Annotated in this window: 38 protein-coding genes and 2 pseudogenes (1 of these 40 running past the window's edge); 20 read left to right on the top strand and 20 right to left on the bottom strand. The window is 58.1% G+C overall.

Annotated elements, in window-relative coordinates; genetic code table 11:
- On the bottom strand, positions 1–192 hold the start of the coding sequence (locus ACIOZM_RS14745; RefSeq protein WP_401215006.1) for an alpha/beta fold hydrolase. Its footprint begins 828 nt before the window's first position; 192 of the gene's 1,020 nt are visible here — the first part of the coding sequence; the start codon lies at positions 190–192; its stop codon lies beyond the left edge, outside the window.
- A 267-nt stretch (positions 193–459) separates the two neighbouring features.
- Between ACIOZM_RS14745 and ACIOZM_RS14740 the strand changes: the two genes are divergently transcribed.
- The 3 genes from ACIOZM_RS14740 to ACIOZM_RS14730 all read left to right on the top strand — a co-directional run bounded on the left by ACIOZM_RS14740 (position 460) and on the right by ACIOZM_RS14730 (position 8,367).
- Complete coding sequence (locus ACIOZM_RS14740) at positions 460–5,652, top strand: dermonecrotic toxin domain-containing protein (protein WP_401215003.1); 5,193 nt, start codon at positions 460–462, stop codon at positions 5,650–5,652.
- Positions 5,653–5,771: 119 nt separating this feature from the next.
- The gene (gene metR / locus ACIOZM_RS14735; protein ID WP_401215001.1) at positions 5,772–6,689 is read left to right on the top strand and encodes a transcriptional regulator MetR; all 918 of its coding nucleotides are present in this window, start codon (positions 5,772–5,774) and stop codon (positions 6,687–6,689) included.
- A 148-nt stretch (positions 6,690–6,837) separates the two neighbouring features.
- Positions 6,838–8,367 (top strand): hypothetical protein, encoded by a 1,530-nt coding sequence (locus tag ACIOZM_RS14730; protein ID WP_401214998.1) that lies wholly within the window; start codon positions 6,838–6,840, stop codon positions 8,365–8,367.
- A 4-nt stretch (positions 8,368–8,371) separates the two neighbouring features.
- On the opposite strand, the gene ACIOZM_RS14725 is transcribed toward ACIOZM_RS14730, so the two are convergent.
- The 5 genes from ACIOZM_RS14725 to ACIOZM_RS14705 form a co-directional block, all read right to left on the bottom strand.
- On the bottom strand, positions 8,372–8,917 hold the full coding sequence (locus tag ACIOZM_RS14725) for a GNAT family N-acetyltransferase (RefSeq protein WP_401214995.1): 546 nt from the start codon (positions 8,915–8,917) through the stop codon (positions 8,372–8,374).
- Position 8,918: 1 nt separating this feature from the next.
- The gene (locus ACIOZM_RS14720) at positions 8,919–9,557 is read right to left on the bottom strand and encodes a LysE family translocator (protein ID WP_401214992.1); all 639 of its coding nucleotides are present in this window, start codon (positions 9,555–9,557) and stop codon (positions 8,919–8,921) included.
- 25 nt (positions 9,558–9,582) lie between these two features.
- Positions 9,583–10,002 carry an NUDIX domain-containing protein gene (locus ACIOZM_RS14715; protein ID WP_401214989.1) on the bottom strand — a complete coding sequence of 140 codons (420 nt, stop codon included), beginning with the start codon at positions 10,000–10,002 and terminating at the stop codon, positions 9,583–9,585.
- Positions 10,003–10,043: 41 nt separating this feature from the next.
- Entirely contained in the window at positions 10,044–11,369 is a 1,326-nt protein-coding gene (locus ACIOZM_RS14710) for an APC family permease (protein WP_401214986.1), read from the bottom strand.
- 180 nt (positions 11,370–11,549) lie between these two features.
- On the bottom strand, positions 11,550–12,371 hold the full coding sequence (locus tag ACIOZM_RS14705) for a carbon-nitrogen hydrolase family protein (RefSeq protein WP_401214983.1): 822 nt from the start codon (positions 12,369–12,371) through the stop codon (positions 11,550–11,552).
- Positions 12,372–12,495: 124 nt separating this feature from the next.
- On the opposite strand from ACIOZM_RS14705, the gene ACIOZM_RS14700 reads away from it, so the two are divergent.
- Together ACIOZM_RS14700 and ACIOZM_RS14695 are read left to right on the top strand one after the other, a co-directional pair.
- Positions 12,496–13,296, top strand: coding sequence for a response regulator transcription factor (locus tag ACIOZM_RS14700; RefSeq protein ID WP_401214980.1), 801 nt, complete (start codon positions 12,496–12,498; stop codon positions 13,294–13,296).
- A 221-nt stretch (positions 13,297–13,517) separates the two neighbouring features.
- Entirely contained in the window at positions 13,518–15,137 is a 1,620-nt protein-coding gene (locus ACIOZM_RS14695) for an FMN-binding glutamate synthase family protein (protein WP_401214977.1), read from the top strand.
- Here the strand turns inward: ACIOZM_RS14695 and ACIOZM_RS14690 are convergent.
- The 4 genes from ACIOZM_RS14690 to ACIOZM_RS14675 form a co-directional block, all read right to left on the bottom strand.
- Entirely contained in the window at positions 15,046–16,710 is a 1,665-nt protein-coding gene (locus ACIOZM_RS14690) for a hypothetical protein (RefSeq protein ID WP_401214974.1), read from the bottom strand. The genes ACIOZM_RS14695 and ACIOZM_RS14690 overlap by 92 nt on opposite strands.
- On the bottom strand, positions 16,707–17,084 hold the full coding sequence (locus ACIOZM_RS14685) for a polysaccharide synthesis protein GtrA (RefSeq protein WP_401214971.1): 378 nt from the start codon (positions 17,082–17,084) through the stop codon (positions 16,707–16,709). Before ACIOZM_RS14685 ends, ACIOZM_RS14690 begins: the two co-directional genes overlap by 4 nt.
- Before the next feature lie 90 nt (positions 17,085–17,174).
- Positions 17,175–18,668, bottom strand: a complete 1,494-nt coding sequence (locus tag ACIOZM_RS14680; RefSeq protein ID WP_401214969.1) for a glucosyltransferase domain-containing protein — start codon at positions 18,666–18,668, stop codon at positions 17,175–17,177.
- A 159-nt stretch (positions 18,669–18,827) separates the two neighbouring features.
- Complete coding sequence (locus tag ACIOZM_RS14675; protein ID WP_401214966.1) at positions 18,828–20,249, bottom strand: amino acid permease; 1,422 nt, start codon at positions 20,247–20,249, stop codon at positions 18,828–18,830.
- A gap of 625 nt (positions 20,250–20,874) precedes the next feature.
- Here ACIOZM_RS14675 and ACIOZM_RS14670 point away from each other — a divergent pair.
- From ACIOZM_RS14670 to ACIOZM_RS14660, 3 genes are all read left to right on the top strand, one after another.
- On the top strand, positions 20,875–21,333 hold the full coding sequence (locus ACIOZM_RS14670; protein WP_401215079.1) for an REP-associated tyrosine transposase: 459 nt from the start codon (positions 20,875–20,877) through the stop codon (positions 21,331–21,333).
- A gap of 102 nt (positions 21,334–21,435) precedes the next feature.
- A complete protein-coding gene (locus ACIOZM_RS14665) occupies positions 21,436–24,549 on the top strand; it encodes a transglycosylase domain-containing protein (RefSeq protein WP_401214963.1) in 3,114 nt (1,037 codons plus the stop codon).
- A gap of 166 nt (positions 24,550–24,715) precedes the next feature.
- Positions 24,716–29,398: a dermonecrotic toxin domain-containing protein gene (locus ACIOZM_RS14660; RefSeq protein ID WP_401214961.1), complete on the top strand. Its 4,683-nt coding sequence runs from the start codon at positions 24,716–24,718 to the stop codon at positions 29,396–29,398.
- Between the two features lie 57 nt (positions 29,399–29,455).
- Here the strand turns inward: ACIOZM_RS14660 and ACIOZM_RS14655 are convergent, their stop codons facing one another.
- From ACIOZM_RS14655 to ACIOZM_RS14635, 5 genes are all read right to left on the bottom strand, one after another.
- Positions 29,456–29,944 carry a CS1 type fimbrial major subunit gene (locus ACIOZM_RS14655; protein WP_401214958.1) on the bottom strand — a complete coding sequence of 163 codons (489 nt, stop codon included), beginning with the start codon at positions 29,942–29,944 and terminating at the stop codon, positions 29,456–29,458.
- Between the two features lie 48 nt (positions 29,945–29,992).
- Entirely contained in the window at positions 29,993–30,736 is a 744-nt protein-coding gene (locus ACIOZM_RS14650) for a molecular chaperone (protein ID WP_401214955.1), read from the bottom strand.
- 59 nt (positions 30,737–30,795) lie between these two features.
- Positions 30,796–32,058, bottom strand: a complete 1,263-nt coding sequence (locus ACIOZM_RS14645; protein ID WP_401214952.1) for a hypothetical protein — start codon at positions 32,056–32,058, stop codon at positions 30,796–30,798.
- Positions 32,059–32,101: 43 nt separating this feature from the next.
- Positions 32,102–34,624 carry a CS1-pili formation C-terminal domain-containing protein gene (locus ACIOZM_RS14640; RefSeq protein WP_401214949.1) on the bottom strand — a complete coding sequence of 841 codons (2,523 nt, stop codon included), beginning with the start codon at positions 34,622–34,624 and terminating at the stop codon, positions 32,102–32,104.
- Between the two features lie 110 nt (positions 34,625–34,734).
- Positions 34,735–35,211 (bottom strand): CS1 type fimbrial major subunit, encoded by a 477-nt coding sequence (locus ACIOZM_RS14635; protein ID WP_401214946.1) that lies wholly within the window; start codon positions 35,209–35,211, stop codon positions 34,735–34,737.
- Positions 35,212–35,722: 511 nt separating this feature from the next.
- Between ACIOZM_RS14635 and ACIOZM_RS14630 the strand changes: the two genes are divergently transcribed.
- Both ACIOZM_RS14630 and ACIOZM_RS14625 read left to right on the top strand, forming a co-directional pair.
- Positions 35,723–36,304, top strand: a complete 582-nt coding sequence (locus tag ACIOZM_RS14630; RefSeq protein ID WP_401214943.1) for a PadR family transcriptional regulator — start codon at positions 35,723–35,725, stop codon at positions 36,302–36,304.
- Positions 36,301–37,087: pseudogene (locus ACIOZM_RS14625) on the top strand (siderophore-interacting protein). Before ACIOZM_RS14630 ends, ACIOZM_RS14625 begins: the two are co-directional and overlap by 4 nt.
- Before the next feature lie 183 nt (positions 37,088–37,270).
- Here ACIOZM_RS14625 and ACIOZM_RS14620 read toward each other — a convergent pair.
- On the bottom strand, positions 37,271–37,915 hold the full coding sequence (locus ACIOZM_RS14620) for a Pr6Pr family membrane protein (protein ID WP_401214940.1): 645 nt from the start codon (positions 37,913–37,915) through the stop codon (positions 37,271–37,273).
- A gap of 1 nt (position 37,916) precedes the next feature.
- Positions 37,917–38,147 carry a VF530 family DNA-binding protein gene (locus ACIOZM_RS14615; protein ID WP_401214937.1) on the bottom strand — a complete coding sequence of 77 codons (231 nt, stop codon included), beginning with the start codon at positions 38,145–38,147 and terminating at the stop codon, positions 37,917–37,919.
- Positions 38,148–38,401: 254 nt separating this feature from the next.
- Between ACIOZM_RS14615 and ACIOZM_RS14610 the strand changes: the two genes are divergently transcribed.
- From ACIOZM_RS14610 to cmoB, 9 genes are all read left to right on the top strand, one after another.
- Positions 38,402–39,763 carry a carbohydrate porin gene (locus tag ACIOZM_RS14610; RefSeq protein ID WP_401214934.1) on the top strand — a complete coding sequence of 454 codons (1,362 nt, stop codon included), beginning with the start codon at positions 38,402–38,404 and terminating at the stop codon, positions 39,761–39,763.
- Positions 39,764–39,986: 223 nt separating this feature from the next.
- Positions 39,987–42,398 (top strand): glucose/quinate/shikimate family membrane-bound PQQ-dependent dehydrogenase, encoded by a 2,412-nt coding sequence (locus ACIOZM_RS14605; RefSeq protein ID WP_401214931.1) that lies wholly within the window; start codon positions 39,987–39,989, stop codon positions 42,396–42,398.
- A gap of 530 nt (positions 42,399–42,928) precedes the next feature.
- Positions 42,929–43,294 (top strand): DUF6124 family protein, encoded by a 366-nt coding sequence (locus ACIOZM_RS14600; protein ID WP_401214930.1) that lies wholly within the window; start codon positions 42,929–42,931, stop codon positions 43,292–43,294.
- A gap of 680 nt (positions 43,295–43,974) precedes the next feature.
- Positions 43,975–46,392, top strand: coding sequence for an endopeptidase La (lon, locus tag ACIOZM_RS14595; protein WP_401214927.1), 2,418 nt, complete (start codon positions 43,975–43,977; stop codon positions 46,390–46,392).
- A gap of 218 nt (positions 46,393–46,610) precedes the next feature.
- Entirely contained in the window at positions 46,611–47,003 is a 393-nt protein-coding gene (locus ACIOZM_RS14590; RefSeq protein WP_401214925.1) for a protease inhibitor I42 family protein, read from the top strand.
- 2 nt (positions 47,004–47,005) lie between these two features.
- Positions 47,006–47,659 carry a lysoplasmalogenase gene (locus ACIOZM_RS14585; protein ID WP_401214922.1) on the top strand — a complete coding sequence of 218 codons (654 nt, stop codon included), beginning with the start codon at positions 47,006–47,008 and terminating at the stop codon, positions 47,657–47,659.
- A 129-nt stretch (positions 47,660–47,788) separates the two neighbouring features.
- Entirely contained in the window at positions 47,789–48,274 is a 486-nt protein-coding gene (locus ACIOZM_RS14580; protein WP_401214919.1) for a hypothetical protein, read from the top strand.
- A 184-nt stretch (positions 48,275–48,458) separates the two neighbouring features.
- Entirely contained in the window at positions 48,459–49,202 is a 744-nt protein-coding gene (gene cmoA / locus ACIOZM_RS14575) for a carboxy-S-adenosyl-L-methionine synthase CmoA (RefSeq protein ID WP_401214917.1), read from the top strand.
- Positions 49,199–50,155: a tRNA 5-methoxyuridine(34)/uridine 5-oxyacetic acid(34) synthase CmoB gene (gene cmoB / locus ACIOZM_RS14570; protein ID WP_401214914.1), complete on the top strand. Its 957-nt coding sequence runs from the start codon at positions 49,199–49,201 to the stop codon at positions 50,153–50,155. The genes cmoA and cmoB overlap by 4 nt, the downstream gene beginning before the upstream one ends.
- A 134-nt stretch (positions 50,156–50,289) precedes the next feature.
- Here cmoB and tadA read toward each other — a convergent pair whose 3' ends face one another.
- Both tadA and ACIOZM_RS14560 read right to left on the bottom strand, forming a co-directional pair.
- Positions 50,290–50,787, bottom strand: a complete 498-nt coding sequence (tadA, locus tag ACIOZM_RS14565) for a tRNA adenosine(34) deaminase TadA (protein ID WP_401214910.1) — start codon at positions 50,785–50,787, stop codon at positions 50,290–50,292.
- Positions 50,787–52,163 (bottom strand): multicopper oxidase family protein, encoded by a 1,377-nt coding sequence (locus ACIOZM_RS14560; protein WP_401214907.1) that lies wholly within the window; start codon positions 52,161–52,163, stop codon positions 50,787–50,789. Before ACIOZM_RS14560 ends, tadA begins: the two co-directional genes overlap by 1 nt.
- 218 nt (positions 52,164–52,381) lie before the next feature.
- Between ACIOZM_RS14560 and ACIOZM_RS14555 the strand changes: the two genes are divergently transcribed.
- Positions 52,382–57,136 (top strand): membrane-targeted effector domain-containing toxin, encoded by a 4,755-nt coding sequence (locus tag ACIOZM_RS14555; protein WP_401214904.1) that lies wholly within the window; start codon positions 52,382–52,384, stop codon positions 57,134–57,136.
- An 83-nt stretch (positions 57,137–57,219) separates the two neighbouring features.
- On the opposite strand, the pseudogene ACIOZM_RS14550 reads toward ACIOZM_RS14555, so the two are convergent.
- Positions 57,220–57,609: pseudogene (locus ACIOZM_RS14550) on the bottom strand (GMP synthase (glutamine-hydrolyzing)); the annotation flags it as partial.
- Between the last annotated feature and the right edge of the window lie 62 nt (positions 57,610–57,671).

Here is a 57,671-nt window from a genome sequence, read left to right as displayed (position 1 = left end):
CCAGTGGATCAACTGCCCGCCCAGTCCCATCACCAGCAACAGCGCCGGGTCCGAGGCACGGCCAATGCTCTGGTACGCGAGGCTCACCTGTGCCAGATCGACCCGTTCGGTCGGTACATTGACATCACAACGCGAAGCCGCCAGCGACGGCAGGCCGAACAACAGTGCGGCCAACAGCAAAAATAAACGCATGAAAAACACCGAAACGCAGAACCCCAGTAGAGCGCGAGTCTGATGAAGTTTGTTCAAGCGCGCTGCCACAGTTACGTGACAGTTTGATGAAGTTTGCCGAGTGGTCATCTGTTGCACAGTCGAAGCACGGCAGATCAACCGCAACAGTCTGCAAACAAAGCGCCGTTTTGCGATAACCCAGTACCGCACGCGACTCTGGCGGCAGGTCTCTAATGGCTCGATTACCGGCTCAGGCCGGCCTTTCAAGCCTTTTGGAGTCTTGTCGTCATGTTCGACATTGCCACACCTGCCACGGTCGATTTCGGCCTGGTCCATCCGCTGCCGCTGGACCTCAATCAAAACCTCTACCTGCTAGCCGCAGTGCGCTTGCGTGATTGCCGCCAGCAGTGGCTTGAGCTGACCGCACAAATACCTTCAGGCAGTACGCATGATGGTTGGAGCGCCCGCGCGACCGGTACTCCGCTGTCACGCAGGGACCACGCCTTGAGCCTGTATCGCCAGCATTTCGAAGCCGCCAGTCAGCTCGCTTGTGCCGAGGGGACCATCAGCAACAAGCAATGGCAGGGGCTACTGGAGCGGGTCAAACCCTCCGCGACGGCGAACGGCGTTCACGTCACACAGCCCGCGCTCGAACGTGCCGACAGGAGCCGTGTTGCATTGCCGGGAGCTTTGATCCTGCGTCTCGATAATGAGCTGCCGGCTATTCATCTGCTGTATCTGCCTTGTCATGCCCAAGGATTGACCGCGTTCAGGGAACGCGCCGATCTGGAGCAATGGCTGATCGGGCATTGTCGTCAGCAAAATCGGCAGCCACCCCTGGACAACCTCACGCTGGTGGATGACACGCTCGACCAGGACCCGCTCAAGCGTGGCCTGGAGTTGTTGTTCAAGTCACCGGCGCCAGCGTGGGCCGACATTCAGAACATGATCGCCGAACCATCGCCTCTGCCAGCTGAAGTCACGGACAGCACCGATGCGGCTCTGTTCGGGAGCTTGAGCCCCGGTACTCCTTTCAGCCAGCGCAGTCTGGCACTGAGCCTTGAACAGAACGCGCTCGACCGCTTGCTGGGTGAGACACTTGTCGCCGACCCGGGTAGCGCATTACGACTGAAACTGGCGCAACAGTTTGATGCCTTGTCCCAGGCAGAACAGGCCAGCCACACCGCCGCATCGGCACTGCTCGACAGTCGCGATGCACAAAAAATGCTTGAGCTGCGCCACACCGAAAATTCCCACTATCACGCTTTGCATCAGGCCCGCATCGCGGGTTTACGTGCCGAGGCAGAACTGCAACTCACGCTCGATCAACTAACAGCCGAGGAACACCAGCGAATCATTGCCTTGCTCGACGCCCCCGACCACAAACTGCGCCCTGCGGATGGCGTGGTCGCTCGCATCAGTTTGTCGGCGACGCAACCGAATCTCAGCCGAAACGAGGATCTTGAGGGAGTATTGATCATCGCCGCGGCGGCAGCTTTTGAGCCGGGTTCGACAGACAGCCTGTTGCTCTTCTGGCCCGGTCTCTTCGGAGGATTACAACGTTTCGATTCACGCCAGGCATTGGAGCAGAGCGTGTTCCGACGCACCCCCGATGAGCAGAATCTGGCCATGCATTTGACGCCGCTCAATGGTGATCCGCTCGTCTGGTCGCTTGAGGAACAACTCTACCAATGCGAACAACTGGCAGTGACGATCATCAAGGACAACCCGCTGCCCGGTCATGCCGGGGAGCGCGCAAGCGCCATGGAAAAACTGCGCGAGCAATATCTCCCGCGATTGACCGTGCCCTTGCCGCAGGCGCGCGAACTGGCTTATGCACAACAACTGGACCAAGACCGCAGCGTTACGCTGGCCGGCGGTCTGCCGCAGTGGTTCAACAGACTGGATGACACGCAACGGACTCGAATCAAAGCATTGATCCATCGCTATCTGATTGCCATGCAGGCCGCCCATGCCCTGCTCGAACGAGACCTGCCGCCACGACCAGCCTTCAGCAAGAAACGCCTCGATGCCCGCCTGCGTCAGGACTTCTCGCTCAAGCGCAACGCGGTGGTGACGCTTGATCTGCCCGACTCGACCTTCTGGCGAAAAACCGTAATGGCGGGCCCCGCACCCGGCACGCCGCAGAAAAACACTTTGATCGCCAGCCCGGGGCGCAGCGATATTGCCCTGGAAGAGCTGGCGCAAGACAACATCGATCAAGAGATGTGGTGGCGCCTGTCTTTCCTGCGGGTGAAGGTCGCCACGGACGACGAGCAGGAGCGCCAAGCCGTGCTGGCCGGTATCAACGCGACGTACTTGCGCACACTGGTGACGGAGCTGGATCTGGCCGGGCACTACGAAACGCAGATTCTTCAGGCCTTTTTCGGCGCGACGTCCGACTCCGCATTCGACAAGGCGTATCGCCGCGAATGCCTGAATGAACCCTGGCGGCTGATGCTCAAGTTGCAAGGTGAATTCGCCGCATTGCAAGGGCAGATCGATCACGCAGGTCACACGGTGCTCGACATCGCCATCGATGCATCGACGCCACAGGCATATGCCGTCGAGGGCAAGCGCATCGTGCTGCTGCCGGCACACCTGACGGTCGGCGGCACGGACACCGCACATCAGACCGCAAGCACACTCGCCGGAGTGACCTTCATCGTCGAACAGGTCAGCGGCCTGACCCTGTTGTATCTGCCGGACAGCACCGATGGCGTCTTCCTGCGCCAATACACCACGCTGGAAGAGGCGCGCGTGGATCTGTTCAAACGCTGCGTATACAGGAGCATGGTCGACTACCTTGCCGGACGCGCCTTGAGTGGCGATTTTGCCAGCCATGTCAGCCGTATCAATCAGGCGCAATTGCGCAACTTCAATGCGCTGATTGGCGTTGGCTTCGCCTGGCCTTCCAGCACATCCCTGTCCACGCACTTGCTCGACGTGCACATGGGCCGTTTGCTGGAAGCTCATCGCAACAGCTCGCGCTCCAACGATGCACTGTACCTGGAAGCCTGTGCGCTGAAATCAGGCGCGTTGTTCAATTACCTGAAAATGGCCGTGGGCATGCTGCCTTTCATCGGTTCGGCCGTCGCGCTGTATGACGCCTGGAACAGCGCCAACCTCGCCGTCGCGGCGTTCCTGCGGGGTGATATCGGCCATGGACTGGCGGAGGTGGAATCGGTGCTGCTGTGCCTTATCGACGCAGCAATGGACGTGCTTCCGGGAACTGTCAGCCTGCCTGCTGCCGCTCGACTGGCGACCCGACAACGCCAGCGCTCGGTACCCGGAAAAGCGGCGACCACACTGCAGAAAACCTCGCGCCAGCGAACCCGCCAGTCACTCGACCGCTTCAAGGGTTACGAATACGAACACGAGATTTCTCTGAGCGATTTGCGACCGGACACCCACGGCATCTATCGCAACGTTTATCGGCATGCCGAAGGCGATTTCATCATCCGTCAGGGACGCATCTACCGTATCCAGTTGAGCGACTCCCCACGAGGCTGGAGGCTTTATGGCACATGGTCGCGCGGTTATAAAATGCCGATTGCCCTCGACGACACCGGCAACTGGAACACCCACTACGCCGTGCACGGTACCCTGATGGATGGCGGCGGGATCGGCGGCGGCGCGGTGCTCGGGCATCTGGCAGACGGCCTCGACCCGTTGTGGCCCGAGCCAGTCAGGCAATGGTTGCCACGCTGGTGGACCGACCGTCAGTTGCGCCGGCAACTGACCCTGACCAACACCGCCGATGCCTACACGCGACGTCTCGAAACCCAGACCCGCAGCTCCAACCAGTTACTGGAACGCTACCATGGCCAAGCCATTGAGCAGCGCAGGCCGCTGCGCACCGAGGTTGATAACGCCTGCATCAATGACATCGACACCGCCACGGCCCAGTACCAGAACCTTGCCGAACTGTTGCCGTTGAGCCACGGCAGAAAACGCCTTCAGGTCGAAGATATCCAGAGCCGTTGCGCCTGGATCGTGGTTGACCGCTCGATACAGCGAGTCACCGTAGCCCGCGACAGACTGCTCGAATACCTGAACCAGATCGACGCGCTTGTCGCACAGTCCGATGCCACAGCCCTGACAGACACGCCCGCCCATCTGGCACTGGTGGCCCAGCGCAAGGCTGTGCGCAAGAAATTCCTCAAGGAGTTCGACCACCTGCATGCGACCGCCGAACAAGCCAATCTCTGGAACGGCCGCATTACCAACCGGGGCCAAAAAGCCAAAATGGCGCCAGACATGACGGCACTCAATCAGAAGCTCGGCGAAACCACTCACTACTATCTGAAAACCGCGCACACCCTGGAAATCATTACCCGCTACGACGCCGTTGAGGATTTATCCTGGCTCTACTTCCATGTGCAAATGAAAGAAACCCGGATCAAGGTCGGACGCGCCCTGCTGACCCAACATCATCTGCCCGAAGTTCAGTCCAGCCTGGCACAACGCAATCGGGTGCTTGAAGACTGCCTGGAGATCTACGCCGGGTTTCGTCGCCAGTTGAATGCCTGGACGCTCGGCTATCCACAGCATCTGGATCTGGAGCAGATCGCGCCGTTTCTCGAGGGGCTGAGCAGGGTCGAAGATCATGCCCGCCAGGCACTCAAACATCGCCCCACTCTCAAACCCAAAGAAACCGGCAGCAAAAAACTGTTCGAAACCGAAGACAACCAATTGCTCATCGGTACCGAAATCATTGATGTCGGCACCCAACAAAAGCGCTTCACCATCGAGGGCATCGATGGTTTTCGGGAAACCTGGCTGCCGCGTTCCAGTGGCAAATACCATCTGCAAGTTCAACCCGCAGCTTCCGGCCCGCCATTGCCGACCGATGTGCAACCCTTGCTGAGCGAAGCCCGCACGCGTCTCGCGGCAGTGCCGGCGTACAGCGCCAAGGTCAATGGCTATGCCCGGCAGAACATGCTGCCCGTGGATCTGGAACATATGTTCAGCAGTGAAGCGACAGAGTTGAACACCCGCGCGCAAGCCATTGAACGGTTAAAGCCGACTGACCCGATCGTTGCGCAATTACAGGACAAGGCGCGAGAGTTGCGATGGACCGGGCGTACGCTGCGCATCGATCAATCCATACGCAGCAATACCCCCACCGAAGGATATCTGGACTATCTGCTACAACAGCAAGTAGTGGATATCCGCAAGGAAGGGCCGGTTCGGGCTCTCGGCAAGCGTGCCGACGGACGCAAGGATTTCCTTCAGGAATATGAAGTGCGCGACCTGAGTTCAAATCCGCCGCGTACGCTTTGGTATGCGCACTTTCACTACACCTCGGACAAAGCAGCGTTTCAGGACTTCGTCAAAGCCCACTTGAAGTTGCCCGAGCAACGCAATCTCGGCCTGCAATGGCAACAGGCCCAGGCGGCTAGCGGAGCGCAGGTGGAAGCGATCTGGCGAGGCGATATCGGCAAGCCGTTCGCCAATAAGCTCTTTTCGGCGCTGTAGCCAAATGCAGCGGAGCACGCAAAGTGCTCCGCTCCCTTCATGCATGTCGACAGCATGGCCAACATGAGACAAACTCACCGCCTTCGCCTTGATCACAAATTTTATTCATGGAGCCAGCGGTGCTTGAAATCCGTCACCTGAAAACCCTGCACGCGCTGCGCGAGGCCGACAGTCTGGTCGATGCCGCCGACCGTCTGCATCTGACCCAATCGGCGTTGTCCCACCAGTTCAAGGAACTGGAGGAACGTCTGGGCATGCAGTTATTCGTGCGCAAGACCAAACCGGTGCGCTTCACCAGCGCCGGCCTGCGTTTGCTGCAACTGGCTGATGCGACCCTGCCGCTGCTGCGCGCTGCCGAACGTGATATCAGCCGACTGGCGGGCGGTACTGCCGGGCGCCTGCACATGGCCATCGAATGCCATAGTTGCTTTCAATGGCTGATGCCGACCATCGACCAGTTCCGTGACGCGTGGCCGGAAGTTGAACTCGATCTGGCCTCGGGATTCTCCTTCGCCCCGCTACCGGCGCTGGCCCGTGGTGATCTGGATCTGGTGGTGACGTCCGATCCGCTGGAAATCGCCGGCATCACCTACGTGCCGCTGTTTACCTACGAAGCGATGCTCGCGGTGGCCAATCAGCACGCGCTGGCGAGCAAACCGTACATCGTGCCTGAAGACCTGCTGACTGAAACCCTGATCACCTACCCGGTGGAACGTGATCGTCTGGACATCTTCACCCGCTTCCTTGAACCGGCCGACATTGAACCGGCGCAGGTACGTACCTCGGAACTGACGGTGATGATGATGCAACTGGTCGCCAGCGGCCGTGGTGTGTGCGGCATGCCGCACTGGGCACTGCATGAGTACAGCTCGCGGGGTTACGTGAAGGCCAAGCGTCTGGGCGAAAAAGGCTTGTTTGCGACGCTGTACGCGGCTATCCGCGCCGACATGCTCGATGCGCCGTACATGCGTGATTTCTTGCTGACGGCCAAGGACACTTCGTTCTCGACGCTGGATGGGGTTAGCGCGGTTCGTTGATCCAACATGCCCTCAGTTTGACGCGCTGAGTGACCGCTTGTCTTGAATCCACGCTCACCTGTCAGATCTGACAGGTGACACCTTTATCTCCTCGCGCTCTGATGGGGTCTGTCCGAAACGGTCCAGTCTCAACAGCCGAGGAACGAGCATGAACAGCAACCTCAACTCACCGCAGGCTGACGCCGCTCTTGCGTTGCTCCCCATGTTCATTCCGGGGTGGAAAACACCTGTGCTACCAGCAGGGGACTACCACGGCGGCATTCCTTTGAGTATTCACTCACCTTCCACAATGCTTTACATGGTGATCGATCCGCTCACGACACTTTCGATCACTCTGGCCATCGGTGACTCCGTGGAGCTTTGGGTCAATGATCAACCGACCTCCGTGATCAAGCTCATCAGGAAGGGAGACGAGAACGACCGCATAGAAATGGAGATGCCGTGGGGATGGTTGGTGAATGGCCTGAATACCCTGTTTTACCGAGTGACTCGCCCCAGCGAGAATTTCAATGACTCGACACCGATATTGAATGTGCTATTCCACTCTCCGGCCACCGATGTCACTGTCAGCCATCCGGCCAGCGTCGGCCCCAACCAGCCGGCCACGTTTTCGCTCACCCGCAACTACGCGCGGGAATATGATGAAGTGAGGCTGACTGTAGGGACCTGGAGCATAATTATTCCTTATGTCCATCCTGCCAATCCGATTACTTACACTCTGAAAGACGACGAGCTTCGGCAGATCGGTGACGGCATCCATACGGTGAGCGCTCGGGTAGTCGATCAGTTGGGCAACAGCTATGTGTCACCGACAAGTTCCATTGCTATCAATACGGCACCGGTGGTGGCAACAGTCATCACCTCAATGACAGACTCGGCCGGGGTCAGCCTGCCTAACGGCGGTTCGACCTTTCAGACAGGTGGTACGCTGAGAGGGACAGCTGCTCCCAATCAACAATTGCAGATCCTGCTCAACGGCGTTGTCAGCCAAAACGTTTCCGCCGACTCCAGAGGTGACTGGTCGTACAGTATTTCCGGGCTGGCAGTTTTTCTTCACACATTCATTGCCCGCCCCACGCCCAGCGGAGCACCCGACTCAACCCCTTGGCAAATCAATATCAAACTGGAATGGGAAGATCACTACACTTCACTAGCGACCAACTCCTATAACGGCTGGATTACCTATACGGGAGCTCGCTGCGGATCTATCCGCCAGTTCCCCATGAATGGCCAATGGGTGACCGCATTTTTCAACTTCACCGACCAGGGAGCCCCAACCGGATTCGCTGGCGCAGTCTTTTATCGCGACTTCCTGTTTATACCCGGTCAATACCAATTCACATTCGAAGGCACTCATGTTGCCGACAGCCCCGCTGAGCAGTTGCTCGACCCGATCCTGTGCGCGGATACCAGCATGGCGCAGTGGCCTGGCGCGCGTCGGGCAGTCCCCAAAAACGGAGTCTGGTACCTCTTTTTGAATGCATTCACCATCACTCAACGGCAAGTAGCGCGGATGTATATCAGCAACTTCCAGGATGGTAGCTACGGCAACGATTTCGGCATTCGAAACATTAACATCGTACGAGTGAACAGTGTTGGAGGCCTCATGAGCGCACCTGAGGCCGAACCGGAATTGCCGGTTTATACCGAACCACTGCCAGACCTCAAATACCCTTGACTGATCATCGGGACAGGGGCGAAACGACTTCTTCGCAGCTGTCCCGGAGCACGGTGATTTCACGCCACATATGGATCTTGTCGAAGTAATCTTCGCCCACTCGCACCGCCAACGGCTCCAGACCGAACTGGATGAAACCGCAGCGCTGGTAGAGGTTGAACGCGGCGTCATTGCCGGCGGTGACGGTCAACTGGATCAGTTTCAGTGCCGGATGCGTTTGCGCTTCGGCGATTGCTGCCTGCACCAGTTCAAAGCCCAATCCGTGCTGACGAAAATCCGCGGAGACGTACATGCCGAACAACGTTGTCTTGTGTCGGGCCTTCTCACGCGGCTCGAACGCAAGCCCGACAATGCCGGCCAATGTCCCTGCTTCAAACGCGCCGAGCACCACATCGAGTTTGCTGGTCAGCCGCGCTTCCCACCAACTCAATGGCATCACTGCGCGCTCGCGCACGCTGGAGGTGAACGCCTGCGGATGGCGGTCGTAGGCTTCGAGCATCAGTTCCCGATAAGCCAGGGCATGACTGGCGTCCAGCCGCTCGATCCACATATCAGGCTGCTCGCCGCTGCTCAAGCATCAGCCGCACCGCCAGACCGCCGAGTACAAAACCCATGAAATACCGCTGCGCCGCGAGCCAGCTCGGGTTGTTGACGAACCACGAAGCGATGCCCGCCGCGAACAGCGCAATCAGCAGGTTGACGCTGAAACTGACGCTGATCTGGGTCAGGCCAAGAATGATGCTTTGGGTGAACACCGAACCATGCTCAGGCGTAATGAACTGCGGAAAAACCGAGAGATAAAACACGGCAATTTTCGGGTTCAGCGCGCTGGTGAGAAACCCCATGGTGATCAGTTTGCGCGACGAGTCCGGTGGCAGTTGTTGCGCCTCGAATGGCGAGCGCGCACCGGGTTTGACTGCCTGCCAGGCCAGCCACAACAGGTACAGCGCACCGGCCCATTTCAATACCTCATAGGCCATCGGCACGGCGAGGAACACTGCCGTCAAACCCGCTGCGGCAGCAAACATATGCACGAAGAACCCGGCCACCACACCCAACAACGACGTCACCCCGGCCTTGCGTCCCTGACAGATCGAACGCGAGATCAGATAGATCATGTTCGGCCCCGGCGTCAGCACCATCAGCAATGCTGCGGCAGCAAAGATCAGCAAGTCTTGCAGCGGGATCATGGTCGGGCGTCCTTGGCGTGGTTGATCAGGCGATAGCCGTCAGCGAACTGCGATAAAACGGCAGGATCAGGTCGCGTGTCAATGGCGCCAGCTCCACCGCAGGATCAGTGGCCGGGTCGACCCAGAGCACTTCTTCGATTTCCGCAGCCGGACAAACTTCGCTATCAATCGTCAGCTGGAAGATTTCGGCCTGAACGATAAACCCCGGCTCATTGGCCGCAGGTGCGGAGAACTGGCCGAGAAAAGTCGCCTGCGCCGAATCAATCTCCAATCCCAACTCCTCTTCCAGCTCCCGCGCCAGCGCATGCACCGGCAACTCATGCGCTTCGATCTTGCCCCCCGGTTGCATGAACGCCGTGGTACCGCGCTTGCGTACCAATAGAGTCTTGCCGTCCGCGCGGATGAGCAGCGCGGCGGCAATTCGGATCAAAGGCGTAGACGACATGAAAGCAAATCCCTGGCTCGAAAAACGCCAAGTTTCCCAGATCAGGTGGCTTCCTGGAAATCCATTTCCGGCGGCTGACGGCGGAAGCCGCCAGTGAGTACCGCCAGATACACCACACCAATCGCCAACCAGCTCAGGCCCAGATACACCGCCAGATGATCGAGGCTGACCATCAACCACAGATCCGCGACCAGACCAATGAACGGGAAGATCAAAAACAGCACCAGTTCACGCAGGCCTTTTTTCTCGCCGCCGATCCAGTAGTGAAAAATCACCGACAGATTCACCAGACTGAACGCCAGAAACGCGCCGAAGTTGATGAACGACGTCGAGGTGGTCACGTCGAGTTTCAGCGCCAGCAATGCCACCACGGCGCAGAGCAGGATGCTGTTGACCGGAGTACCGAAGCGCGCATGCAGCGTGCCGAAAAACGATTTCGGCAACACACCGTCGCGGCCCATCGCGAACAACAACCGCGAGCCGCTGGCCTGAGCCGAAAGCCCCGACGCGAACTGGCCGACGATCAGCCCGATGAGGAAGATCGAGACGAACAGGTCACCGCCAATATTGCGCGCAATTTCATAGGCCGCCGAGTCGACGCTGTCGAACTGGAACGACGGATGAGCGATCTGCACGAAGTACGAAACGCCGACGAAAATCAGCCCGCCGATCAGCGTGATAAGCATGATCGCCCGAGGGATGGTGCGACGTGGATCGCGGGTTTCTTCAGTGAGGGTGCTGACCGCGTCGAAACCAAGGAACGAGTAACAGGCGATCGCCGCACCGCTCATGATCAGCGGCATTTGCATGTCGCCATTGAAGAACGGTTTGATCGACCACAACGGCGTGCTCGCATCCCCGCCGACGTAGTGCACGCACAGCGCGACGAAAGCGATCAGCACCAAAAACTGAATCAGCATCAGCAAGGCGTTGATGCCGTTGGCCAGTTTCAGGCCGATGATGTTGATCGCGCTGGTGATGCCGATGAACGCCAGCACCCAAATCCACTGCGGGATCGACGGGAACGCCGAGGCGAGATACGCCGCACCGATCAACCAGATCGCCATGGGCAAAAACAGATAATCGAGCAGCACCGCCCAACCGGCGATAAACCCCAGTTTCGGGCTGATCGCTTTCCGTACATAGCTGTAGGCCGAGCCGGCCACCGGGAAAGCGGCGGCCATGCGTCCGTAACTCATGGCGGTGAAGAACATCGCCACGAGTGCCGCCAGATACGCGGCGGGCACCATGCCGGCGGTGGATTGAGCGAGGATGCCGAAGGTGCCGAGGACAATGATCGGCGTCATGTAGGCGATGCCGAACAGCGTCACCGACCCCAGTGTCAGGGTGCGTTGCAAACGAGCCATGAGCGAATTACTCCGAATTTTATTGGATTTATGGCAGAGCCGGATTCGGCAAATTTTTCGGGTGTTGGTTTGTTGTTTTAGTGAGTCAAATGGATCGCTAAAAGATCGCAGCCTTCGGCAGCTCCTACATTGAAATACGTACTCCTGTAGGAGCTGCCGAAGGCTGCGATCGTTTGATCTTCAGCGTTGAGGAATCAGCAGCTCCCGCAATCCATTAGCGTGCGGCACAACCTCCCCCGGCAACTTCAACCGCTGATCATCCAGATAGCGGTAATCCTTGCGCGCATCCGCCAGTTGACCGAAATCCAGCTCAACACTGAACTGACCTTGCTCCCGCCCGGCCTCGAACAACAACGTCCCCAACGGATCAACCAGCGCACTGCCGCCAGCAAACATCAAACCGTCATCGCCGGCCTCGACCCGATTGACCATCAGCGCAAACGCCTGGTTTTCCTGAGCCCGGGCCATGATTGCGGTGCGATGCGTCGGTGCGTACGGGTCCATGTTGCCGTTGGTCACGATCAACAGCTCAGCTCCCAGTTGCGCCAATGCACGGGCGCTTTCCGGGAACTCGATGTCGTAGCAGATCAACAGACCGACCCGCACCCCGTTCCACTCGCAAGTGGCGTAGCGGTCGCCGGCTTCAAACACGCCGCGATCCGAGGCCCACAGGTGCGTCTTGCGGTATTTCAGGGCGATGCCTTGCGGGGTGATCAGCAGCGTGGTGTTGAAGAACCGGCCGTTGTCGTTCTCGGCCATGCCGATGACCACGGCGATGTTGCGTTCGCGGGCGGCGGCCAGCACCGCGCTGACAGTCGGGCCGTCCAGCGGTTCGGCGGTCTGCGCAACGGTTTCGGCGGTCGGGAAGCCCATCAGGTGGGTTTCCGGAAACACGATCAATTGCGTGTCGGCAGCGCAGGCTGCAATCGCCGCCAGTGCGCGTTCGAGGTTGTACGCCGTGCCATTGTCACGGCCCGCCAGTTGGGCGAGTTCGACTTTCATGGGGAGTCCCTGTTCTGGTGCCGGACGCTGAAAGTTTGCCCGGCGGCTGTCTGTGGGCCAGTATGCTTCGCATCCGACCGGCCAGGGAATCACGCGGCCGGGGTAACCCGATAGGGGTAGATTGATGACACTTTCGTTTGACGACATCACTTGGCACCGCGCCGTCGGGCAACTGATCGACGCCCTCGACAAGCCGAATTTCTGGGCGCAACTGGTGCGTCTGCTGGATCAATACGTAGCGTTCGATAGCTGGGTGGTGCTGCTGTTCAGCGCCGATCAACACCCGCAGGTGTTCGCCGAATGTCCCGGAGAGGACGGCAGCCCCGACCAGTTGTTTCAGGATTATCTGCGCGGCCTGTACCTGCTCGACCCGTTCTACATCGCCTGCCGCGAGCAGTCGCGCACCGGTTTGTATCGCCTGTCGGAGGTGGCGCCGGAGCATTTCGAGCTGACCGAGTATTACCAGCGATACTTTCGTCTGAATGTGGTCGCCGACGAAATCCAGTTCAATTGTCAGCTCGAAGGCGAGCGCACACTGTGCCTGTCGCTGGGCAGCAAACAGCGTTTCAGCGTCGAACAGATCGCCCTGCTGTCACTGATTCAGCCCTGGGTACTGGGCCTGTTGCGCCAGCGCCTGCCTTATGAAATCAACGAAACCGTGGCCCTCGCCGTCTCTCCCGCATCTGCGGACTGGCGGGTGCAACTGGAGGCTTCGGTGCAACAACTCAAGGGCGCGCAACTGACCGCCCGGGAACTGGACGTCGGGCGTTTGATGCTCAGCGGTTGCTCCAGTAAAGAAATCGCCCGTAAGCTGGAAATCTCTGTCGAAACCGTGAAAGTCCATAAGAAACACATGTACAGCAAGCTGGGGATCAAATCCCAGTCCGAGCTGTTTTCGATTTTTCTTCAGGCGCAAAACGCCTGAAACAGCACTGAAACACTTTCTGCGGGAGCAGATTTCCGTGGCGAGGGGATTTATCCCCGTTGGGTGGCGCAGCCGCCCCAAAACCGGCAACTGCGGTGCAGCAGATACACCGAGTTCAATGGTTTGGCGACTGCTTCGCAGCCGAACGGGGATAAATTCCCTCGCCAAAAAATCCCGCTCCAAAGTGCTGCAAACATCCGAGTCCGAACCAAGGAAACCGTATGAGCCTGTCACTCCTGAGCCGCTACGCCTTCTTTGCCGTCTGCGTGATTTTCACCCTCGCCAGCCTGCCCTTTCTTGAACACGACTGGCTCTGGCCGATCACCGCCGTCACCGGCGTACTGAGCCTGCTGGGCATCTTCGATCTGCTGCAGAGCCCACACGCGGTGCGTCGCAATTATCCGATCCTCGGCAACATCCGCTACCTGGTCGAAGGCATCCGCCCGGAAATCCGCCAGTACCTGCTGGAATCCGACAGCGACGCCCTGCCCTTCTCCCGCGCCCAGCGCTCGCTGGTGTATTCGCGAGCGAAGAACGAAAGCGCCGACAAACCGTTCGGCACGCTGATCGATGTCTATCAATCCGGCTTCGAATTCATCGGCCACTCGATGCGTCCGGCACCATTGACTGACCCGAGCAGTTTCCGCGTCACCGTCGGCGGCCCGCAGTGCACCCAGCCGTACTCGGCGTCGGTGTTCAACATCTCGGCGATGAGCTTCGGTTCGCTCAGCGCCAACGCCATCCGCGCGCTGAACCAGGGGGCGAAACTCGGCAACTTCGCCCACGACACCGGCGAAGGCAGCATCAGCCCGTATCACCGCGAGAACGGCGGCGACCTGACCTGGGAACTGGGCAGCGGCTACTTCGGTTGCCGCACCAGCGACGGCCGTTTCGACCCGGAACGCTTCGCCGCGCAGGCTCAAACCCCACAAGTGCGGATGATCGAAATCAAGATGAGCCAGGGCGCCAAACCCGGCCACGGCGGGATTCTGCCCAAGCACAAAGTCACCAAGGAAATCGCCGATACCCGCGGCATCATGATGGGCGAAGACTGCATCTCGCCGTCACGCCACAGCGCGTTTTCCACGCCGATTGAAATGATGCAGTTCATCCAGCAACTGCGCGAACTGTCCGGCGGCAAACCGGTGGGCTTCAAGTTCTGCCTCGGCCATCCGTGGGAGTTCATGGGCATCGCCAAAGCCATGCTCGAAACCGGCATCCTCCCGGACTTCATCGTGGTTGATGGCAAGGAAGGTGGCACCGGCGCCGCACCGGTCGAATTCACCGATCACATCGGCGTACCGCTGCGCGAAGGTCTGCTGTTCGTCCACAACACCCTGGTCGGCCTGAACCTGCGCGACAAGATCAAACTCGGCGCCAGCGGCAAGATCGTCAGCGCCTTCGACATCGCCAGCGTGCTGGCCATCGGCGCCGACTGGGCCAACTCGGCACGCGGCTTCATGTTCGCCATCGGCTGCATCCAGTCGCAAAGCTGCCACACCAACAAATGCCCGACTGGCGTCGCCACTCAGGACGCTTTGCGCCAACGTGCGCTGGTGGTACCGGACAAAGCGCAGCGGGTGTTCAACTTCCATCGCAATACGCTGAAGGCGTTGGCCGAAATGCTTGCCGCTGCCGGTCTTGAACATCCGTCGCAACTGTCGGCCAAGCATCTGGTGCGGCGCATGTCGGCGACCGAGATCAAGTTGTTCTCGGAGTTGCATGTGTTCCTGAAACCGGGTGAATTGCTCACTGGCGAAGTGACCGGCGCGTTCTATTCGCGGATGTGGCAGATGGCCCGGGCGGACAGTTTTGAGCCGCAGGATGTGGCGGCGGCTTAAAAGAAGAGCACGTGTCGGTCCCTGATGGGGCCGACATCGACTCCGGAGTGAACAGATAAGCCGAAATATTTGAGCCGGCAAGCGTTACGGAAGGCGTCCGTCCCTTCGCGAAAAGTGGTATCTCACGACTTGAATCCAGATCAGTGATCCACCAGACCCTGCCACTACGACAATCCAGAACAGTAATACCGTCGATATAGCTGCTCATAACGGGATCATCGATCAGGCTCAATGGACCAATACCGGTGATTTTCAAAAAGTCGTCAATTGATGAGTGGGTCTCAAACTTTGGGACAATGCCGCTTTTGCTGTAATAGGCGAACGTCGGGAACCAGTAAACATCGGCGACGATGACTTCATCACCTGGACGGGCTTGTTGATTCAACGCCTCCACTAATGAACCGAACGAGGAGTCTGCACGTGGGGCTGTTCCATTCAATCCATCAGCTTGTCGATAAACCATAGTCAGCCCATGCAATTGGCTGACTACGCAAAGCAATAGTCCAGCATGCAACAGCACCGGACGTTTCCCCCAGATATCCAGCGCCACCGCTGTGACCATCGCTATGCCAGGTGCGCAAAAAGCCAGATAGCGAGGTACAAATAATAGAAAAAACAGCGCTACCAAATAGAGGATGATCAGTGGAACCAGAAAATATCCAGCAATCAGAACCCTGAAATCTCGCTCACGGGGGCCACTTACAACAACGGTCGCTACACACACCAACACCCATAAAAACGGTATCAGTTGCCACACCGATATCGGGTAGTCGCCCATAACAGTGAACTGCCAGACCAGCGTCAAAGCCCCTTGCATAGTTACCGGCTCAATCCAACTCAGGTCGCCGCCTGTATTCCCAATCTGCTTGATCAGGTTGGGTATCCACGGTAAATACAGAAACACAATTGCACTATTGGCGACGATCCATTGCTCCGTCGCAATCGTCGCCTCGACGCGGGCGGCCCGGCTCTGCCACCAGAACAACCAATGCACCAGCACACACAGCCCTGCAAAGTAGTGGGTGTAAAAAGCAGCCTCCATCAGCAGCACGTATATGAGTGCATAACGTTTCTGGTCTGGCGCCCTTGTCCAGCACACCAATGCGAGCGTCGCCGCCATCAACCAGAATCCAAGCAGGGAATACATCCGCACTTCCTGGCTGTAGCGCACTGAAATCGGCAGTAACGCCAACAACAAAGCCGCAATCCAGGTTGCCCTGCGAGTCGAAACAAGGCTCATAAACTTGATACACAGCAGCAAAGTGCCGACGTCAGCCAATACACTCAGCGCACGCGCCGGCAATGCCGAATCACTCCATACCATGATCCAGTAATGCAGCAGCACATAGTAAAGTGGCGGATGAACATCCAAAACCGTCAGGGTCCAGATACGCGCAGGCGTCTCTCTTGCCAGTAACAAACTGTAGGCTTCGTCATACCAGATAGCTGGCACCGTGATGGAGTAGAAGCGCACGAACAGTGCAAGGAACGAAACCGCCGCCAGCGCGGTCCGTTCAATCAGCACCGACGCTTGCGACGGGTAGAGGGTGGGCACTGCCGGTGAGAGTTTCATGCTCTTTGATCACGAAACAATACGAAGCGAAAAAAGCAGTACCCCAGCAGCAGATTCGATGCCGAAAACACCGCCACTGTCAGCAATCCGGGCAAGTTATGTGTATCCGCTAACGAACCAATGCCATAACTCAATCCCCCCATCAAACTGATAAACAGCAAGTAAGCGGATATCGAAGTTCGGACATCGAAGGTGTACAGCACATTCACATAAAAAGAGAACGCCGCTGCCACGCAAAACGCTGCGAAATTGCCGGCTGCCTGCTTCACTCCGATAGCGCTGCACAGCACGAAAAATATCTGCCAGTGAATCAGCCCATCGGCGATTCCGATTACTGTCAGCGCAGGAAATCCCTTCATTGCGGTTCCTTTCATCCAGCGGAACCTTGAAGCTAGGGCACAGGGTGCGAGCGGTCTACTGTCAGAAATTACAGGTATGGGGGAATTGCGACGAGCGGTGGAGCATCACCACTGCAGCAGCCTGCCGTGAGGCGGCTCTTTCATGACGATGAAACCGTAATCACCGAGCAGATAAATCCGGTAATACAGACTTTCCACCAGCGGCGGATAACCTAAATAGCCAACGTGAGTAGCGTTGCGCCGTTCGCGTTCGGCGACCACGTTGGTGACGCCTGCGCTCGGCAGATTTTCCGCGAGCATGTAGTAGTCGACGTTGAGCAGATAGTGCAAAACCGGCAACCGTTTGAACGACCCGGCAGCGCCCACCAGCCAGCGGTCGGAGTAAGTCACAGCCAGATAAATCCGCTTGGCTTCGCGCAATTCACGGTGTTCGGCGATGTCGTGCCCAAGGCTGTACAGCGCGCTGGTGGCGAAGGTTTTCTGCATCGTCAGCACCCGGCCATAGGCGAAAGACAGTGAGAGTGTCGCCATCAGCGGGATGATCAGCAGCAGCGGCAAACGACGACACTTCGGCGCCAGCGCCAGATGCGCGAGATAGAACAGCGCCAGCAGTAAAACGCCGAAGCCCATCAGGGTGCGCGCACCTTCGTTGAAATCGCGAAACAGCAGAGTGATCCCTGGCACCAACAGCGCCAGTGCCGCCAAGGCCAGCAGGCAGACAAGGCTCGGCAGCAGGGTCTTGCGAAGCTGACTTTGCCGTGACAATCGTACAAACCCAACCAGCGCACAAAGCACCAGCACCGCAAATACCCAAGCGTAAGCACCATGAAACAGCAGCGCTGTTTTTTCCAGCACCCGAGCGAAATTGATGCCGGATTGCAGCCAGGGATCGCTACCCCAGCTCAATAATTCGCTCCGTTCAGAATGCTCCATGAACGGAAATGCAGTGACGCTGTAGATCAGCATGCCCAGCCCCAGTTGGGCGAGTTTGCTGCCGAGCATCTGGCGAACTTTTGCCCAGCGCTGTCGGTGATGTATTGCGCGGACCAGCTCCACCGCGCACAAGCCGAGAAACACATTGAGGCTGATCTGATAAAGCCCGATTGCCAGCGCCAGCAGGAACGCCGGCACCAGCCATCGTTGCACTCGGGTTGAACCATTGAAGGTGATTGCGTAGATCACCGCGACCAGGCTCAGCGCCATGATCGGGCCGTCATATTGATAGGACAGGTTCTGCAACAGGAACGGGTTGTACCAGAGTGGCAACGGCACCAGACAGCAAGCGAGCGTCGGCTCCGCGAAGTAGTGAAAGGTCAGGCGCGTCAATGCCAGGCTCATGGCCAATGTGGCCAGCAACAGCGGCAATGGAAAGATGTCCGGTGCACCATCGGTGAAGGTCAGCGCTTGGTAAAACCAGTCGGCAAACAACCGCCCCTGCCCGGCCCAGGCATTACCTGCTGCGAGCCTGCGCCAGTTGTCGTCGATATAGGGAAAGTCAGCGAGGATCAACGGCAGGACGTACAACATCGAAGCGCACAGGAAGAACAGCACGACCTGCCGACGGCCGAGTTCACGAACGAGAAAATCGCTCATCCTCATACCTGCGCCTCTTCACTACTGCGCTGGAGACAATGTTGATGAATGTTGGAGCATGACACTGCGCCGGAAATCGATTGTCTGTGGTATTTCTGACAAATGGTTCGAAAACAAAAAGCCCCGGCCAATTGGCCGGGGCTCTGATGTTTCAGGCGTTACATCTTACGAAGCCGAACGCACCGCGCCTTGCGACGCATTGGTCGGTTGCAGCTTGAACACGTAGAACAACACTGTCAGCAGCACCAGAAATGCCGGGCCGACATAAAGCGCCACGCGGGTGTCCGGGAAGTACGCCATCAGGCCCACCACCAGCACCAAAAACGCCAGCGCCAGATACGAACTGACCGGGTACAGCCACATCTTGTACTTCAGGCCGGCACGTTCGCTGGCGCTCAGGCCTTTGCGGAATTTCAACTGGGCCAGCAGGATCATCACCCAGGTCCAGATCGCGCCGAAGGTGGCAATCGCGGTAACCCAGACGAAGACTTTTTCCGGAACCATGTAGTTCAGCAACACGCCCAGCAACAGCACGAAGATCGACAGCAGCAGCGCACGACGTGGCACGCCGTTGTTCGAGGTCTTGGCGAAACCGGCCGGGGCCTGGCCATTCTGCGCCAGGCTGTAGAGCATGCGCCCGGTGCTGAAGATGCCGCCGTTGCAGGACGACAGCGCAGCAGTGATCACCACGAAGTTGATGATGCCGGCGGCGGTCTTGATCCCAAGACGCTCGAAGGTCATCACGAACGGACTGCCCTGAGTGCCGATTTCGTTCCACGGGTAGATCGACAGGATCACGAACAGCGCGCCGACGTAGAACAGCAGAATCCGCCAGAACACCGAGCCGATCGCGTTGGGAATGGTCTTCTGCGGGTTCTTCGCTTCACCCGCAGTCAGGCCGATCATCTCGACGCCGAGGTAGGCGAACATCACCATCTGCAGCGACATCAACACGCCCTGCACGCCGTTCGGCATGAAGCCGCCATGCGTCCACAGGTTGGAAATCCCCAGCGCCACGCCGTCATTGCCGAAGCCGAACGCGATGATGCCGATGCCGCCGAGCACCATGGCGATGATCGTGACGATCTTGATCAGGGCGAACCAGAATTCGAACTCACCGAAGGCTTTTACCGCGATCAGGTTGATCGAACCCATGCTGATAAGCGCCGCGAGGGCCCAGATCCAGCGCGGTACATCGGGGAACCAGATGCCCATGTACACCGCAACGGCGGTGATTTCCGCGACGCAGGTCACCAGCCACAGGAACCAGTAGTTCCAGCCAGTGAGAAAACCCGCCAACGGGCCGAGGTAGTCCTGGGCGTAGCGGCTGAAGGAGCCGGCCACCGGGTTGTGCACTGCCATTTCGCCGAGGGCGCGCATGATCACCAGGATCGCCAGACCGCCGATGATGTAGGACAGCATGATGGCCGGGCCAGCCATTTCGATGGCCTTGGCCGAACCGAGAAACAGACCGACGCCGATACAGGCACCGAGCGCCATCAAGCGAATATGCCGTTCGCCGAGTTCGCGTTTGAGCGGACCGCCCTGAGCGGTTTCGCCGTGAGGCAGGTGATTGCCGACTGGCATAGGGGTACAACCTCGTCTTGTTATTGGATATGACCACCGAGTATCGAAGCGTTGGCCGATAGGCCGCGACTTCCCGAAACCGCGCCTGCTTCGTGGGCAAACGCGTCTGGCAGGACAACTCCTGCGAGATCAGCGGGGCGTGCAGTATAAAAAGCTTGTGACAGGGCTTTTCACTCTATAAACCACAACATTCAGCGGGAACTCTCGGCATAAAGCCGGTTTACGGAGAGGCATTACCTGATTCACGTAGGAATGTTCCGCGCCGAAAAGGCCGCCGAGTATTGCACAGCAATGGTGCACCGTCATGCCCCTGCGTTGGAGGTATATGCAGCACTGACAGCTCTGCCTCGGGCCTGCGCGGCATCCGCTGGCACAAGAGATAACCTGTGGCGAGGGGATTTATCCCCGTTCGGCTGCGCAGCAGTCGCAAACCAGTAAAACGCGATTTACCTGGAGAAACTTGCTGGCAGGTTTCGGGGCCGCTTCGCTGCCCAACGGGGATAAATCCCCTCGCCACAAGTACTTCAGCAAATTCGGAAAATTCACTCAGCAGTTACAGAACCGAACCTATTCAGCGGGTACTAGCCTTGAGATGACGATGATTATCGAATGCAAGGAAGCGCACGTGCCAGTCCAGCCCAACTCCCACCGTTTACGTCAAAACCGATATTCAGAGCCGGGTCGAGCCTACTTGATCACCTCTGTGGTTCACAAACGCCAACCGGTTTTTTCTGATTGGCAAACAGGGCGATTATTAGCCTCGCAGCTTCGTCAGGCCCACGAACAAGGTCTGGCAGAGTCAATCGCGTGGGTAGTGATGCCCGACCACTTTCATTGGTTGATGCAGTTACGGGCGGACAATCTTGGTGATGTCATTGGCTCAATCAAGGCACGTTGCACACAAACGGTGAATAGAAAGACCGGTCGACGCGGCCCCTTGTGGCAAACCGGCTACCACGACCAAGCCATCCGTGACGGCGAGGACCTCAAACCGTTCGCCCGCTACATCATTGCCAACCCCTTGCGTGCAGGACTGGTACAAAAGATCGGCGACTACCCACTCTGGGATGCCTGCTGGCTCTAATACTCACACTCCCCCAAACCCCACACAATTTTTTCCCCCTCGCGATCCACCGTCTAAGCTTCACTCAAGTCCGATCAATCTGCGTGAATGGATCAATCGACTATGGGCGCTTTGTGGCAGACAGATTCGAGTAAAGCCGTGGTTCCGACTGAACGTGAGGATGAAGCGCCTGTCCCTGAAAAACCACGCCGTCACCGGCATGGGTGGAAGGCTTTGTTTTTGTTGTTGCTGATTATCGGGATCGTCGTCGGACTGGCGGCGAGCAAGGAGATGCGCACCTCGCGTTTTCAGTCCCGTGAGCTCAGCCAGTACGCCGCGTCACTCAAATATCAACTGGAGCCAGGCCCCAGCGAAGCGATTCGTTATCCCGGCAATGGCCCGTTCGACCTGCGTCTGGGCTACAGCTCTCTCGATGAATTCCTGCCGCGCCTGCTCAAGCGCGATTATGTGATCACCGAGCAGACGCGTTTTTCCCCGGCGCTGCTGAGCTATACCGGCAAAGGCCTGTTCGTGCCCTACCCGGAAAAGATCCAGGCCGGGCTGTCGATCACCGATTGCCGCGCCGCACCGGTGTATCAGTACAACTATCCGCAACAGCTCTATTCGAGTTTTGCAGCCATACCGCCATCGGTGGTCAACAGCCTGTTGTTCATCGAGAACCGCTTTTTGCTCGACCCTAAACAACCACTCGCCAACCCGGCGGTGGACTGGCCGCGCTTCGGCATGGCCGCGTGGTCGCAAGTGGCGAAATTGCTGCACCTGCCGGGGCAATCGGCCGGCGGCAGCACCCTGGCGACTCAACTTGAGAAATACCGCCACTCACCGGATGGCCTGACGGTCTCCGGCGCGGAGAAGATCCGCCAGATGATTTCTGCCAGCGTGCGCGCCTATCAGCCCGGCGCGCAGACTCTGGTTGCACGGCAAAACATCGTGCGCGACTACCTCAACAGCGTGCCGCTCTCCGCCGTGCCGGGGCACGGCGAAGTACATGGCATGGCCGAGGGTTTGCGGGTTTGGTACGGCAGTGACTTCAACAAGGCCAACGAGCAGTTGAACAGCCCCGCCACCGACCCGAAGACCATGGCCGACAAAGGCCTGGCCCTGCGCGAAATGCTCTCGCTGATGATTGCCCAGCGCCGACCTTCGCATTACTTGAACAAGGGTCGCGAAGAACTCGCCGACCTCACCGACAGCCACCTGCGTCTGCTCAAACAGAACGCAGTGATCGACAACGGGCTGGCCGACGCCGCGCTCGCCGCCAAGGTCAGCTATCGCGACTGGCAGACCCAGCCGACCATCCAGCCGATTGAAACCAACAAAGGCATCAGCGCCGCCCGCAGTCGGTTGGCGTCGATGCTCAATCGACCGCTGTACGACCTTGATCGCCTCGACCTTTCGGCCACCAGCACCTTGCAAACCGAACTGCAGACCCAGGCCACGGAATACCTGAAAAAACTCGCCGACCCGGCTTTCGCCGCACAAATCGGCCTGCTCGGCGAACGCCTGCTCACGCCCACCAGCACCACTCAGGTGCGTTACAGCTTCACCCTGTTTGAACTGACCCCGGACGGCTCGCGGGTGCGGGTGCAAACCGACAGCACCGACCAGCCGTTCGACATCAACGAAGGCAGCAAACTCGAACTCGGCTCGACCGCAAAAATGCGCGTGCTCACCACTTACCTGCAAATCATTTCCGAACTGCATGACAAGTACGGCGGCATGTCGGTGCCCGAGCTGAAAAAAGTCGACGTGCCCGAGCAGGATCGCCTGAGCCGCTGGGTCGTCGATTACCTGATCCAGAACAAGGACCGCAGCCTGCAACCGATGCTCGGCGCCGCCCTCGACCGCAAATACTCGGCCAGCCCCGGCGAGGCGTTCTTCACCGGTGGCGGTTTGCACGTGTTCCACAACTTCCGCAACGAGGACAACGGCCGCATTCCGACGCTGCGCGATGCCCTGCGCGAATCGATCAACCTGCCGTTCATTCGGCTGATGCGCGATATCGTGCGCTACACCACCTACTCCGGCCCCAACAGCAGCGCCGAACTGCTCAAGGACGACCGCGACCCACGGCGTCAGGAGTACCTGGCGAATTTCGCCGACCGCGAAGGCACTTCATTCCTGCTCAAGTTCTGGAAGAAGTACAAAAACAAAGACACTCAGGCACGTCTGGACACCTTTCTCGACAGCATGCGTCCGACGCCGATCCGCATGGCCGCCGTACACCGTTATCTATTGCCGGACGCCAGTCAGGAAGATTTCAACACCTTCGTCCGCGCGCACCTCAAGGGTGCCAAGCTCACCGAAAAACTCACCGATGATCGGCTGATCCGCCTCTATGACAGCTACGGCCCGGGCAGCTATGACTTGCCGGATCAGGGCTTCATCGCCAAGGTTCACCCGCTGGATCTGTGGCTGATGGGTTATCTGCTGCACAACCCCGACGCGACATTCAGCCAGATCGTCAAAGCCAGCCAGTTCGAGCGTCAGGAAGTCTACAGCTGGCTGTTCAAAAGCAAACACAAGGGCGCCCGCGACAGTCGCATCCGCACCATGCTGGAGATCGAGGCGTTCCTGGAGATTCACCAGCGCTGGCAGAAAGTCGGCTATCCGTTCGATCACCTGGTGCCGTCGCTGGCGACTGCTATCGGCAGCTCCGGCGACCGTCCCGCCGCGCTGGCCGAACTGATCGGCACCATCCTCAACGACGGCGTGCGCATGCCGACCCTGCGCATCGACAGCCTGCACTTTGCTGCCGGTACGCCTTACGAAACCAGACTGACCAACGACCCGCACGTCGGTAAACGAGTGATGCCTTCAGAGGTCGCCACGGCCATGCGCGAAGCGCTTTCGCAAGTGGTGGACTCCGGCACCGCGAAACGTGTTTCCGGCAGTTTCAAAACCGCCGAAGGCACGCCATTGATCATGGGCGGCAAGACCGGCACCGGTGACAACCGCATCGAGGCCTTCGGTACCGGCGGGCGCATTCTCAGTTCCAAATCGATCAACCGCACCGCGACCTTCGTGTTCTACATCGGCGATAACCATTTCGGCACGCTGACCGCGTTTGTTCCCGGGCGCTCGGCGGAAAACTTCAAATTTACTTCGGCGCTACCGGTGCAGGTGCTCAAAGGCATGGCACCGATTCTGTCGCCCTATTTGCAGCCGGGAACGCACACGATGTGCCAACCTCAGGAGGTCACCGCTGGACGCTAAGGCATAGAACCGGCCGGGCGTGGCGGTAACATTGTATTTTTCATCCCGCACTTTTCGATGGCTCGGGGTCGAGACCGGCGCTGTTTCGACCGGGTAATTGAGCTTTTTTCAGGGGCTATCATTGCCTACTCTGGTCGTCCGATTTTGATCAAGGACGATCACTGTAATGCCCATCATTCCTCTGCAAGGACGACCCTCCGATCCGCCGCGACTCCCCTCCTCTGATGTGAGCGCGCATTTTGCGGTGATCGAAAAAGCCATTCCCGCTTGGTTGTCGAGCACGTCTATTTCTCGCGTCTACGAACTGAAAAGCGCCGGACCGACGATTGCGCAATGGCATCGGGACGCATCGCTCGCCGATCATCGTCGCCTGAAAAATGAGGTGCAGAACGCCTGGAAGGCACAAAACGGCGTCGATAAAGCACTAAGCAATCTGCAAGACGTCTACACCTTTGCCAAACCGCTGTTGCAGGAGGCGCTGAAACGGCGGTTTGGTGTTGAAGACGATGTCGAGCAAACCTGGCTGCGCCTCTACGCCCCGGTCAATACTTCGTGGTGGGCGCATGACTTTTCCGCCGGAGCGACCAGCCGCACCGTCTCACTGCTCGATGCCGCATTGCATAACTTTTCTCGCGACGAGGCTTTCAGCCACGACTCGGAATTCATTACGCGACCTGACGTTCGTGGACACTTCACGATCAAAAACATCAAACACAAACTGACCATCGAACAATTCAAATCACTGTGTCGCGAACTGGATATCGGCGCCAGATACACGCAGCACCTGAATACGTTTCTGCTTTCGAGCAACAGCGTGGCAAGACAAGTACTGCGCCACAAAGTCATCCTCAGCCAGAAGAGTGCACTGAGCGTCGCCGCCCGCATGGCACTTGTGAAAAATGACATCGAGCGTAGCGCCTACGACGTTGTGCAGGGGATGCTCGAAGACCGCAGACACCTCAAGTGGAACGGTCGCCTCGTCAGCTATTACAACCTGACGATGATGGACACGAAACTGACCGGCATCATTCTGATCTGCCCTGATGTCCTCACGGCCAACTCCCCCGTTCCGGTGATCGCGTATGTTCCCCATGACCCGGAACATCCGCTGAAACAATATTCGTCTGCACTGCAATTCATGTCGGAACTGACGCGCCAGTTACGCGACGATCAATCGCCGGCCAACTATCAAAAGTTTTTCAGCCAGTTCGTCGACCATCAGCAGCGCGGGCATTTTTTTGCCGGATTGAATGACCGTCTGAGCAAGGTGAAATGGCAAGCTGCACCAGCGGGCTCCAATCTGCCGAGCTGGCGTGAAACACCTGTGGATAACCCCAACCTGCGATTCAGCCTGACCAGGCTGCGCGATGATCGCGAGACAGGATTCAACGGAGATTTGTGGGGATACCTCTACCGGCAGCAGTTGAACAAAATTCTCAATGACGCCAGCAACATCGCTATTTCCACCGAATATGCCGATCGCATGAGTCGCTGGGCGTGGTGGGACAATCTGCAAAAAATCCTCTCGGACCTGCTCAATGTCGCGCTGTTGGTGGTCATCCCGTTTGTCCCGTTTCTGGGCGAATTGATGATGGCCTACACGACTTATCAATTGCTCGATGGCGTGTTCGAAGGTGTGGTAGATCTGGCCGAAGGTCATCTGGCCGAAGCAGGCGAGCAAGCGATTGGTGTGCTCGAAAGTATTGTCCAGTTGGGCGCGTTCGCTGCCGCCGGGGCCATCGGCGAAGTCGCCAAAGTAAAACTGTCGCCATTTGTAGAAGGTTTGAAACCGGTGCAACTGGCGGATGGTCAGACGCGCTTGTGGAACCCTGATCTGACGCCTTATCGGCAGCCGGAACAGGCCCTGCCGACATCAACCCGACCTGATTCGCATGGACTGCACTCGCTGGGTGACAAACAATTGCTGCTTCTGGATCAGAATCTGTTCGAAGTCGCGAAGGACCCGCTAACCGGCCAGCACCGCATCCGCCATCCGCAACGTCCTCAGGCCTACGCCCCGACGTTGCAACACAATGCCCGGGGCGCCTGGGTGTGTGAAACGGAAAATCCGCGTCAATGGGAAGGCACACTGTTGATGCGCCGGATCGGCCACCGCACCGATGGTTTCAGCAATGCACAACTGGAGCACATGCGCCTGCTGACCGGTACCGACGAAAACGTGTTGCGCCGCATGCATGTGGAAAACGCGCCACCGCCACCGTTGCTGGCCGATACCCTTGAGCGCCTGGGCACCGGGCCGAGTGAAGCTGCGCCGCCGCTTTCCGCGCAAGCCAGCCAGTTGTTGGTGGTCTGTCCGCAACTGACGCCTGTCCTCGCCGAAAGAGTGATCACCCAGGCAACGCCAATGGAGTTGCAGCAAATGACGCAGCAGCGTCGCGTGCCTTTGCGCCAGCGCACCACCGCACGGGAATTGCAGTTCGAACTGCAATCCGTCAGAGCGGCCCAAGGCCTGCAAAGCGAGGCTTTGAGCAACATCGACAGCGAACGTCTGATCCTCGGCACGTTACGTCACCAGAGCGATACGTTCGCTGACTTGCGTATCGAGATCCGCGAAGGGACTTTCGCTGGCGAGTTGCGTTGCAGCGCCGGCGCCGAGTCAGCCGGACGGGTGCGGGTACTGGTGCGAATCGCCGCAGACCGCTATCAAGTGCGCGATGGCAACAACCAGCCAGTGCATGAGGCGAGCGGTCTGTACGAAGCGATCCTCCAGGCCATGGACAACGAAGGTCACAACACCTTGGGCTACCAAGTGACGGAAGCCGGGAAATTCAAGCAATGGATCATCGCCAAGACCACCGCACCGAGCGAGCGGCGCACCCTGTTGGCCAGCGCACCGATACGCCCCGTGGCTGATCACGAAACGCTGTTTCTGGTGCGCGGCGGCGGTATGAGCAAGGATGCCGCGACTGTGCAGGAACGGATTAAGGACTTGCATCCGCATTTCAGTGAGCGTGAAGTCGATGCGTTCGCCAATGCACTCATCGAACAAGGCGAGCCTCTTAAAGCCATTGAGGCTCATGAAAACGATCTTGATGAGTTGCGGGTAATCGTCCATCGCTGGCGCTACCAACAACCGGACAGTTGGGGCCCCGGCAGCCAGGGTTTTCGCGATGGCGGCGGCCTGCATATCTACGAACGTCTGCTTAATTGTTTCGAACGGAAAAACCTGGAGCTCGGCAATCGCGCCGACCCCACGTCTTATGCCCTGGACCTCTCCCGGGAAATGCTCCCTCTGGATCTGCAAAACTGGTGGGCAAAGCGTCCCGGACTGAAGAAGTTCCTCGACAAGGTCACCGTACTCAAACTGGACAACACGCGTTTCTCAATTGATCACGACAGCCTGCTCAAGGACTTCCCGAACCTGGTGGAACTCAGCGCCAAAGATTGCGAACTGACAGGCTTGCCGAGTCCCATCGGCAGCACGCTACGCCGACTCGAACGCCTGCGCCTGAGCGATAACCAGATTGTGCTGGATAACACAGCCGTCCAGCGCTTGCGCAGCCTGACGTACCTGGAAGTCCTGCGGCTGGAAAACAACCCGTTGGGCACGTCACCGGACATCTCGCGCATGCCACGCCTGAAAGTCGCGATCCTGAAAAACACCGGGCTGAGCACCTGGCCTGAAGGTACTTTGGCCAAACCTCGGCCTCGGGGTTTCTTGCTCGATCTGCGCGGCAACCCTCTCGTCCGTATCCCCGAAGTGGTGACCGGTTCCGATGCTCAATGGCTGGTAGCTCGCACGCGACTGGACGTCGCCGGCCTGTCGGATCTCAACCAGGTGCATTATCAGGAGCACCGTCGTTCAGTGGGGTTGCCAGCGGAACCCGTCATGTCCGCAGGTCCTCTACAAAACCGATCAATCAGATCGACTTATGGCACCGACTTCTGGGGGGATGTACCTGGCTGGGGAGTCGACCGAGAGTCCCTTTGGTCTGAACTGGTTGAGGAGCCTTCCGCCGAGCCGTTCATGGAGTCATTGCTCAATGTACGGAATTTCGCCGACTACCGTGCCGGTGGTCCGGCTCGTGATCAATTGATGCAACGCGTCTGGCGCATGCTCGATGCGGTGCATGTCGATACCCGGCTGCGGGAAAAGCTCTTCACCATGGCCGCCGCACCCGTGGACTGCGCCGACGCTGGTGCGCAATTGTTCAACCACATGGGTATCAATGTTCTCGCGTTCGAGGCCTATGCCTACACCGTTGAACCGGCCGTAATCGAACAGAAACTGGTGGCGCTTGCCGAAGGCGCGGCGCGGCTGGATCATGTCAACGAGATTGCCAGGGCCGATGTCGCCAGTCGTGGCGGCAACCCGGATGATGTGGAAGTCTATCTCGCCTACCAGACCGGTCTGGCCAAACGTCTCAACCTGCCGTGGCAATCTGAAGACATGCTGTTCCGGCCAGTGTCCGGCGTCAGCGACGAGATGATCGACCGGGCATATGACACGGCGTTGGCGCTTGGCGAAGGCGATGGGCTGGTAAACCAGATGCTCGAACAGGACTTCTGGGAAAACTATCTGAGCGAGCGTTACCCGGTGCGTCTCGAGACCAACAAACGACGCTACCAGCAGTTGTTCGATCAATTGGAGACGTTGCGCTCCGTTCAGCGCGAATGGGCAGCGTCGACGCTACCGACCCAACGGACTGAGTTGCGCAAGCGGCTCAGGGAACTCACCGACGAACTGCCCGTGCCGGATACCGTGGTCTTTGCCGATCAGCCCATCAGTGACGTGAACTACGATCGATTGCTCGTCGATCTCGGGGATGACGAAAAAGAGCTATCGAGGCGACTGACCCGCGATGCCTTGCGTAAAGCCGGGCAATAACTACGTCTGCGAATGAAGGCAGCCCTGACGGCGAACACCGCTTCTGGCTGCTTTCCTTCACGGCGCGGCAGCATTGAAAATCAACCGGACGTTGCCATAGTAATTACCTGGTTTGTATCCGCCGACGGGCACTATCGGCTGGATATCCAATAGAAATCGTCCACCCTCCATGGCCTGCTCCACCGACACCACTTCACGCGGTTGCGGGTCATGGCTCAGCTCATTGCCATTGAAGCTGACGCGCAAAAAAATGTTCTGAATTCCATTGGAGATGTAAGGCTCCGCTTCGAGCCGGGCTTCGATTGCACTGGTGTCGTGCCGAACATCGAAATGCTTGCGCAGTCCACCCAGCTTCGAAGTATCGAAGTTCCACGGTAAAACCTGCTCCCGATGGATCCAGTCGGAATGCGTCGGTATCACGTAAAACCCAAGATTAGGAATGTCCACCGATACTTCGAACCGGTGTTGCTCCCGGGCCCCGTACGCCAGATTACTTTCCAGCGCCATAACGCCCACGCACAGGGCGAGGGCAAATTGCTTGATCATGTCTGCTACCTGTCACGTCAAAAAAACTGCGAATCACCTCTTGGCTGTTTAGCGACTCGCTACACGCAGCACCTTTTTCGATGCACCTTCGACCAGATTGAAGCGATACTCTCGGCCGGGCTTCTTTTCGAATTCAAAGCTCTTGCCTGCCAGGATGTGGTGCTTGGTGACCGGCTCGCATTCGACTTCGTTTTTCAGTGAGCAGTTACGAAACTCATCGATGACCACCACGGTGTTGCCGTTGTTGTGCACCCGGTAAGTGCTTGTGCTGTCATCGATCACGCTGTCGAAGCGGCTGTTTTTTGGTCGGACAAAAAACACCGTGCCAAACCCGGTCATGACGTTGACCCCGGCCGACAGGTTCTCCTTGTAGGCCTCACGGTCTTCCCCTGACACGGCGAACTCATCCTCCTTTTCCGGGACCACCGGGACGAAACGCACGCGAAAATAACGCTCCTGTTCCCGATCACCCATTAGCAGCAGACGTGTGCCCTGCATACCTTTGGCCGGCACGATCAGCCGCGCGGGACTCGCCATCAGTCCATCCCGGCCGCTGCCGTCCGCTTGGGTCTTGACCGGTACTTCGCTGTGGGTGCCATCGGCGGCGTAGACGATTTCCAGAATATTTACCTTGACGAAGGCGGTGCTGTCACCGCTGTTGAACACGCGTTTGAGATAGGTGCTTTTGTCGCCGTCCAGATAGTCATAGACCGGACCGACATTGATTTGCGGCCCGGCGTGAATTCCCAGAGAAAATCCGCTCAAACCCAGCAGTAGCCAAAGACGTTTCATACCGTTGAACCTCATGACAATGAATACAACGCGAGCGCGGCATATCGACAAGCAACCCATCAGAATTCCGAATCCCAGATCACCGTGACACTGCCGGAGTAGGTGCTTGCCGCACCGGGTTTAAGCATGTATTCCATCTGATGTTGCGGAACTTCGAAATGCAGTGTCCCCGGCGCCCGGTCCACATAAAAACCGGGCTGGAACTGCAGCGCATTGCCTTCGCCCGCTCGCAATCGCTGACGCCGGACCGGTTGTCCCGCCATATCCGTCAAGCCATTGGGCAGTGTGACGCTGACTTGTAACTCGACCGAATACCTCGAATCCCGATCTCTGATAACGCAATCGTAGGGGCCGATACTCAGTCCGCAGAACATCTGCATCTTGAACCGCGACGACGCCGAAATATTGAAGGTCTGATCGCGAAACAAACGCACTGGCCGCCGTCCCGCCTGTAGCCAGTTCTGCCAGCCGCCTGCCGGCACCAGTTCAACTTTTTCGCCACCCGGGGGAATCTCGACTTTCAGTGTGTGCTGCACATCGAGGTTGAAATTGAGCGTAAGCGCCGAATCGCTTGGCAGCATGACGTCACCAAAATCGAAATCACCATTGGGGCCGATGGTGTAGGTCAACGAGCCGTTGTAGAACCCGGAAGACATGCCCAGAGGGTCGGGTGTTTCCAGCTCATAAGCGAAATCAAGGTGAGCGAAACGCATCCAGGGAACATCGAATTTTGCCTGTTTGGAGCACACACCATTCTCCGGGGTTTTCCAGAAAAACGTGTAGTTCGTCGGAGTGAACCAGCCAACCCCGCTATATAGACAAGGGGGTGGTGCGTACACCCAACTGTTACCCCACAACTGATTATGGGCAACCCGGTAATCGTCCCCTCCACCCACCAGCGAGATCACATCGTCGGTCGACATATTCGAGCCAATACCGGCGATCCGTACTTTGACTATTTTCGGCTCGCGGGTTTGCTCGTGTAACACCGTCAGCTCACGCCATTGGCTCGGTACTTTGATCATGGCGCCCTGGCGTTCCGAAGCATGGTTGGCGGGTATCGGCAAACGTGATTCGAACTGGATCGGTACCTGAAGACTGAACATCTCGTTATCGACACACTGTTGTGGATAACTTGCGCAATAACCACTGGGCGGCGTGGTGTTCCTGAACTTGTTACGGTGTGGATAAGCCGAATCCGGTTTGAATTCGGCAGTGATCGTTACCTGTTCGGCCTGGGCCGGCAGTGCCAGGGCGCAAGCGATCAAAACCCATGCCGGGCAACAATGCCCGCGTGAAAAAAACCAACCTGAGACACTCATGTCTGCATAACCTCCAGAAATCCGCTTCTACTTCGGGCAGTGATCAACCCGCCGTCTCGACGTTGTGATGGGCGTCCGCCAACGTATCCGGCGTGCAGCGCAGATCACCGATCATCAGCACGTTGTTTTCGCTGCGGTGTTTGTCGGTATCCAGGCGGAACCGGCACAACAATTGATCGGCGTAGCGCACTTCAAGCGTCGGTGCGCCTGCATTCATTTCCATCGAGAAGAAACCATCCACTTCGCTGACCCCACGACTGGCGTGGTTGATCACGTGATGGCCTTTGAGCGGCTGCCCTTGCGGGTCGAGCAGTCGACCGAGCACCGTCAGGGTTTTCATCACCCGGACCTTGCGGTACTCCACGCCACCCTTGTTCAGGTGATAACGGCTGCGAGCCGGCTCGATACTCGCCGCCGGCGCATCATTACCTTCGAAGTCGAAGCTGACCGAGCTGCTTTTGTAGGCCGTCAGCGGAATAAAATTGCGCCCCGGCCGCAGTGCTGCGCTACCTCCGCTGAGGTCGTCGGCGCGCAAGGTGATGCCGTCGATATCGGATTCGACATCGACGATCATGCCGGCGCCCCGGCCCAAATGCTGGCTGGTGAAGGTCATGCTCTGACCACCGACGATCAGGGTGCTGTCGAGGTTCACACCGCCGGTAAAATTGCCGTTGAAGGATGAGCGCTGAACAAAGCCGTCACCGTTGACCACATCGTTGCGAAAGCTCGCCAGACTCGACAGCCCGACGCCATAGGTGTCCGTCAACGCGGTGGCCGAGACGCTCTGCAACGCGTGCCCCTGAAAGTCCTTGCGGTAACCCAATGACGCGTTGGTATCGCGGCTGCCATCGCGCGCCGTACGCGAACCGATGCTGCCGGAGACTTGCTGGCCCTGGCCGCCCAAGGCTACGTTGAGACTCAGGTCTACGCCGCGATTGCGCGCATCGCCGCTGCTGTAACTGCCGGGTCGATCAAACAGCGACAAGCGCCAACTGGCATCACTGGCAAACAACTCGGTACGTTGCGTCCAGCCAAGGTCGACGCCCATGCCTTCAACGTTGCCCTCGCTGTGAGACACCCGTGCATTCAGCGAGCTTTTACGGCTGATGCGGTGATTGAGCGCCAGGGATGAATTGCTGGTCTGCCCGGTGAAGACATTGCGTTGTCGCACGCGAGTGCCATCAGGCAGCGTGTCATACAGGTCGGTGGTGTCGAGCCAACTGCGGTTATGACTGACGACCAGGCTGCCGGAACCATAGTTGTACAACCCTTGCAGATCGGCACCCGTGCCGTGATCTTCGGTGCGGTACAGGTTCGCGTAGGCGCTGACGCTGTCAGCCAGGCTCCAGTCGATCGAACTGCCGTACTGCAGCTTTTCGCGGATCTGCCGTGCCGAGAGGCCGAGAATCACCCGGGGATGCAGCAAGTAATTGACTGAAGCTCCCGCTGTCGCACTGCCGCTGGATTGTTGATCCCAGTTGCTCAGCAGCTTGCTTTCCTGCCCGGCAAACACGTTGTAGCGCCAGCGCTCGTCGTGGTTGCGCCAATTGTTGGGTTTGTAGATCAGCTCCTGGGTGGTCGAAGTGATTTGCCCGTCCTCGATCAGACGCACCTCCACTTCATAAATGCCACCGGGTAACGGCCGGGTGTCGAGGGTTTGCAACCCGGCCGGCACCGCCTGAGTATTGATCAGTAAACCGTCACGGTAGAGTTCCACTGACGCCTGTCGGTTGGCCGTGACGTAGACCGGGTACACGCTCGGTTTCGGATTGTCGATGGCCAGGCTGTCGGAGCTGCCGTACATCAGGCCCACTGCGGTATCGGGACTGGTACCGAACGAGCGCGGCTCGCGGGTCAGGCCTTCGGAGTTCGGTGTGAAATAGCCCAGACGCAGGAAACGGCCCTGCAATTCGCGCTGGGTAAAAAGCTCATGCACGGCGTGATAGAGCTGGTCATCAGGCCCGCCAACGCGGGACAACTGCAGGTTGGCAGTCTGGCTCCAGTTGCCGAGACTGGTACTGGCCTCGAGACCAAAGCGCCCGCCCAGATCCTGATCCTGACCACCATTGAGGTTGATCTGGTTACGCAGCATCAGGCCGCTGCTACCACCTTCAGGCTGAGCGTAGAAATGCTGGGTTTCGCTATCGCGTTCGGCATTTTCGGTGACGATCGACAGCAGGGAGTTTTCCAGGTTGTAGTGAACCGCGAGCATCTGCTCCGGGCATTGCCCGGTACAGCTTCCCAGTTTCACACCGGTCTTCAGGATATCGACCCAAGTGTCGCGCTCGGAGGCACCGACCTGGCTTTCGCTGGTGTCAGTGAGGTCAACTAATGTCACGCGGTCGTCGCGGGACAATGAAATCATTGCCTCGCCAAGCTGCTGCTGATCGAGTTCGACCCGAACCGCCAACGGAACATCAAAAAAGTGCTCCTCGAACTCTGCCGGCAAGCCTTTGGCCTGGGCCAGTAGACTTCGCGGCGTATTATCGATGGAAGCGGGCGCCGCAAATGCACTGCTACATAACAGCAACGCAAGCGCTGCCGCAATGGGCGTCATCGGGAACATGAACGAGTACTCTAATTACAAGAAAGTCAGAGCACGGTCGACAAACCATACAGTTTGCCGACCGGGTACATTAACTGGAGCAGGCAAGTTATTACCGTTGCCGACTTTAGTTAAACCGATGGTTCAACCAGCAACATCACAACACCGGTGTAATCACCAGCGCCGAATGTAGTTCCCACCGGGCTGATCTTGAACGGTGCGCGATAACGAACGTTGGACTCTTCGGCACCAACAACTTCCTGAGAAGTGGTAGTGAGAACCCTGCCGTTGAGTTCGACTTTCAAATCGATGGTCTGGCTTCCCGAGATCAGTTTTGGCACGCCTTCCAGACGAGCGTGCACTTTGCCGGCGGTGTGCAGGACGTCGAAGTGCCCGTTGACATGACGCATGGTGCCAGTAGCCGGGTTGTAGCTCATGTCCTGATCCTTGTTGACCAGATCCGCATCGACCGGGACTGCGTAGAAATCGTCGGTTGGAACATGAGCAACGATGCTGATGGAATGCTTGGCTTCGGTGGCAGCAAACGCCATCGAGGAACTCAGTGCCAGAACAGCCATGGAAGCAGAGAACGCAATTTTCTTGAACATCTTTCAGTACCTGTCGATTAAAAAGGATTGAATCGTTGAAAACTGCAATTGATCAGGCTGTCACGAGCGGCCGTATCAAATGAACTTCCAACGCCGAAAGATGATCATTTAAATCCTCTGGAAAGTAAGCAGGCAACTTCCTGCAAGCGTGTAGCCGGGAAGCCATTACATAGGAAAGAAAAAACCACGAAAGTTACAAATTCAACTTGGCACCTGTAAGAGACAGACTACAACGCGCCAGCCAACTGACTCTGCGAGACAGCTTGTGGGTGCAACTTCCGTAAGACTTGTACCACGTCGCCCGATAATAAAGGCGTTGATCGACTATTAGAGAGTTAGCACTAATCTGCGCTCTTGAGCGGCAATTTAATACTGTGTTTTTTTGATCGTTTGCCAGGGTTTCTCGCCTCCAAATTCGATTGATCGAGAGAATGCCGCTGGTCAGAAGCCCTTGCGCTTTTCGTAAGATATATCTTAAGTTGTATCTAAACACGACGAGAGAAGACGAAAAATGAGAGACCATCATTCCCCCCACCGCGAACACGGCGACGGTCGCGACGGCTTCGAGAAACGCTCAGGCTCAGGCCGCGAACGCGGTGGCCGTGGGCCACGAGTCTTTGCCCCCGGCGACCTGAAATTGCTGTTGCTGGCGTTGATCGCCGAGCAGCCCTGCCACGGGTACGACCTGATCCGCCAGATCGAAAGCATGTTCGACGGCGCCTACAGCCCAAGCCCCGGGGTGATCTACCCGACACTGACCTTTCTGGAAGAAAGCGATTTGATCGCCGGCGACGCCGACGGCGGCAAAAAACGCTACAGCATCACCGACGCCGGCCGCGTTTCGCTGAGCGAACAAGCCGTGGCGCTGGACGGTGTGCGCATGCGCATCGAGGTCAGCAAGCGCTCGCTGCGCGGCCATGATCGTCCCCCGGAAATTCATGAGGCGGTGCATAACCTGCGTCATGCCCTGCAAATGCACCACGGGCGCTGGAGCGCCGAAGAAGTCCTGCGCGTACGTGACCTGCTCAACGACACCGCCAAAGCCATCGTCGACGGCCCTGCCGTTCAAACTGCCCCGGAGAAAGCCGAATGACCGCAGTCGATACCCAAACCATTCACCGCGTGATGCACGAAATCAAACGTCGCAAACTTGAAGTGCTTCGCGTTACCGACCTGACCCCGCGCATGCGCCGCATCACCCTAGGCGGGCCAGAACTGGCCGGCTTCATCAGCCTCGGCACCGACGATCACGTCAAACTGCTGTTCCCGCAAACCGCTGAACAAACCGCCGCACTGGAAACCCTGGTGCTGGGCGCCGGCAAGCCCGAGCAACCGCTGCCTGAAATGCGCGACTACACCCCGCGTCGATATGACCTCGACACACTGGAACTGGACATCGACTTCGTCCTGCACGGCGACGTGCCCTGCCTCGACCTGGGCCGAACAGGCCAAACCGGGGCAATTCCTGCATATCGGCGGCCCGCGCGGTTCGATGATCGTCCCGGACATTTTCGACAGCTACCTGCTGATCGGCGATGAAACCGCCCTGCCCGCCATCGCCCGTCGCCTCGAAGGCCTGGCCGCCAATCGCAAGGCGCTGGTGGTGATCGAAGTGGAAAACGGCGCTGAACAGCAAATCCTCGAAAGTGCTGCGCAGATCAACGTGATCTGGGTGCTGCGCGAGGGCAGCAAGGACAACCTGTTGAGCACCGTCAAACAATTGCAGGTGCCCAAGGGCAATCTGTATGCGTGGGTGGCGACCGAGACCAGGGTTTCACGGCAGATCCGCCGGGTGCTGCTGGACGAGCACGGGCTGGACGAGCAGTTGGTCAAAGCGGTTGGCTACTGGCGGGCCGAGGATACAGAGGAAGAATGATGTCTTCCTGTAAGAATGAATCCCCTCTTTAGGGGATTCATTTGTGGCGAGGGGATTTATCCCCGTTCGGCGGCGAAGCCGTCGAAATTCCGGTCTACGCGGTGTCTCAGATAGGTTGCGGTGGCAGGTTTTGGGGCCGCTTCGCGACCCAACGGGGATAAATCCCCTCGCCACAGTTCTCACTCAACGGTGCAGGTGCGTTCCTCGCCAGCGGTCGATTCCGATCACCAACAACCCAATCAGCACAAACCCGACCAATATCCCCCCGGCATTGATAAACACCTGTGGATAACCCAGCAGCGCGACATCAATGAACGGATACGCATACGCGCCCAGCAAGTGCCCGCGCAGCAGTGCGTAGATGAAATAAATCAGCGGATAAATCAGCCACAGCGGCAAATGCCACAAACGCAACGTGCCCTTCGGCACACAGAACCACCAATAACCAAGGAACAGCAGCGGCATCACATCGTGGAGCAATTCATCGGCGATGAACTGCCAGCCTTCCGGGTGCCACAGATGTCGCAATAAAATGCTGTACGCCAGCCCGACCACGGCAATGCTCACCGCAATTGCGCTGCTTACCGACGGCCGCAAAAACCAGCGGCGCGCGGCGGATTCACGCGTAGTCACCGCACAGGTCAACACCGTCGCCACCAGCGTATTGGTCAGCACCGTGAAATAGCTGAAGAAACTCACCAGCCCGCCCAACAGGCTGGCATCGACGCTCAATCGGGCGAAGAAAATCAGATACAGCTGAATGCTCAGCCCCGACCAGCCCAGCACGGCGAGCATTGTGATCAGGCGGCGCCGCGCAACGGTGTCCATCTCAGAGCGGTCGCTTGGTGCGCATCAGCTTCACGTACAAACGCTCGACCTTCTCCCGTGCCCACGGCGTCTTGCGCAAAAACGTCAGGCTCGACTTGATGCTTGGATCACTCTTGAAGCAACGAATATCGACGCGTTCGGCCAGACCCGACCATTCGTAATGGGTCACCAGTGCGTTGAGAATCTGTTCAAGGGTGACGCCGTGCAGCGGATCGGGGGTTTGTTCGTTCATGCCAGGCCTTTGGACGAAGTGAAAATGCAGAAGCCGCGCACCTTAGCCGAGGGGCTGACCGGGTGGAAGGGCTTGAGTTAAATGTAGGTGAAGCTGACTGTTACCGAATCCGAAATGATGCATGTTCATAAAAGGCCTTTGTCTTTTTGTAACAGATCATTATCCTGCCGCCCTTCTGCTGAATCGCTTCACTGCCTGCGACATATTGAAGCGCTCGAATCGCACCCCCGAAAACACCAAAAAAAGACTTATCCATGCCCTATTTTTCCTTCTCCCGAGACAGCGCTATCTCAACGCTGCGCACCCTCGGCGGCTGCACCGCCCTCGGCCTCGCCACCTGTGTTCAAGCGGCTCCCGCGCTCGACAGTGAATCACCGTACATGCTCGGTGACTGGAATGGCACGCGCACAGCACTCTCGGAAAAAGGCTACGACTTCAAGCTCGATTACACCGGCGAAATGGGCAGCAATCTGCACGGTGGTTACGACCACGACCGCACGGCGCGCTACAGCGATCAGTTCGGGCTCGGCACCCACTTGGACTTGCAGAAGATCCTCGGCTGGGACGACGCCGAGTTTCAACTGACCATCACCAAGCGCAGCGGCAACAACATCAGCAACGACCGGATCAACGATCCGCGTGTTGGCGGCTTCACTTCGGCTCAGGAAGTCTGGGGCCGTGGCCAGACCACGCGTCTGACGCAGATGTGGTATCAGCAGAAATTCTTCGACCAGAAACTCGACATCAAGGTCGGTCGTTTCGGCGAAGGCGAAGACTTCAACAGCTTCCCGTGCGACTTCCAGAACCTGGCGTTCTGCGGCTCGCAGGTCGGCAACTGGGTCGGTGGCATCTGGTACAACTGGCCGGTCAGCCAGTGGGCGTTGCGCGTCAAATATCACCTGACGCCGGAGCTGTACGCGCAGGTCGGCGCTTATGAGCAGAACCCGTCCAATCTGGATCGTGGCAACGGCTTCAAACTCAGCGGCAGCGGCACTCAAGGCGCGATTCTGCCGGTGGAGCTGGTGTGGACGCCGAAACTCAACGGTCTGCCGGGCGAATATCGCGCCGGTTACTACTACAGCAACGCCAAGGCCAGCGATGTCTATAAGGATAGCAACGGCCAACCGGCAGCCCTCAGCGGCGAAGCCTATCGCAGTGCGTCGAGCAAACACGGGGTGTGGCTCGGTGTGCAGCAGCAGATCACCAGCATGGCCAGCGACAACTCACGTGGCCTGAGCGTGTTTGCCAACGGCACGATGCACGACAAAAAGACCAACGCCATCGACAACTACGTGCAGGCCGGCGTGGTTTACAAAGGCTTGCTCGCCAGCCGCGCCAAGGACGACATCGGTTTCGCCCTGGCCCGCGTGCACGTCAACCCGGCCTTCCGCAAAAACGCCGAGGCGAGCAATCAGTCACACGCCGTCTACGACTACGAAGACCCATCGTTCCTGCCGCCGCAAGACACTGAATACAGCGCCGAACTCTATTACGGCGTGCACGTCACCAACTGGCTGACCGTGCGCCCGAACCTGCAATACATCCGCCATCCCGGTGGCGTGAACGACGTCGATGACGCGCTGATTGGCGGGATCAAGATCCAGTCGTCGTTCTAAAAAACACCAGATAAAACTGTGGGAGCTGGCTTGCCAGCGATAGCGATTTCACATTCAGCACTGAAGTCACCTGATACACCGCCATCGCTGGCAAGCCAGCTCCCACAGGGATTTGGAAAATTCGTTAGCTAGACAAGTTTTTAACTGAACCATGCCCGTGCCAAATCGTCATCTACAGTGATTACAGCGCGGGACTACTTGAAACGTCACGGAGAACCACACTATGAGCACCGAAAGTGCTTCGAGTCGAAGCCGTCTGCTACCGAGTCTGCTCGGCATTCTGCTTCTGCTGATGGGCCTGGCCATGCTGGCCGGGGGAGTCAAGCTGAGCATGCTCGGCGGCTCGCTGTACTACCTGCTAGCCGGTATCGGCATCGCCCTGACCGGCATTCTGTTACTGCTGCGCCGTCGCGCCGCGCTGGGCCTGTACGCCATCGTGCTGTTCGCCAGCACCGTTTGGGCGCTGTGGGAAGTCGGTCTGGACTGGTGGCAACTGGTGCCACGTCTGGCTTTGTGGTTAGTCCTCGGCATCGTGATGTTGCTGCCGTGGTTCCGCCGTCCATTGCTGCTCAACGGCCCTGCGCCGATGGGTTCGGCAGGTTTGAGCATTGCCGTGGTTCTGGCCGGCCTTACCGCTTTGGCCAGCCTGTTCACCCACCCGGGCGAAATCCTTGGCGAACTGGGCCGCGACACCGCGGACATGACCAGCACCGCACCGCAAATGCCTGATGGCGACTGGCAGGCCTATGGCCGCACCGAATTCGGTGACCGCTATTCCCCGCTGAAGCAGATCACCCCGGCCAACGTCGGCAAGCTGCAAGAAGCCTGGCGCATCCAGACCGGCGACCTGCCGACTGCCGATGACCCGGTCGAACTGACCAACGAAAACACCCCGCTGAAAGCCAACGGCATGATCTATGCCTGCACCGCCCACAGCAAAGTGTTGGCGCTGGACCCGGACACCGGCAAAGAACTGTGGCGCTTCGACCCGCAGATCAAGAGCCCGGTCGGCTTCAAGGGCTTTGCCCACATGACGTGCCGTGGCGTGTCGTACTACGACGAAGCCGCTTACGCCAAGTCTGAAAATGCTGCCTCCGCTGTCATCTCCGAAGCTGGCAAAGCCGTCGCTCAGGCTTGCCCTCGTCGTCTGTACCTGCCAACCGCCGATGCCCGCCTGATCGCCCTGAATGCCGACACCGGCAAGATCTGCGAAGGCTTCGGCAAAAACGGTGTGGTTGACCTGACCCAAGGCATCGGCCCGTTCACCGCCGGTGGCTACTACTCCACTTCGCCTGCCGCGATTACCCGTGATCTGGTGATCATGGGCGGTCACGTCACCGACAACGAATCGACCAACGAGCCATCGGGCGTGATCCGCGCTTTCGACGTACGCGATGGTCACCTGGTGTGGAACTGGGACAGCGACAAGCCGGACGCCACCGAGCCATTGGCCCCGGGCGAAATCTACAGCCGCAACTCGGCGAACATGTGGTCGCTGGCCAGTGTCGACGAAAAACTCGGCATGGTGTTCCTGCCACTGGGCAACCAGACTCCAGACCAGTGGGGCGCTGACCGCACCCCGGGCGCCGAGAAATTCAGCGCCGGCATCGTCGCGCTGGACCTGGCCACCGGTAAAGTGCGCTGGAACTACCAGTTCACCCACCACGACCTGTGGGACATGGACGTAGGCAGCCAGCCAACCCTGCTCGACATGAAAACCGCCGACGGCGTGAAACCTGCGCTGATCGCTCCGACCAAACAGGGCAGCCTGTACGTCCTCGACCGTCGTGACGGCACGCCGATCATTCCGATCAAGGAAATCCCGGTACCGCAAGGCGCCGTGAAAGGCGACCACACCGCACCGACCCAGGCCCGTTCGGACCTCAACCTGCTGGCTCCGGAACTGACCGAAAAAGCCATGTGGGGCGCCAGCCCGTTCGACCAGATGCTGTGCCGCATCCAGTTCAAGGAACTGCGTTACGAAGGCCAATACACGCCTCCGTCGGAACAGGGCAGCCTGATCTATCCGGGTAACGTCGGTGTGTTCAACTGGGGCGGCGTGTCGGTCGATCCGGTTCGCCAGATGCTGTTCACCAGCCCGAACTACATGGCGTTCGTCTCGAAGATGATCCCGCGTGCAGAAGTGGCAGCCGACAGCAAACGCGAAAGCGAAACGGCTGGCATCCAGCCAAACACTGGCGCGCCATACGCTGTGACCATGCACCCGTTCATGTCGCCACTCGGCGTACCGTGCCAGGCTCCGGCCTGGGGCTACGTTGCCGGTATCGACCTGACCACCGGCAAAATCGTGTGGAAACGCAAAAACGGCACCAGCCGCGACAGCTCGCCAATCCCGATCGGCTTCACCTTGGGCGTGCCTAGCATGGGCGGCTCGATGGTAACTGCCGGCGGCGTCGGCTTCCTCAGCGGCACCCTCGACCAGTACCTGCGCGCGTACGACGTCAACTCCGGTAAAGAGTTGTGGAAATCGCGTCTGCCAGCAGGCGGTCAAGCAACCCCGATGACCTACACCGGCAAGGACGGCAAGCAATACGTCCTGTTGGTTGTGGGTGGTCACGGTTCGCTGGGCACCAAAATGGGTGACTACGTGATTGCGTACAAACTGCCGGAATAAGCTTCAACGGCAGTAAACAAAAGGCGATGTCCCGCAAGGGGCATCGCCTTTTTTGTGCACATCATTTTTGACTCCGCCGAAAATAACCTGTGGGAGCTAGCCTGCTAGCGATTGCGGCCTGACATTCAACATCTGTGTTTACTGCAAGGGCCCCATCGCTAGCAGGCTAGCTCCCACAGGTTGAAAAGTGTTGATCTGTGGGAAATGTGCTCGTCCTACAGATGCTGATGATTGCGCGGAGATTTCCGACAGGTCGCGTCGGTTGTGCCTCGGAAGTCGGGTGGATAGGCTCTGGTGGTCGCTGCAAATTCAGCGGCTGGGCGTCGCGGCCCGACTTATGAGGCATAATCGCCGCCACTGACGGCAGCACTTTTTAGTGCCTGCCAGTTTGTTTCATGGTGGCTGTGCGCGGGATACCTTCGGGTATGCCGAATGCCTCAGGTCGGTCCGCGAACCTGCGTACAGCTGCCACCCTCGTATTGCATCGCGGCGATTTCGGGTGTGGCTCACTTAATCCCTGAGGAGTCACAATGATAAAGCCAACGCCAAATCCGCCCGAAGCGGACAGCACCTCCCCCTACGAATCCCTCGATTCCAACAAACTCCACGAAGCCGCCGAACGCGCCCTCGACCACTACCTCTGCCCTGGCCACAAAGACCTGCCATTGCGCAAACCCAGCACCATGTTCGTCGTCGCCCCGCAGATGGACAACGAAACCTTGCTGGCCCACGCCTGCGAATCCCTCGCCTCGGCCAGCGTCATGACCAGCGACATCGCCGCATATGTAGACCCTCCGCAACGCCACACCATCCTGGCCATCCAGCAAATCATCATGCTGGCCGAACTGGCGGTGAATCGTGTCCTCGATAACGTAGAAATAACAGCCCAAAACTGACGCCCACCAAAAACTGTAGGAGCTGCGGCACGCTGCGATCTTTTGATCTTCATTAGCCAACCAAAGATCAAAAGATCGCAGCGTGCCGCAGCTCCTACAGGGGTGTTGTACATCTGACAGAGCATGGTCGGCTGTCAGGCCGCCTTCGCGAGTAAGCTCGCTCCCACAATTCAAACCGTTCACATCCCTCGCGGCAAAGCCGCCCCACTCAACAGGATGAGCGTTAGCTCGGCTGCAGCTCTTGATCTTGACCCACAGGCCGCGTCGGCAGGCTGAGTGGAGGGATTGATCCGGGGGTGGGAGCGCAGCGACCGTTTGGCGCAGCCAAACACATCGAGAGGAGGTGCAGCGCAGCAAACCGTAGGCGATGCCCCCCGGAACAATCCCGGAGCGAAGGAACCCCGAGCCCCAGCGAGCGGGCCGAACGTTGCGGCAAGCGTTTTTGGTTACTTTTTAGGCGTTTGTAAAAAGTGACCCGCCGTAAGGGCGGAACCCCGAGAAGCCATTACCGCAGCAATGGATAAACCCCAAAAACCCCAAGAGACTGGTCGGCCCAGAGGCCGCCAAGTCCAAAGAAACCCTGTCAAAACCCTGAACACACAACCAGAAACATCCACCCCCATTGAAACCACCCAAGCCCTGCCCCATCTAACACCCATACCCCATTGCGCAGGTGCCCCATGAGCGACCAGCAAGAATTCCCGGACAACCCCGACGACTACAGCGAAACCGACCACATCGAACACCACCCCACCGGCAAAGGCCTCGCCCTGCCCGGCCAGAACCTGCCGGACAAGGTCTACATCATCCCGATCCACAACCGCCCGTTCTTCCCGGCCCAAGTGCTGCCGGTCATCGTCAATGAAGAACCATGGGCCGAAACCCTCGACCTGGTAAGCAAATCCGAACACCACTCCCTGGCCCTGTTCTTCATGGACTCGCCCCAGGAAGACCCGCGCCACTTCAACACCAAAGCCCTGCCGGAGTACGGCACGCTGGTCAAGGTGCACCACGCCAGCCGCGAAAACGGCAAACTGCAATTCGTCGCCCAGGGCCTGAGCCGCGTCCGTATCAAGACCTGGCTCAAACACCATCGCCCACCGTATCTGGTGGAAGTCGAATACCCGCACCAGCCGACCGAGCCGACCGACGAGGTCAAGGCCTACGGCATGGCGCTGATCAACGCGATCAAAGAACTGCTGCCGCTCAACCCGCTGTACAGCGAAGAGCTGAAAAACTACCTCAACCGCTTCAGCCCCAACGATCCGTCGCCACTGACCGACTTCGCCGCAGCCCTGACCTCTGCCACCGGCCCCGAGCTGCAAGAAGTGCTCGACTGCGTGCCCATGCTCAAACGCATGGAAAAAGTCCTGCCGATGTTGCGCAAGGAAGTCGAAGTCGCGCGTTTGCAAAAAGAGATTTCCGCCGAAGTTAACCGCAAGATCGGTGAGCATCAGCGCGAGTTCTTCCTCAAGGAACAACTCAAAGTCATCCAGCAGGAACTCGGTCTGACCAAGGACGACCGCAGCGCCGACCTCGAACAGTTCGAACAGCGCCTCGAAGGCAAAGTCCTGCCGGCGCAGGTGCAGAAACGCCTTGAAGAGGAAATGAACAAGCTGTCGATCCTCGAAACCGGCTCGCCGGAGTATGCGGTCACCCGCAACTACCTCGATTGGGCGACCTCGGTGCCATGGGGCGTGTACGGCGACGACAAACTCGACCTGAAACACGCGCGCAAAGTCCTCGATAAACATCACGCCGGTCTCGACGACATCAAGGACCGCATCCTCGAATTCCTCGCCGTCGGTGCTTATAAAGGCGAAATCAGCGGTTCCATCGTGCTGCTGGTCGGACCGCCGGGCGTGGGTAAAACCAGCGTCGGTAAATCCATTGCCGAATCCCTTGGCCGACCGTTCTATCGCTTCAGCCTCGGCGGCATGCGCGACGAAGCCGAGATCAAGGGCCACCGCCGCACCTACATCGGCGCGCAGCCGGGCAAACTGGTGCAGGCGCTGAAAGACGTCGAAGTGATGAACCCGGTGATCATGCTCGACGAGATCGACAAGATGGGTCAGAGCTATCAGGGCGACCCGGCCTCGGCGCTGCTGGAAACTCTCGACCCGGAACAGAACGTCGAATTCCTCGACCACTATCTCGACCTGCGGATGGACCTGTCGAAAGTCCTGTTCGTCTGCACCGCCAACACCCTGGATTCGATTCCCGGCCCGTTGCTGGACCGGATGGAAGTGATCCGCCTGTCGGGCTACATCACCGAAGAAAAAGTCGCCATCGCCAAGCGTCACCTGTGGCCAAAGTTGCTGGAAAAGGCCGGCGTTTCGAAAGGCAGCCTGAGCATCAGCGACAGCGCGCTCAAGACTTTGATCGACGGTTACGCCCGTGAAGCCGGCGTGCGCCAGCTGGAAAAACAGATGGGCAAACTGGTTCGAAAAGCAGTGATGAAGCTGATCGACGATCCGAAAGCGGTGATCAAGATCGGCCCGAAAGACCTCGAAGCGTCGTTGGGCCATCCAGTGTTCCGCAACGAACAAGTGCTGTCCGGCACCGGCGTTATTACCGGACTGGCCTGGACCAGCATGGGCGGCGCGACCTTGCCGATCGAAGCGACGCGGATTCACACACTCAATCGCGGCTTCAAACTCACCGGGCAATTGGGTGATGTGATGAAGGAGTCGGCAGAGATCGCCTACAGCTACGTCAGCTCGCACCTGAAACAGTTTGGCGGCGACGCCAAGTTCTTCGACGAAGCTTTCGTCCACCTGCACGTCCCGGAAGGCGCTACCCCGAAAGACGGCCCGAGCGCCGGCGTGACCATGGCCAGCGCCCTGCTCTCACTCGCCCGCAATCAAGCGCCGAAAAAAGGCGTGGCAATGACCGGCGAACTGACGCTGACCGGGCATGTGCTGCCGATTGGCGGCGTGCGTGAAAAAGTGATTGCAGCGCGGCGGCAGAAGATTTTCGAACTGATTTTGCCGGAGCCGAACCGTGGCAACTTCGAGGAATTGCCGGACTATCTGAAGGAAGGCATTACCGTGCACTTCGCCAAGAAGTTTGCGGATGTGGCGAAGGTACTCTTCTGACAACTGTGTAGTGCCTGCTGTACCGCAATCGCTAGCAGGCTAGCTCCCACAGGGTTTTGGTGTGACCACAATATTTGTGGGCACCACCGGCCAATGTGGGAGCTGGCCTGCCAGCGATGGCGTAAGTGCTGACAATACTGGACTCCCTGACTGTCACACTTTGTCTCATCTTCAGTTATGCTCGCCGTTCGTCGTGAACGCCCGGAGCCGCTGACCTTATGTCCCCCACTCGCCTGTTTGTCCCCCTCGCCCTCTCCTTGCTGGCCGCCTGCGCCACGCAACCGAAACAGAACGTGACCGTGGAAAAACAAAGCGAATGCCCCGTGCGGCTGACCACTGGGCAAAACCTCATTGTGATGCTGCCAAGCAACCCGACCACGGGTTATCGCTGGGCCATTCAGGATTCGGCCGGCGGTGTGCTGCACGCGCTCAGCCCCGAGGTTTACAGCAGTCCGAAAGATTCAGGCATGGTCGGTGCCGGTGGTTTTTCCACCTGGCGCTTCCAGGCGTTCGCTCCCGGTACCGGTCGCTTGCGCCTGACTTCGCAGCAGCCATGGGAGCCGGAAGTGACGCCAGCGGAAACCTTTGACTGCGCGATTTCGGTGAACTGATTGTGGGCTGGCTGATTCTGGCGCTGATGGGCGCAGTGACGTTCCTTTACGGTTTGAGCACTCACGCGGCGCTGCTCTGCCTGCTGGTCAAACCGTTGCCAGTGCTGGCCCTGCTCGGCTGGCTGCATGACGCGCCACCCAGCGACTATCGCCGCTGGATCAGTCTGGGGCTGATTTTCTCTTTGCTCGGTGACGTGTTGCTGGCGTGGCCGGGGGATTTGTTTGTGTTTGGCCTCGGTGCGTTTCTGGTCGCGCATCTGGCGTATCTCAAGGCCTATCTGAGTGACTGCAAGCGTCTGGCGCTAATGCCACTGGTGCTCGCCCTGGGCGTGGGCGCGATGCTGCTGGGAATTCTGATTTCCAGCGGCCTGGGTCCATTGCTGGCGCCAGTGGTCGTCTATGGCATGGCGATCAGTGCGATGCTCTGGCGTGCCCTCGCCCGCCTCGGCAACGATGTGCCCAAGCGCTCGGCGCTGTTGGCGGCAGGCGGTGCGCTGGCGTTTGTGTTCTCGGACAGCGTGATCGGAATTGATCGTTTTGTATCGCCATTTCACGCCGCGCCGTACGTCATCATCCTCAGTTATTGGTTGGGGCAATGGGGTATTGCAGCTTCGGCATTTGGTGAAGGCCAAAAAATGCCTTTCCAGGCCTCATAACCGAAACTTTCAATATCAATACCTAGACATTATAAAAACCTGTCAGATCTGACAGTGGTCGCAATCACCACTCGCACTTACTATTCCTGTGGAACTATGCTGCCACGATTATAAACAGGAATAACAATTATGAAATTTTTCACAAATAAAAATTCGCGTAATACATCAGATCAATACGTATCTGTTAACTGCGACATCAAAGCCAAGATTTCCCGGCGCGTCAGCTTTCACACTCAAAATATTGAGTTCGAACAAAGCGAAAATAGCGACCAAATGGTATTCTTGGCTCGCAACTATGAAAATGGTTTTAAAGATTCCAAAAGAGGCATGTACATTCTATGTTCAAGCGACCTTGAGTCCGGCAGTTACTCGCCAAAAGACCCGAACTTCCCATTTTCACAATTCTATTATTTCGAATCCGGTTACAATGGAAAATTCACAACTTTTTATGAATACCCAGCAGAAAGCGGCACCATTGACGTCGAAGTCGTTGAGAACAGCTCCGAGGCCTTACTGTATCTAATTAAGTTCGACTTCAAAGGTAATGATCACAGGGCTGGTGTGCTTCACATCGTAGGCGAGGCAGAATTAAACGTTTTTAAACGTTCTGCCTGATCGCCTCCAAACAATGAATGACCGAGGTGCTTTTTGACTTGGTCATTCATTGACTTTTCCAAACACCCACGCAGCCAAACCTCCTTTCCAATTTGATTCGTCCTCGCTTCATCAGACAACCCAAGCATCCTCGCGCCACTTTGGCTAAAATGCCGGCCTTTCCACCTACACCGCCGGTACCGTCGTGAGCAAAGAACCCGATCGCATATTCGCCCAGCCCTTGGCCCAAGTGCCTGACTTCGCCTTCAACGAGGACGTGGTGCGGGTGTTCCCGGACATGATCAAGCGCTCGGTGCCGGGTTATCCGACCATTGTCGAAAACCTTGGCGTGCTCGCTGCACAGTTCGCCCAGCCGAACAGCGTGCTCTACGACCTTGGCGCTTCGCTGGGTGCGGTAACCCAGGCACTGCGCCGTCATGTGCGCACCGACGGTTGCCGCGTTATCGCTGTGGATAACTCGGCGGCGATGGTCGAACGCTGCCGTGAATACCTTAACGGTCAGGATTCGATGTTCCAGGAGTTGCTGCCGGTCGAAGTGATCGAAGGCGATATTCTCGCTCTCGACTTCAAACCGGCCTCGGTGGTGGCGCTGAACTTCACCCTGCAATTTATCGCCCCGGATCAGCGCACCGCGTTGCTCTCACGCATCCGCCAATCACTGCTGCCGGGCGGCGCGCTGATTCTTTCCGAGAAGCTGCGCTTCAACGATGCCGAAGAACACGACCTGCTCACCGATCTGCATGTCGCGTTCAAGCGCGCCAACGGCTACAGCGAACTGGAAATCGCCCAGAAGCGCAGCGCCATCGAAAACGTCATGAAGCCCGACAGCCTCGAAGAACACCGCGAACGCCTGTTGGCCGCCGGGTTCTCGAAAGTCGTGCCGTGGTTCCAGTGTCTTAACTTTGCCTCGTTGATTGCCTTGCCATGATTGATCTGTCCCCCCTCGCCCGCCGTCTGGCCGGCACCCCGCTGGCCGAGTGGGCCAATACCCTGCAAGCGCAGCTCGACAAGAAAATGGAGAAAGGCCACGGTGATCTGGAGCGCTGGCAGAGTGCGCTCGACGCGTTGCCGAAGATTCAGCCGAGCGAAGTCGATCTGCTCAACGGCCTGAAACTCGACACCGATTGCGACGACGAAACCCGTGCACAAATGCGCACCGCGCTGATGGGCCTGTCGCCTTGGCGCAAGGGCCCGTTCGATCTGTTCGGTGTACACGTCGACACCGAATGGCGCTCGGACTGGAAATGGTCGCGGGTCGCGCCGCATCTGGATCTGAAAGGCAAACGCATCCTCGATGTTGGTTGCGGTAATGGCTACTACATGTGGCGCATGCTCGGTGCCGGCGCCAACAGCGTGATCGGCGTTGATCCGAACTGGCTGTTCTTCTGTCAGTTTCAGGCTGTGCAGCGTTACCTGTCCGAGCCGAATGCCTGGCACCTGCCGTTCCCGTTCGAGGATCTGCCGCCGAATCTGGAAGGCTTCGATACGGTGTTTTCGATGGGCGTGTTCTATCATCGCCGCTCGCCAATCGAGCATTTGCTGGCGCTGAAAGATTGCCTGGTCAAGGGCGGTGAACTGGTGCTGGAGACGCTGGTGATCGAAGGCGATCAGCAGCAAGTGTTGGTGCCGGAAGATCGTTACGCGCAGATGCGTAACGTGTGGTTCCTGCCGTCAGTGCCGGCGCTGGAGTTGTGGCTGCGTCGCGCAGGCTTCACCGATGTGAAGTGTGTGGACGTGAGCACCACGACGGTCGAAGAACAACGCGGCACCGAGTGGATGAAGTATCAGTCGCTGAGCGACTTCCTCGACCCTGAAGATCACAGCAAAACCATCGAAGGCCTGCCGGCACCGATGCGTGCGGTGATCGTCGCTCGTAAATAACCGGATCTCACAAACACTGCAAAAACCTGTGGGAGCTGGCTTGCCAGCGAAGGCGTCAGCACATCAAACATTGATGTCGACTGAATCACCGCTATCGCTGGCAAGCCAGCTCCCACAGGGTTTGCTGTTGTTATCTAGATTGTTGGTTTTGCGCGTCGCGCTCTGAAAAACTCGGTCAACACCGCCCCGCACTCTTCCGCCAACACCCCGCCTTCATACAACACCCGATGATTCAAAAAGCCCTGGGTAAAAAACTGCCCCTGACTTTGCACAATCCCGGCCTTGGGTTCCAACGCGCCATACACCACCCGCGCAACCCGCGAATGCACGATAAGCCCGGCGCACATGCTGCACGGTTCAAGCGTCACATAGAGCGTGCTGCCCGGCAGTCGATAATTGCTTAGTGCTTGCGCCGCAGCGCGGATCGCGACCATCTCCGCATGGGCGCTCGGATCGCTGCCGGTGATCGGGCAATTGAAGCCACGACCGATGATCTCTCCGTCCTGCACCAGCACCGCACCCACCGGCACTTCGCCAAGCGCTGCGCCTTGTGCTGCAAGGGTCAGCGCTTCACGCATGAAGTGTTGATCTCGGCTGCGGTCGATGATCGCCGCCGGGCGAATCTGGCGCATCACTTCACCTCGATGGCGGCCATCAGGCCGGTTTCCATGTGGTCGATCACATGGCAATGGAACATCCACACACCCGGGTTATCCGCCACCAGCGCCACTTGCGCACGCTCGTTTTTACCCAGCAGATAAGTGTCGGTGAAGTACGGAATGATCTTGTGCCGATTCGAAGCAATCACCTTGAAGCTCATGCCGTGCAGATGGATCGGATGCTGATACTGAGTCATGTTTTTCAGTTCGAAAATATAGCTCTGGCCCAACTTCAAACTGGCAATCGGCCGGTCGGCGCAGGTCTTGTCGGTGATATCCCAGGCTTTGCCGTTGATCTGCCACAGGCTCGGCGGCCGCCCGTTGTCGACATTCACCGACACCGAACCGACCCATTCGAAATTGAAGTTGAGTTTTTCGGCATTCGCCAGATCCGGTTCGGCCACCGGGTTGGCCGGCAGGGCTTTCGGCCAGTCTGTCGGCGCGTCGGTATTGGCCACAGAACGCAGCGTGCCCAGACGCACCGGGCCATTGCGCAGCGACAGCTCTTCGCCGGCCGCTGGCGCCTTGATCGCCAGGCAAATGCGCATGCCCGGGCCCAACCAGTATTCCTTGCCCAGCGGCCGTGGCTCGACCGGGTTGCCGTCCAGCGCGTAGATCTGCGCTTCGACGCCAGGAATATTGATGCGATAAGTCAGCGTGTTGTCGAGGTTGAGCAAACGCACCCGAGTGATCTGCCCGGCCGGCAATTCGATAACCGGCGAAGGCACGCCATTAATGGTCGACAGACGCCCCGCCGTACCACCGCGCGCAGCTTCACGCGGGATGCTGAATTCGACGAAATTGCCTTCATCATCGATGTGCCAGTTCTTCAGGCTCAGGGTCTTTTCGTACTTGAAACCGGTAGGCTCGCGCTCTTCGATGATCAACGGCCCGACCAGCCCGCGCCCGAGTTCTTCGCTGCTGCTGACGTGCGGGTGATACCAGTAGCTGCCGGCATCCGGCACACGGAATTTGTAGTCAAAGTATTCACCCGGCAGCACCGGCAATTGCGAGACGTAAGGCACGCCGTCCATTTCCAGTGGCAGGCGGATGCCGTGCCAATGAATGGTGGTCGCGACCGGCAAGTGGTTGATGAATCGCACCCGTAGCCACTCACCCTGACGCACGCGCAACTCGGTGCCCGGCGCCGACGGCCCGAACGCCCAGGCTTCGGTCTTGTGCCCCGGCACCAGCTCAACGTCCAGTGGAGCGGCGATCAGTTCGTAGTCATGCCCAGCCTCGGCATCAGCCATCTTGCCCAGCCAGTAACGCGACGCGCCACCCGCGCCGACACCAACGACAACAAGACCGGCCAGGCCACCGAGGATTTGGCGACGGGTAAAGGACATGAACTCAACTACCTCACATTTCAGCCGCAGGCACCGGGCCCGCAAAAGGCAAATACGATACACCTGCAATTGCGAAACAGTAAGGGCGGAGCGGCGGATGGCCGCAGTTGGGCACGTCCATACACGATTTCGAACGCCAATGAGGCATAACTATGTAGTGCACATGCCTTGAGATTGCCGGTCATGCTCTATGGCCGTTTCTCAAGGATAGAGAACACATGTCCATCACCGAAAACCGCCCGCTACCCAACGCTGGCGACAAAGCTGCGCTCAAGGCCATCGCTACCACCGTGATCCAGACTTGCCCCAGCCTGCAAGACAGCGCTCATGAAGTCGCCAGCAAGCTGCTGGAAAAATACGCGATCACCGGCCTCGATCCGGATCAGATCTACTTCCATCGCTTTGATGCATCTCAAAGCAGCTCGAAAGCCTTCACCGGCTGGGAACATCTCAAGGCAACCCCGACTTCGAGCATGACCCTGACGCAACTGGTGCTGCATCGCTTTCGCGCCGCGGATCAAGACAACGCCGACCTGCTGGATGTCTATGCAGGCTTTTACAGTGCAGGCGCGAACGCCGGCACCTTCAACGAAAGCAACGAGGTCCGCCTGCACGGCAATGAGGTGCTGAAAGACTTCTGGAGTGTCGATTTCAGCTCGCTGTACACCGAAAAACTGACTGCTTACTGGAACGAAAGTGGCAGCGATTTCCGCACCCTGGCCAAGTGCAATTTCCTTATCCAGGCCGTTCAGGCACGCGATAAACGTTTATTGAGCGACGAGGACTTTCAGTTCGTCACCCAGGCCGCCATCGGTCCGATCACGTGGCCGGTCAGCCTGCAGTTGCTGCAATCCCCGCATCAGTGCGAAGGCCAGGTTCGAACCCTGGATGTCGATGGCTACGTCGCCACCAATATTCTTCGTTTTGTTGCGCCCAAGGGGCGGCAGATCGTCTACCTACCCGGTGAAGCCGACGCTTTTCAGGTTCTGGAAACCGCCACGGACATGCACTACTGGATGTTGCAGCAGATGAACAAGGAGCCAGCGCGCCAAGCGTTCATGACGCACTTCTCCCTTGCTGATCGCCAGGCTGTCACCGAGAACATCAGCGATATCATGAACCGGCTGGTCAGCACCTGGGGCAAGTACGACCATCACTTGATCAACCAGAAAAACCAGATCGTCACTGGCGATGCATTCAGTTGGCTGCGCGACTCGACCAAGGACGCGATGTTCGCCGAAGCCGAACTGTCGCTGACCTCCAATGGTGATCTACGGGAAAAACTCTGGATCGGTTACCTCAGCGCCGGAGTGAAGGTTTTCGGCCCGATGGCCGTCGTCGGCTGGCCGATTGCCTTGCCGGTGATTGGCGCCAGCATCGTCAATCTGGGCTTGAACATCGATCAGGCAGTCAATGGCAAAACCGCCGCAGAGCGCAAGGCCGGGGTATTGGGCGCAGTGTTCAGTGGCATTGATATTCTGTTCAATCTGCTCGTTCTCAAAGGGCCAGGCTCTCTGCAAGAGATCGGCCCGGAAATTGAAGCGGCCGAAGCGCAAGAAATGTCCGAGCTGATTGAATCAACAAAACCGAGCCAAGGCATCGACCTGTCGGACGATCTGCTGGTCGAGGAGCTGGACGAAGGCGTACAGCCATCTCATCCGGCCTCCTCGATACCGCAGGCCTTCAAGATCGAACAGCGCCTCGGTGCTGAAACGCTGGTTCGAGAACCCGGCAAGTTCCAGGGTATCCATCAGTTGGCCTCCAACCCTTCGACCGCGATCACTCTGCAAGACAGCGCCTATTACGTGCGCTTTGAAAGTAACCTCAACGGCCCCGGAACCTGGGCGATCATTGACCCGGCCAGCCCCAATGCCTTCACCGGATCGATTCCGGTGCGCCTGAACGCCCTCGGCGAGTGGGAAATCACCCCTCAACTGGGCTTGCGAGGAGGAATGAAAACACCATCGATTTCTGGCGCAGACGCAACAAGCGGGCCCATTATCGAGGAATGGGCGCGCTCACCGGGCATTGACGTACCCGGCCTTGAAGACCCCGAAATGAGGAACTGGGCGCTCGGCGGCGCGGACGTTCAGAGCCAGTTTCGCAGGATGTGGACGATTGGCGGCGTAGACGTGCGCAGCGTGCTCGGGGCCGACATCGACGGCACCACACACCCTCTGCTGCGGCCCAACCTCAACGAACAGCCCCTGTCTTTGAGTGAATTCGATCTGGCCCAGGAAGAGCCCCGCCGAACCCTGACTAACGATGCAAACGCCTATTACCAGGCTCACCCGACGACTCCACGCCTGTCGGTGACATCTACTACGCCAATAGAGACGCCAACCGAGTTACTCGCAACAGTCTATGAGGCAAAACCCGGGCTGGTCGTCGGTGAAAACTACGGCAGCATCGGCAGCAAACGGTTCTTGATCGAAAACATGCCTGAACTGGCCCGACGTGGAGTCAAGACGCTGTACTTGCAGGAGCTGCTGGCGAACGTCAATCAAGGTGAACTGGATGCTTTTGCCCGAACCGGTGAAATGCCCGAAGAACTTGAAAACTACCTGAAGAAACTCGACTTCAAGGCCGCCAATGACCCCGATGGAAAATTCACTCTACTGAACCTGGTAAAAGCGGCCAATGCTCAGCGGATTCGCGTCCAGGCCATCGATATGACGACGACCTACAACATCAACAAGGACACACTGAGTCAGGTGTCAGACAGTCAGATGGCGAGGAGCTTTTTTGCCAGCGAAGTCATTCAGCTCAATCAAAGCCTGAAAGAACCGGCGAAATGGGTTGCCCTGGTCAATCAGGAGAACATGACAAGCTTCAGAGGTTTCCAGGGCATCAGCGAACAGACTGATGCGCTGAGTATCCGTATCGACGATGTGTCTCCTGGCATGGCGCAACCAATCGACTCCGATCCCGGATTGGTGGTGGAGTATGCGGATTATCCGGACTCTGCGGTCTATGTATCGGAAGGCCAGGCTGACTTCGACAGCATCCAGGCCCTGATCAAAGGCGACTGGCGGGTGCAGATGGAATCCCCATGGGCGTCCCGAACCCCGGAAAATCTCAAAGCACTTTTGCCGGAGCCTGGAATGTTCACGTTCCAACGCTACAGAAGCAGTGTGCTGGTGGTTTATCGCAACAGCCAGAATCGAATGGCTGACAGTGTCATCCGGCTAACGCCCGCAGGCAGGTTGAATCTGGATACGCCACTCAGGCCCCCCCATGAATCGATGACCGTGGACACGCTCGATGAACTGAAACAGGTGCTGACCGCCAAGGGCATGAAACCAATGGGCTGGCCTGCTGAACTGACGGAGATCACCGAGAGCACCGAGTCTGCCGAGGCAACGGGTGCAGGCGCGGCTTCGCTGGCAGACGAACTCGACTCCACGCTATCTGAACTTGAACCGCGTCCACTGGTGCCGGATAACTGGCAAGCCAACGAATTGCTGGAAGGCAAAACGGCCGGCAGCGAACCAGGGAAGTTCAGGGGCATCTTTCAACTCAACAGCAACCCTTCAACCGCCATCCTGATACAGGACACCGCCTATTACGTACGCTATGAAGCCGACATCAACGGCGGCGGGCATTGGGCAATCATTGACCCGGAAAACCCCGGGAGTTTCTCGAATTCAATCCCGGTTCGACTCAACGCCGAAGGAGAATGGGAAACCGTAGCTCGCGGCGGACTAAAGGGCGGAGGAAAAACCTCACCGGTTCCGGCACGATTCGTCGATCAGGCCGCCACCACGCCGCTACCTGCCAGCGACTATGACGTGCCCGAGCAACTGAGGCCGCATCTGAAAAGAGGCGCAATCGGGGGCAACGACGATGCCTTGCGGGATGTCTACGACAGCATGCATGAGATAGACCCTTATCGGGATTTCAAGGCGATCAGAAAGCGTCTTTATCGGGATGCACTACGTTTCTACGAAAACCCCACTCTGCCGGCGAGGCCGCCGGTTCCGCAACTTGAAGCCACTGCCAGCGCCGAGGAGATTATCGAAAAAACCCTCGAAAACGCGCGTGGGCTGGTGATTGGTGAAAGCCATGACGGTATCGGCAGCAAACAGTGGCTGATCGAGAACATGGAAATGCTGGCCCGCAAAAATGTGAAGACGCTATACATGGAACATCTGTTGACCGACTTTCATCAGGCGGCTCTGGATTCATTCGCGCAGACCGGCGTCATGCCAGAGGAACTGGAGAGTTACCTGAAGACGCTCGACACCGGGAACATGACCGATCCACTGGGGCGATACACGTTTCTGGAAGTGGTCAGGGAAGCCGGAAATCAGGGCGTCCACGTGCAAGCCATTGACTGCATGGCAAGTTATCGGCTCAACGGCATGGACATTATTTCGGGGCAGGAAAACATCATCGATGATGCCGCGCGGCAAAAAATGATGAATTACTTTGCCAGATCAATCATTCGCTCTGACCAGGCCCTGCGTGGTGCGCACAAATGGACGGCGCTGATGGGCAACTCGCATTCCAACACGTTCGAAGGCGTTGCCGGTGTCAGTGAACTGGAAGAAGCCATCGGCATACGCGTCGAGGATGTCGCAGAGGGAGACTCCGGCGGTATCGAAATCGATCCGGGAAAAATCCTCCCTACTGGCAATGGTGTCATGGACCGCGCCGCGCTGGTCAGAGGCGACCTGCGCCTACAGGTGGAAACACCGTGGCGAGCACAGAGCATGTCGGAAATCGAAGCCCTGCTACCGCGTTACGGCATGTACACCCTCAAGCAACAACCGCTCATGACGTTTCTGGTTCACCGCAGCCGCAACAAGGAACTGATCCGCACCCTGATCCAGACTGACGCGGGTCGGTACTACATAGAACGACCGAACTGGCCGTCGGTGAGCGGAAAACGCTATGGCAGTATCAGGCAGCTTTTGCAGGGCCTGGATAACATGGGCCTGAGGCTGGCAGGCTGGTCAAAACAGCTGTAACCGGCCAACAAAAAAGCCGTGTGAAACATGATTTCACACGGCTTTTGATGTTACTGCGTCAAGCCATCAAGGTTTGCGCAGGATCATTCCCACTCAATGGTCGCTGGCGGCTTGCTCGACACGTCATAAGTAACGCGGGAGATGCCTTCGATTTCATTGATGATGCGGCCACTGACGGTTTCCAGCAGCTCGTAAGGCAGGTGAGCCCAACGCGCAGTCATGAAGTCGATGGTTTCTACGGCACGCAGGGCAACGACCCAGGCGTAACGACGGCCATCACCGACCACGCCAACCGATTTCACCGGCTGGAACACTACAAAGGCCTGGCTGACTTTGTGGTACCAGTCGGCTTTGCGCAGTTCTTCGATGAAGATGTGGTCGGCACGACGCAGCAGGTCGGCGTATTCCTTCTTCACTTCACCGAGGATACGCACGCCCAGACCCGGGCCCGGGAACGGGTGACGGTAGACAATTTCTTACTGCTGTCCCAGTTACTTATCCAGTCTTCGGATTTATTTGTTGATCTGTTTGGTCT

The sequence above is a fragment of the Pseudomonas sp. NPDC087346 genome (genome assembly GCF_044744235.1).
Classification (GTDB): Bacteria; Pseudomonadota; Gammaproteobacteria; order Pseudomonadales; family Pseudomonadaceae; genus Aquipseudomonas.
Note: the sequence above shows the minus strand (reverse complement) of the source record. Positions and strands in the feature narration are given on the sequence as shown.

Excerpts from the sequence above, each read along its gene's own strand:
- ACIOZM_RS14740 (WP_401215003.1), top strand. The coding sequence starts at position 460 with ATGTTCGACATTGCCACACCTGCCACGGTCGATTTCGGCCTGGTCCAT.
- ACIOZM_RS14730 (WP_401214998.1), top strand. The coding sequence starts at position 6,838 with ATGAACAGCAACCTCAACTCACCGCAGGCTGACGCCGCTCTTGCGTTG.
- ACIOZM_RS14725 (WP_401214995.1), bottom strand. The coding sequence starts at position 8,917 with ATGTGGATCGAGCGGCTGGACGCCAGTCATGCCCTGGCTTATCGGGAA.
- ACIOZM_RS14720 (WP_401214992.1), bottom strand. The coding sequence starts at position 9,557 with ATGATCCCGCTGCAAGACTTGCTGATCTTTGCTGCCGCAGCATTGCTG.
- ACIOZM_RS14715 (WP_401214989.1), bottom strand. The coding sequence starts at position 10,002 with ATGTCGTCTACGCCTTTGATCCGAATTGCCGCCGCGCTGCTCATCCGC.
- ACIOZM_RS14710 (WP_401214986.1), bottom strand. The coding sequence starts at position 11,369 with ATGGCTCGTTTGCAACGCACCCTGACACTGGGGTCGGTGACGCTGTTC.
- ACIOZM_RS14705 (WP_401214983.1), bottom strand. The coding sequence starts at position 12,371 with ATGAAAGTCGAACTCGCCCAACTGGCGGGCCGTGACAATGGCACGGCG.
- ACIOZM_RS14700 (WP_401214980.1), top strand. The coding sequence starts at position 12,496 with ATGACACTTTCGTTTGACGACATCACTTGGCACCGCGCCGTCGGGCAA.
- ACIOZM_RS14695 (WP_401214977.1), top strand. The coding sequence starts at position 13,518 with ATGAGCCTGTCACTCCTGAGCCGCTACGCCTTCTTTGCCGTCTGCGTG.
- ACIOZM_RS14690 (WP_401214974.1), bottom strand. The coding sequence starts at position 16,710 with ATGAAACTCTCACCGGCAGTGCCCACCCTCTACCCGTCGCAAGCGTCG.
- ACIOZM_RS14685 (WP_401214971.1), bottom strand. The coding sequence starts at position 17,084 with ATGAAAGGAACCGCAATGAAGGGATTTCCTGCGCTGACAGTAATCGGA.
- ACIOZM_RS14680 (WP_401214969.1), bottom strand. The coding sequence starts at position 18,668 with ATGAGGATGAGCGATTTTCTCGTTCGTGAACTCGGCCGTCGGCAGGTC.
- ACIOZM_RS14675 (WP_401214966.1), bottom strand. The coding sequence starts at position 20,249 with ATGCCAGTCGGCAATCACCTGCCTCACGGCGAAACCGCTCAGGGCGGT.
- ACIOZM_RS14665 (WP_401214963.1), top strand. The coding sequence starts at position 21,436 with ATGGGCGCTTTGTGGCAGACAGATTCGAGTAAAGCCGTGGTTCCGACT.
- ACIOZM_RS14660 (WP_401214961.1), top strand. The coding sequence starts at position 24,716 with ATGCCCATCATTCCTCTGCAAGGACGACCCTCCGATCCGCCGCGACTC.
- ACIOZM_RS14655 (WP_401214958.1), bottom strand. The coding sequence starts at position 29,944 with ATGATCAAGCAATTTGCCCTCGCCCTGTGCGTGGGCGTTATGGCGCTG.
- ACIOZM_RS14650 (WP_401214955.1), bottom strand. The coding sequence starts at position 30,736 with ATGAAACGTCTTTGGCTACTGCTGGGTTTGAGCGGATTTTCTCTGGGA.
- ACIOZM_RS14645 (WP_401214952.1), bottom strand. The coding sequence starts at position 32,058 with ATGAGTGTCTCAGGTTGGTTTTTTTCACGCGGGCATTGTTGCCCGGCA.
- ACIOZM_RS14640 (WP_401214949.1), bottom strand. The coding sequence starts at position 34,624 with ATGTTCCCGATGACGCCCATTGCGGCAGCGCTTGCGTTGCTGTTATGT.
- ACIOZM_RS14635 (WP_401214946.1), bottom strand. The coding sequence starts at position 35,211 with ATGTTCAAGAAAATTGCGTTCTCTGCTTCCATGGCTGTTCTGGCACTG.
- ACIOZM_RS14630 (WP_401214943.1), top strand. The coding sequence starts at position 35,723 with ATGAGAGACCATCATTCCCCCCACCGCGAACACGGCGACGGTCGCGAC.
- ACIOZM_RS14620 (WP_401214940.1), bottom strand. The coding sequence starts at position 37,915 with ATGGACACCGTTGCGCGGCGCCGCCTGATCACAATGCTCGCCGTGCTG.
- ACIOZM_RS14615 (WP_401214937.1), bottom strand. The coding sequence starts at position 38,147 with ATGAACGAACAAACCCCCGATCCGCTGCACGGCGTCACCCTTGAACAG.
- ACIOZM_RS14610 (WP_401214934.1), top strand. The coding sequence starts at position 38,402 with ATGCCCTATTTTTCCTTCTCCCGAGACAGCGCTATCTCAACGCTGCGC.
- ACIOZM_RS14605 (WP_401214931.1), top strand. The coding sequence starts at position 39,987 with ATGAGCACCGAAAGTGCTTCGAGTCGAAGCCGTCTGCTACCGAGTCTG.
- ACIOZM_RS14600 (WP_401214930.1), top strand. The coding sequence starts at position 42,929 with ATGATAAAGCCAACGCCAAATCCGCCCGAAGCGGACAGCACCTCCCCC.
- lon (WP_401214927.1), top strand. The coding sequence starts at position 43,975 with ATGAGCGACCAGCAAGAATTCCCGGACAACCCCGACGACTACAGCGAA.
- ACIOZM_RS14590 (WP_401214925.1), top strand. The coding sequence starts at position 46,611 with ATGTCCCCCACTCGCCTGTTTGTCCCCCTCGCCCTCTCCTTGCTGGCC.
- ACIOZM_RS14580 (WP_401214919.1), top strand. The coding sequence starts at position 47,789 with ATGAAATTTTTCACAAATAAAAATTCGCGTAATACATCAGATCAATAC.
- cmoB (WP_401214914.1), top strand. The coding sequence starts at position 49,199 with ATGATTGATCTGTCCCCCCTCGCCCGCCGTCTGGCCGGCACCCCGCTG.
- tadA (WP_401214910.1), bottom strand. The coding sequence starts at position 50,787 with ATGCGCCAGATTCGCCCGGCGGCGATCATCGACCGCAGCCGAGATCAA.
- ACIOZM_RS14560 (WP_401214907.1), bottom strand. The coding sequence starts at position 52,163 with ATGTCCTTTACCCGTCGCCAAATCCTCGGTGGCCTGGCCGGTCTTGTT.
- ACIOZM_RS14555 (WP_401214904.1), top strand. The coding sequence starts at position 52,382 with ATGTCCATCACCGAAAACCGCCCGCTACCCAACGCTGGCGACAAAGCT.